The following is a 49,027-nucleotide window of genomic DNA, read 5'->3' on the forward strand; positions in this document are numbered from 1 at the left end:
TCGTATCCTCATCATATTCGTAGAAGGGGAAGTCGACGATCCAGCACAGTTCGAACCGATCCTTGTCGATCAGGTCGAGCGTCTCACCCACGCGGATGCGCGCAAGGCCGGCCAGCTTGGCGGCCTGCGATTCCTTGCCCGCTGCAAAGAACACGCCATCATTGGGACCGAGGCCGAGCGCCGCGATCAGCGCCGCCGTCTTTTCCTCGCCATGATTCTTGGCGATGGGACCGCCGGGCACGCCATCCTTGATGTTGATGTAGCCAAGGCCGGAATAGCCCTCGCCCCGCGCCCAGTTGTTCATCTCGTCGAAGAATTTGCGGCTGCCCGCGCCCGCGCCGGGGGCTGGGATGGCGCGGATGACCGAACCCGACTCTACGAGGCTGGCGAAGATGCCGAAGCCCGAACCGTGGAAATGCTCGGTCACGTCCTTGATTTCGATGGGGTTGCGCAGGTCGGGCTTGTCGCTGCCATACTTCAGCAGCGCCTCGGCATGGGGGATGCGCGGGAAGCTACCCGCGGGCGTCACCGGCTTGCCGTCGGCAAAGGCGGTGAACACATCCGCGATCACCGGCTCCATCGTGTTCCACACGTCTTCCTGCGTCACGAAGCTCATTTCGAGGTCGAGCTGGTAGAATTCGCCCGGCAGGCGGTCGGCGCGCGGATCTTCATCGCGGAAGCAGGGCGCAATCTGGAAATAGCGGTCGAAACCGGCGACCATCAGAAGCTGCTTATACTGCTGCGGCGCCTGCGGCAGGGCGTAGAATTTGCCGGGGTGGATACGGCTGGGCACCAGGAAGTCGCGTGCGCCCTCCGGCGACGAAGCCGTCAGGATCGGCGTCGAATATTCGGTGAAGCCGATACCCTCCATGCGACGGCGCATGTCGGAGATGACCTTCGTGCGCTTCACGATATTGGCGTGCAGCGTCTCGCGGCGCAGGTCGAGGAAGCGATAGCGAAGGCGGATGTCCTCCGGATATTCCTGCTCGCCCGCGACGGGCAGCGGCAGTTCTGCGGCGGTGGACAGGACGATCACGCTGTCGGCCACCACTTCGATGGTGCCGGTTTCCATCTTGGGGTTCGTCGCTTCCGGCCCGCGTGCGACCACGACACCCTCGATCGTCACCACGGATTCGGCGCGCAGCCCGTCAAGGATACGCAGCGGCTCGCTGTCCGCCTTGGCGACGACCTGCGTCAGGCCATAATGGTCGCGCAGGTCGATGAACAACACCCCGCCATGGTCGCGCTTGCGGTGAACCCAACCCGATACGCGCACCGTCTCACCGACATGGGAGGAGCGCAGTTCGCCGCAAGTGTGGCTGCGATAGGCGTGCATCGAGAGAAATCCCCAATTTGTGCGAGAAGAATGGCGTAGCAATGAAGCATGACAAGGCCGGGCAAGGTGGTTAAGGATCGCGCAATCAATCCGTCAGCCCGCCGACCGAGCATCGGCCCATAATAAGATCGCCTGCCTTATGCAAATCCATCCGCTGATTACCGATAGCGCGACCCTTGCCGCGCTGTGCGAACGCCTTGCCCAATCGCCCTATGTCATGGTCGATACGGAGTTCATGCGCGAGAATACCTTCTGGCCCGACCTGTGCCTGATTCAGATCGCGGACGACAAGGAAGCCGCCGCCATCGACCCGAAGGCGCCGGGGCTGGACATGAAACCGCTGCTCGACCTGATGGTTGACAATGAGGACGTGCTGAAGGTCTTCCACGCGGGCGGGCAGGATATCGAGATTATCTATAATCTCACCGGCAAGACGCCCCACCCCCTGTTCGACACGCAGATCGCCAGCATGGCGCTGAGCCAGGGTGAGCAGATCGGCTATGGCAATCTGGTCGAGGCGTGGCTGGGCATCACGCTGGACAAGGGCGCACGCTTCACCGATTGGGCGCGGCGGCCGCTGGACAAGCGCCAGATCGACTATGCCATTGGCGATGTGACCCATTTGTCCGCGCTGTTCCCGATGATGCTGGAGGAATTGCGCAAGACCGGGCGCGGTGGCTGGCTGGATCAGGAGATGGAACGGCTGGCCGACCCGGCCAACTATGCCGCCGACCCCGCCGAAGCGTGGAAGCGCGTCCGCCTGTCGAGCCGCAAGGCCGATGTGCTGGGCCGCCTGAAGGCGATTGCGGCTTGGCGCGAGACGGAGGCGCGGGACAAGAACCTACCCCGCGGCCGAATCGCCAAGGACGAGACGCTGGCCGACCTCGCCACCCACCCGCCGCGCGACCAGGCCGACCTTGCCAAGGTGCGCGGCCTGTCGGCGGCATGGAGAGGCAATGACATTGGCGCCCGGCTGATGCAGGCGATCGCCACGTCGGAACCGCTGGACCGTGACGACATGCCGGAGCGCGAACCCTATCGCCCCGGCCCCGGCAAGGACGGCGCGCTGGTCGCCGACCTGCTGAAGCTGCTGCTCAAGATCCGCTCGCGCGAGATCAATGTCGCGGCGCGCTTGCTGGCGCGGTCGGATGAGCTCGAACTGTTGGCGGCTGGCGTGCGGGAACGACTCGCCGTGCTGGAGGGCTGGCGCTACGAACAGTTCGGCCATGATGCCCTCGATCTGGTCGAGGGGCGCATGGCCTTTGCAGTGGTGAACGGCAAGTTGCAGATGACGCGGACGGCGCGAGAGTAGGATCGTCGGCCTGCGGCTATACCACCTGCGTCACACGCCGAGCAGGCGGGTCCGTAGGAAATGGCTGACCCCGCCGATCCGTTTGTGATTGGCCCGCAGGGCGCGCAGCATTTCACCGGGCAGGCCGATAATCTGCCGCAGGGCAAAGCCGGCGCTCAGCGGATGGATGCCGGGCTGATACCCCAATACCTGCATTTCATGGCGTGTCAGCCATTCGATATAGGCCGCCTCATCGGGTGACAGGCGATGGCGCCAGCGCGTGGAGACAGTTTCGTCGAAACGGCTGGTTGCACCTGCCACCTCATAGGAACTGTTCGTGACCGACGCCGCGAGCAGCATCGGTTCGAACCCCACGCCCAGCCAGTCACACATCGAGCGGAGGGTTGGCTCCGGTTGCGCCAGCAAACGTTCGAAACCCACAAGGAACAGGCGATCCGCAGGCAGCCGGTCGCACAATCGCAACGCCGAGCGTGCCGCCGAACGCCACATCAGGGTGGCGATGGTCAGGCTGTACGAGCGCCGGACACGCTGCTCCTCCGTCTCGATCTCCGCCAGTCTCGCCGCGCTGAGCAGGCTTCGGTCGAACCAGTTGTTCCGCCAGTCCCGATAGGATGCGACCGCACCGCGCGGATCGCGCAGGCAGATCACGATCTTCGCGTCCGGGAACGCCTTCAGTATCTCGGCTGTGCGGAACAGGTGGCGGGGCGTTTTCTCGCCCCAGAGGCTCTTTCCGTTGCGCTGCGCCTGTATGCGGCAATTGGCGGCAAAGGCGTCATCGGCCCTGACGCCGATGCTTTGCCAATGCTCCCGCAAGGCCGCCGCCTCCGCCGATGGGGCGCTATGGTCACGCAGGCCATAGCCATGGTGGCGCACGGAGAGAAGATAATCGATCAGCCCCTGCTCCTCTGCGGGTTGGGGAGGGGCGTCCGGCGCGATCAGGCGTGCGCGATGGTCGTCGAACCAATGGCTCTCCGAGGCGATGTGAATGAGGCTGTGGCGATTGAGGGCCGATCGAACGAGTTCCGTCCCGCATCGAGAGGCACCCACGACAAAAATGGGGCCGGTCATCTGGTCGCCATCACCTCAGACGATCCATGCGGCGCGGACGGTCCCTGCGGGCGACAGACAAGCGAAACTCCCATACCCGTTTGTATTCGACGAAGAGAAGGCAGCCCCGGTATCGGGCGGGTGATTGCTCTGCTTCACAAGCGGCCCCGCCCAGCAAGGCCGACAGCGCCATTCCTTGACGCCCCTATTCCTTGACGACAGCCCCCGATGGAACCGGCTTCAGGTCGGACGCCGCCACGATGCGCGGCGGGACGACGCCCCGTGTCGCGATCGCATTGGCGAGCTGGTCGGCGGCGACGCAGGGCGCCTTGCAGTTCTCCCTGATCTTGGCGAGATTCGCGCGGGCGCTTTCCAGCGCGCCCTTCTCGATCATCGCCAGCCCCTGCGCGCGCAGGGCGGTCACGTCCTTGGGATCGAGAGACAGCGCCTCGTCATAATAGCGGATCGCCTTGCCGGGCAGCTTTTGCGCGTCGGCCACTTGCGCCAAGCCGACGAAGGCCGTGCGGTTGCGGGGGTCGAGGACCAGCGACGTTTCATAGGAGTCGGTCGCGCTGTCGAGATCGCCGGAGGTAAAGGCGGCGGTGCCGCGATCCGACCAGCTAATGGACTGGGGGTTAAGGACGATTGGCTTTTGCCCAAGGCTTGCGCTGGATGTTACAGCCAGAAGAACAGCAAGCGACAGCGCCGCGGGCGTGAACCGCATCATCACCTCCAATAGGGTTTCTTGCGAGGAAGCCTTCCCCTTATCAGGCCCTAATATCACGCTTTCCGCAGCCTTGCGAAGAAAAACCCATCGCTACCATCCTGTTTTGCCGTGAGCAACCGCCCCTGCCCCCACGGACGTCCGGCCGGTCCCGCATCCTCCGCCACCCACCCCGGATGGAGGGCGAGGAAGGCGTCGACCTGATCGCGCCCTTCCGCGTCGAGCAGCGAGCAGACGGCATAGACGATGGCCTCGCCCGGCTTCACCAGTGGAGCGGCGAGACGCAGGACATGGGACTGGAGCACCGCCATGCGCGCGATCGCGTCGGGAGTGAGGCGCCAGCGCGCCTCCGGGTTGCGCCGCCATGTCCCCATGCCGGTGCAGGGCGCATCGACCAGCACGACATCGCAGGCCTCGGTGAGAGACGCCAGCGCCTCCGCCTCGCGCCCGCCGTTGAGGAGCAATGTCTCGATGCCCGTTGCGCTCGCCCGTTCGGCGCGGGGAGCGAGACGGGACAGGCGGTCGCGGTTGACGTCGGCGGCGATCAACCGCCCCTTCCCCGCCATATCGCCGGCCAGCGCGAGCGTCTTGCCTCCTGCCCCGGCGCACAGGTCGAGGATCGTGTGGCCGGGTCGGGCCTGACAGGCGGCGGCGATGATCTGGCTGCCCGCATCCTGCACCTCGATCAGGCCCTGCTGCCATTGGGGCGTGGATTCGAGCGGCGTGCCCTCTGGCAAAGCAAGGCCGTGGGTCGTGTTGGCGAGCGGCATCGCGTCCGGCAGGGCGGCGAGGAGGGCGGCGCGATCCGTCTTGAGACTATTGGCGCGCAGGTGGAGCGGCGCGCGTTCGAGGAGGGCAGCGCGTTCCGGGCCGTCGACCAGCGCCGCCAGAGCGGGCGAGAGCCATGCAGGGATGGGATCGGTGGCGACGGCGCGACCGGCGCCACGCTCCCCCGCGCCGATGGACGGCGGGGCGTGGGGCGAGCCGTCGAAGAGGGCAGCCAGAGCGGGATCGCGTTCCGCCAGCGCGACCATCGCGACGCGGCCGCTGGCGGGCGGCGAGGCGTGGGCGCGGATGGCGGCATAGACATGATCGCGCACCGCCCGGCGATCCTTCGACCCGGCGTAGCGTCGTTCCCGGAAGTAGCGGGCGATGAGCGTATCCGCCGCCGGACCGTTACCGGTCGCGGCGGCGATGATGGCGTCGAGCAGGTCGATGGCGGCCTGGAGACGGGCGGCCGGGGTCATGACTGCATTACAACTATACCAACCAAAACGGGTGTGTGGACGCGCCCGGTCCGGCCTGTTGGATTCCAGCCTGTAGGCCCGGGGCCTGTAGGATCGCTGCCTGTTGGAGCAGAGCCTGTTGGGTTGGAGCCTGTGGGACTGGGGCCTCCAGAACTGGGGCCTGTGGCACACGTCCCTGAAGGACCGCGCCCCTTTTGACCCCACCCCGTTTGACCGGCACCGCTGGACCGGTCCTGTCGGATAGCGGCATCCTGTCGGATCGGCGGCCCACCTCAGCGCGTCGGATAGTTGGGCGCCTCGCGCGTGATGGTCACGTCATGCACATGGCTTTCGGACAGGCCCGCGTTGGTGATCTGAATGAAGCGCGCCCGCTCCCGCAGATCCTTCAGCGTCGCGCTGCCGGTATAGCCCATCGCCGCCTTCACGCCGCCGACCAACTGGTGGATCACGTCGCGCGCAGGCCCCTTGAACGGCACCTGACCCTCGATCCCCTCCGGCACCAGCTTCATCTGATCCTTGATGTCGGCCTGGAAATAGCGGTCGGCGGAGCCGCGCGCCATCGCGCCCACCGAACCCATGCCGCGATAGCTCTTGTAGGCGCGGCCCTGATACAGGAACGTCTCGCCCGGAGCCTCCGCCGTGCCGGCCAGCAGCGAACCGATCATGACGGTGGAGGCGCCCGCCGCCAGCGCCTTGGCCAGATCGCCCGACGTGCGCAGGCCGCCGTCCGCGATCACGGGCACGCCGGACTTGGCCGCTTCCTCCGCCGCGTCCAGCACCGCCGTCAACTGCGGCACGCCAACGCCCGCGACGACGCGGGTGGTGCAGATGGAGCCGGGGCCGATGCCGACCTTCACCCCGTCCGCGCCCGCGTCGATCAGGGCGCGGGTCGCCTCCGCCGTCGCGACATTGCCCGCGATCACCTGAACCGTGTTGGACAGGCGCTTCACCCGCTCCACGGTGCGCGCGACGTCGCGGTTATGGCCATGGGCGGTGTCGATGACGATCAGGTCACATTCCGCGTCGATCAGCGCCTCGGTCCGCTCGATCCCCTTGTCGCCCACCGTGGTCGCGGCGGCGACGCGCAGGCGACCCGATGCATCCTTCGTCGCCTGCGGATAGGTGACGGCCTTCTCAATGTCCTTGACCGTGATGAGGCCGACGCAATGATAGCTGTCGTCCACCACCAACAGCTTTTCGATGCGGCGCGCGTGCAACAGGCGGCGCGCCTCCCCGGTCGAGACGCCCGTGTTGACCGTCGCCAGATTCTCGTGCGTCATTAGTTCGCGCACCGGCTGGAGCGGGTTTTCCGCAAAGCGCACGTCGCGGTTGGTCAGGATGCCGACGAGGCGGCCCGACGCCTCCACCACGGGGATGCCGCTGATCTTGTGATGCGCCATCAGCGCCTGCGCCTCCGCCAGCGGGGCCTCCGGCGCGATGGTGATGGGGTTGACGACCATGCCGCTCTCATACCGCTTGACCGCGCGGACGGCGGCGGCCTGCTCCTCCACCGACAGGTTGCGGTGGAGCACGCCGATGCCGCCCAACTGCGCCATGACGATGGCCATGTCCGCCTCCGTCACCGTGTCCATGGCGGAGGAAATGATGGGGATATTGAGCGCGATGTCGCGGCTGACACGGGTGGCCGTGTCCGCCTGGCTCGGCAGCACGTCGGATTCGCCCGGCTGAAGCAGCACGTCGTCGAATGTCAGGCCGAGCCGAATGTCCATGGAATATGCCACCTTGCCGATGCGTTAAGGGAATCGTGGCGGCCCATGTAACCATTTCGGGCGGATTGGGCTAGGGCCTGCGGAGATTCAAATTTGGGGGTGTGGGGAAAGGCATGTTGCCCTCCCCCCCTCAACCCGCCACGATCATCATCGCGTCCACGGTGAAGCTGCCGTCCGGCTCCAGCCCGAAATGGTCCGCCACATCTGCGGAGGCCACGCCTTGCAACGACCGGATCGCCGCCGTTCGCACATCCGGGGTCGCCATGCGCGCGATCCAGGTGGGAAAGTCCATGCGCAGCCGGTGGGTCGCGACCTCCCGCACCGCAAAGCCCGCGCGGGCCAGTGCGGCCAGCCATTCGTCCAGCCGATAGTCGCGGACATGGGAGGGATCGCGCAGCAGCTCGACCGCTTGCAGATGGGTGTCCGCCATGGCGTTGCCCGCAGGCGCGACGATGTCCGCGAACAGGGCGAGGCCGCCGGGGGCCAGCACGCGGCGCGCCTGCCGCAGGCCCGCCTCCCAGTCGCGCCAGTGATGGGCGGAGAAGCGGCTGGCGACGCAATCGAACTGGCCGGTGGCGAAGGGCAGATCCTCCGCCGCGGCCACCGCGCCGGTGATGGTGGCGATGCCCCGGTCGCGGGCGGTCGACTCTATGGCGGCGACCATGTCCGGCGACAGATCGCAGGCCGTCACCCGCCCGGCATGAGCGGCCATGCGATAGGCGACATGGCCCCCGCCCGCGCCCAGATCCAGCGCATGGGCGGGCCGCACTGCGGCGACGCGCGCCTCCACCCCGTCGAGGTCGATGCCGGCGGCGTGGACGCTGCTGCTGACATAGGCCTGTGCCTGCGGGCCGAACTGGTGCTGGACGACGGCATCATGGCCGGGGTTGGGTGGGGAATTGGTGCGGGTCATGGTCTTTCTCCTCACCCCCGATTTCGGCCGATCATTAGCCTGTTACAAGAGAGATAAATATCCTAGTATAATTGCCATCATGCAGAGCGACGACCAGAGACGATTATTGGGCGCCTTCGTGCGGGCGCGGCGGGAGGCGTTGCAGCCGGAGGAGCGCGGGCGACGGCGGCGCACGCCGGGGCTGCGCCGGGAGGAGCTGGCCGCGCGGGCGGGCATCGGCGTGACATGGTGCGCCTGGATCGAGCAGGGGCGCGAGGTGAGCGTGTCCGCGCACAGCCTGTCGCGGCTGGCGGAGGCGCTGCACCTGACGCGGGCGGAGCGGGCCTATCTGTTCGAACTGGCGGGGCGGCATGACCCGGACATGGCGGCGGGCCTGTTCGACCGGGCGGAGGGGGATGCGCCCGCGTCGATCACCGCGCTGGTCGCCGCCCTGCCCTGCCCGGCCTATGGGCTGGACCCGGCATGGACCATCTGCGGATGGAACGGGGCGGCGCGGCGGCTGTTCGTCGGGCTGGAGGGGGCGGGTCACGCCAATCTGCTGCGCTATGTCTTCACCCATCCGGCGGCGCGGTCGCTGATCCCCGACTGGGAGGAACGGGCGGCGCGGCTGCTGGCGGAGTTTCGCGCGGACTATGGCCGCAACCTGGCCGATCCGCGCGCACGGGCGGTGGTGGACTGGCTGGCGGCGGACAGCGCCTTCTTTCGCGATGCGTGGGAGCGGCAGGCGGTGGCGGGGCGCGAGGGGGGCGTCAGGCTATTCCACCACCCGCTCGACGGGGCGATGCGGTTCGAACAGCATACACTACACGCGGCCGAACGGCCGGATTTCAAGCTGGTGGCGTTGCAGCCGGTGTCGGAGTGATTGGGAACGCTATCGGCTGGAGGCCGCAGACCGGGCCAGTCTGCGACGAGGCGTGAAAAGACGGGCTGCGGCTTTGCCCGGACGACATCGTCATAGCTTTGCCGGTGTTCATCGGTAGCCGGGCTGTGTCATTCCATCCCCCCTTGACGCAGACCCGGCTTTCCCTCCTCCACGAAACCTTGCCCTGAACCCCGCCCGGCCCTAAGCGCAGGGGCCGCCGTCCTTCAGGGAGCCTTTCGTTGATCCGCGACATTACCGGCTTTTCCAATCCGCTGGTCAAGCGGCTGCGCTCACTGCGCGAGAAGAAGCATCGCAAGCGCGAGGGCCTGTTCCTGGCGGAGGGGCTGCGCATCCTGACCGAAGCGCGCGACAGCGGCGCCCTGCCCGAGATCCTCGTCCTGTCGGACGATGCCCGGCCGCACCCGCTGGCCGAGGAGCTGATCGAGCAGACGCTGGCCGCGGGCGGCGACGTGATCCGCACCAGCGCGGAGATCCTCTCCAAGATCACGGCCAAGGACAATGCACAGGCGCTGGTCGGCGTCTATCCCGACCGGCCGACCCCGCTGGCCGCGATCGACCGGAGCGCCGCCCCCCTCTGGTTCGTGGCGCAGGCGATGCGCGATCCCGGCAACCTCGGCACGCTGATGCGGATCGGCGATGCGGTCGGCGCGGGCGGCGTGATATTGGTGGACGATTGCGTGGACCCCTTTTCCGTCGAGACGGTGCGGGCCAGCATGGGCGCGATCTTTACGCAGGCCATCGTGCCCACCGAATGGAATGAGTTCCTCGGCTGGCTGCGGACAGGCGAAGGGCAGCTTGTCGGCACCAGCCTGAACACCACCCATGACTATCAGGGGCCGCGCTATGCCGCGCCGACCTTCCTGATGATCGGCAACGAGGCGCGCGGATTGCCGGAGGACTATGAGCAGGCGTGCGACCTGCTGGTGAAAATCCCGATGCTGGGCCGCGCGGACAGCCTGAACGCCTCCGTCGCGGCGGCGGTCATGGCCTATGAAGTGGTCAACCAGCGCAAGACGGCAACGACGTAAAGGGGCGCAGATGGTGGGGGTTGCAGAGGACAGGATCGAAGCCGACCGGGGCGGGACGGGCGTCATGTGGCGGCAGCGGCGGGTGCTGCTGGCCAGCCTGATCGGCACGGCGGTCGAGTTCTACGACTTCTATATCTATGCCACGGCGGCGTCGCTGGTGTTCGGCATGCTGTTCTTTCCCGCCGATTCGGATTCGGCGCGGACGATGCTGTCCTTTGCCAGCTTCGCCCTCGCCTTCATCGCACGACCGCTGGGGGCCAGCATATTCGGCCATTTCGGGGACCGGGTGGGACGCAAGTCCACGCTGGTCGCCTCCCTGATGCTGATGGGCGGATCGACGGTCGCCATCGGCTTCCTGCCCACCTATCAGATGGCGGGCCTGATCGCGCCGATCCTGCTGTGCCTGTTCCGGCTGGGGCAGGGTTTCGGCCTGGGCGGCGAATGGGGCGGTGCGGCGCTGCTGGCGGTGGAGAATGCGCCGCCGGGATGGCGGGCCCGCTTTGGCATGATGCCGCAACTGGGCGCACCGGTGGGCTTCATCGCCGCCAACGGCCTGTTCCTGATTCTGGGCGCAACATTGAGCGAGGCGGATTTCCTGAGCTGGGGCTGGCGCCTGCCCTTCATCGCCAGTTCGGTGCTGGTGCTGCTGGGTCTGTGGGTGCGGCTGAAGCTGACCGAGACGGCGGAGTTCGCCGCCGCGCTGGAGGAAGGACCACCGCCGGGCGTGCCCATCGTGGAACTGTTCCGCCATCATGGCGCGGCGACGCTGACCGCGACCATGGCGGTCGTGACCTGCTTCGCATTGTTCTACATCACCACCGCCTTCACCCTGACCCATGCGACGCAGGTGCTGCACCTGCCACGTGAGAGCCTGCTGGGCGTGCAGTTGATCGCGATCCTGTTCCTGGCGCTGGGCATCGTCCATGCCGGATGGTGGGCGGACCGGACCAGCCCGCGCACCGTCCTGATCGCCGGTTGCATCGGCACGGTGCCGCTGGGGATCGCATTCGGCCCCGCACTGGCGACGGGATCGCTGATCGCCATCCTGATCGCGCTGAGCGTCGCGCTCTACCTGATGGGGCTGGCCTATGGGCCGCTGGGCGCGTGGCTGACCGACCGCTTCCCGACGCGGGTGCGCTACACCGGCGCGTCCATGGCGTTCAACGTCGGCGGCATCATCGGCGGCGGCGCGGCCCCCATTGTGGCGCAGGGGCTGGCGACGACCTATGGCACCGCATCGGTCGGGCTGTTCCTGACGGTGACGGCGCTGTTCAGCCTGATCGGCTTGTGGTTGTCGCCCAAGGGGTAATCAGGGGTATCCCCCTCCTCCCGAACCCGGTCGGTATCGCTTTTTCCTGACGAGAACGCCTCAAAAAGCGGAGCCCCGTATCCAAGTCCGGGATGATGACCGGAGGGAGACGCCTCCCCCATCGCGCACAAAGAAAAAGCCCGGCGACATGGTCACCGGGCCTAGTTGGCTCCTGGGGGAGGAAATCTGTGCGGTCAGGCGGCGATCTGTTCCAGGTCGTCCGTGCCGTCGGTCAGACGCGAGAGCGACAGGACCATGACCATGCGGTCGTCCACCGACGCGAGACCTTCGAGGAAGATGGCCGCTTCATCGTCACCGACGTTCGGCGGCGGCTGGAGCGCGCCGTCGGTCAGGGTGACGATGTCGTTGACGGCGTCCACGATCAGGCCCTGCAACTGGTTACCGAGCTGGACGACGATGATGACGTGGCGGGCGGTCGGATCGGTGACGCCCCAGCCCAGACGGGCGGACAGATCGAACACCGGCAGCACCGAACCGCGCAGGTTGACGACGCCGTGCACATATTCGGGCACATGCGGCAGGCGCGTGGTCGGCGACCATGCGCGAATCTCGCGGATCGCCATGATGTCCACGCCGAGATATTGCTCGCCGATGCGGAAAGTGATGATCTGGCGGCTCATGCTGCGCTCCCCATTGAATTCCATGGGCAGACGGTAGCGAAAGAGAGTTAACGGGCGGTAAACGCGGCGGCGAAAGACGGGCGGGCCATGTGTGGCCGCTGCGCTGTTCGCCGGTCCGCTATCCCGCGCCCTTCAGGCGGGCGAGCGGTTTGCCCCCCTGCCCCATGCGTCATCCCGGACCCGATCCGGGATGACGGCAGAGTAGAAACGTCAGGGCGCGGCGATCAGGCCAGCGCGCCGTGGCAATGCTTGTACTTCTCGCCCGACCCGCAGGGGCACGGCGCGTTGCGGCTGATGTCGAGGCCGCGATAATCCTCGCCATCGTCGCCCGCCGCCGACAGCGGCACATAGCGGGGGATGGTGGTGGTGATGAAACCCTGCGACGCCGCATCCCGGTCCCCGCTGTCATCCTCACCCGTGAAGGGGTCGATGTGGGTGGTGATGAAGTCGGGCAGCACCGGCAGTTCGGGATAGGCCGGCTCGTCCGCGGTGCGGAACTGGGCATGGGCCACGGTGCGGGTCACATCCTCGCGGATATTGTTCAGCATCCGCTCGAACAGGGCAAAGGCTTCCTGCTTATATTCGTTGATCGGCGTCTTTTGCGCATAGGCGCGCAGATGGACGACCTGCCGCAGCGCGTCGAGCGTGGACAGATGCTCCTTCCAGTGGTGGTCGAGGTTCTGGAGGAGGATATTCTTCTCCACCTGATGCCAGGCCTCGTCACCGATGGGGGCGACCTTCGCCGCTACGGCCTCGTCCGCCAGACGGGTGAGGCGCTCCTCCAATATCTCCGGCTCGACCGCATCTTCCTGCAACCAGCCGTCGATGTCGGCGTCGAGGTTGAGCGTGCCCGCGACGGCGGCCTTCAGCCCCTCCACGTCCCACTGCTCCGGGTAGGTGCCCGGAGGGCAGGCGGTGCCGACGATGTTGTTCACCGTCTCGTGGCGCATGTCCACGACCACATCGTCCACCGTGTCGGCGTCCATGATGTCGCTGCGCTGCTCATAGATGACCTTGCGCTGGTCGTTCATGACGTCGTCATATTCGACGACCTGCTTTCGCACGTCATAGTTGCGCGCCTCGACCTTCTTCTGCGCGGTCTCGATCGCCTTGGACATCCATTTGGACGGGGGCAGCGCCTCGCCATCCTCCAGGCTGGACCGCATCATCTTGGCAAAGAGGGTGTCTGGGCCGAAGATACGCAGCAGATCGTCGTCGAGGCTGAGGTAGAAGCGGCTGAGACCCGGATCGCCCTGGCGGCCCGCACGGCCGCGAAGCTGATTGTCGATGCGGCGGCTCTCATGCCGTTCCGTGCCCAGCACGAACAGGCCGCCCGCGTCGAGCACGGCCTGACGCTCGACCTCGATCTCCGCCTTGATGCGGGCGATGGCGGCGTCGCGCTCCGGCCCCTCGGCCAGATCGACCAGTTCGCCCTCGACGCGAAATTCCAGATTGCCGCCGAGCTGAATGTCGGTGCCGCGACCCGCCATGTTGGTGGCGATGGTGACGGTGCGCGCCCTGCCCGCCTGCGCGACGATGGTCGCCTCCATCTCATGGAAGCGGGCGTTGAGGACGCTATGCTCCACGCCCTCCAGCTTGAGGAATTCGGAGAGGAGTTCGGACTTTTCGATGGAGACGGTGCCGACCAGCACCGGCTGGCCGAGCGCCTGATGCTCGCGGATCGTCTTGGCGATGCCGCGGAACTTGTCCTCCGTGCTCTTGTAGAACAGATCCTCGTCGTCGATGCGCTGCACGTCCCGGTTGGTCGGGATGGTGACGCAGTTCATCTTGTAGATTTCGTAGAATTCCGCCGCCTCGGTCGAGGCCGTGCCGGTCATGCCGCCCAGTTTCGGGTACATGCGGAAATAATTCTGGAAGGTGATCGAGGCGAGCGTCTGGTTCTCCGGCTCGATCTGGCAGCCTTCCTTGGCCTCCACCGCCTGATGCAGGCCATCCGACCAGCGCCGGCCGTCCATCATGCGGCCGGTGAACTCGTCGATGATGATGACCTTGTCGTCCTTGACGATATAGTCGATGTCGCGGCGGAACATACAGACAGCGCGCAGCGCCTGGTTCACATGATGGACGACCTGCGTATTCTCGAAATCATACAGGTTGGTGCCGTCGAGCAGGCCCGCCGTTTCCAGCAGCCGCTCCACCTTCTCCGTACCATCCTCGGTGAGGATGATGTTCTTCTGCTTCTCGTCCTTCTCATAATCCGCGTCGACGAGCTGCTTCACGATGGCGTCGACCTGAATATACAGGTCGGTCTTGTCGTCGGTCGGGCCGGAGATGATGAGCGGGGTCCGCGCCTCGTCGATCAGGATCGAGTCCACCTCGTCCACGATGGCGAAGTTGAAGGGGCGCTGCACCATCTGGGCGCGCTCATATTTCATATTGTCGCGCAGGTAATCGAAGCCCAGCTCATTGTTGGTGCAATAGCTGATGTCCGCCTCATAGGCGGCGCGCCGTTCCTGCTCGTTCAGGTTGGGCACGATGACGCCGGTGGTGAGGCCGAGGAAGCGATAGACCTGGCCCATCCAGTCGCAGTCGCGGCGGGCCAGATAGTCGTTCACGGTGACGACATGGACGCCCTTGCCCTCCAGCGCGTTGAGGTAGGTGGCGAGCGTGGCGACGAGCGTCTTGCCCTCGCCCGTCCGCATCTCCGCAATCTCGCCGCGATGGAGCACGATGCCGCCGATCAGCTGCACGTCATAATGGCGCTGGCCCAGCGTCCGCTTGGCGGCCTCCCGCACGGTGGCGAAGGCTTCGGGCAGCAGGTCGTCCAGCGTCTCGCCCGCGCCCAGCCGTTCGCGGAACAGCCGCGTCTGGTCGATCAGCGTGGCGTCGTCCATCGCGGAGATGGTCGGCTCAAAGGCGTTGATGCGCTCGACGATCTTGCGGAGCGACTTGACGTAGCGGTCGTTGGACGAGCCGAAGAGCGATTTGGCTACCGAGCCGAACATGCCTGAATCCTGACTTTCCCATGAGGGTGCGCGCGGCGACCAGCGCCCGATGCATTAGCGCCGCGATGTAGGGTCGTGCACCGGCTTAGTCAATCAGTGGGGACAGGGGCAGCGGGGACAGGTGGCAGCCCATCCTGCGCCTGTTCGGCGCGGAGCCGGATGGATGCGCTCTCCGCCGCCTTCTGCACCAGTTGCGACTGGCCGCGTGGGACGATCACCACGTCATTGCCGGTGGCGACCACGATGATGTCGTCAAGGCCGACGATAGAAATGCGCGGACCATCGCTGCGCACGAGGCAGCCATGGGCGTCGATCAGCGTCGCGGAGCCATCGCTGACATTGCCCGCCGCGTCCTGATCCGCGATGCTGTGCAGCATGTCCCAGCCGCCGACATCGGACCAGCCCATGTCCACCGGCACGCAGGCGATGCGGTCAGCCTGCTCCATGACGGCATAGTCGATGGAGTTGGACGGGCTGGCCGCAAAGGCCGCCGCGTCGGGCGACAGCCAGCGACCGGTGCGTACCGCCCCGTCCGACGCCGCCCGGACCGCCGCCAGCATCTCCGGCTGGAAGCGGTCCAGCGCGGCGAGATAGGCATCGACCCGGAAGAGAAAGATTCCCGCGTTCCAGACATGGTTCCCGGCGGCCAGCAGCGCCTCCGCCTTTGCCCGGTCGGGCTTCTCCACGAACCGCTCGACCCGCTGGACACCCTCGCCCAGCGCATCGCCCAGCGCGATATAGCCATAGCCGGTCGCCGGGCCTTCGGGCGTGATGCCCATGGTGACGAGCCAGCCGTCCGCGACGAGGGGCAACGCCTTGCGGATCGCGTCATGAAAGCGAGATACGTCCGCGATGACATGATCGCTGGGCATGACCAGCAGCACGGTCGCCGGATCGTCCACCGCCAGCGCCGCCAGCCCGATCGCGGGCGCGGTGTTGCGCGGCAGGGGTTCGAGGATGACCAACTCTTCGCCGCCCGTCTGCGCCTCCACCAGCGCGGCATGCGCCTTGCTGGCGACGATGATCGGCGTGCTGTAATTCTCCTGCGTCGCGGTGCGCGCCAGCGTGAGTTGCAGCATCGTCTCCTCGGCCGTCAGGGCCAGAAACTGCTTGGGCCGTTCGGGGCGGGACAGCGGCCACAGGCGCGTCCCGGAACCGCCGGAGAGGATCACCGGCGTTACAGTCTGGACAGGGGCCGTCATGATCGGGTGCTCCATGCAGATCATAGTCTTGGGCGGGGCCTGCGACAGGGTCGCCGCCTTACCGTGAAAGCGGCCTCCCCTATGATCTTTTGGCGGAGCGGGCAAGCCACGCCGATGCCGCCCACGGATGCGCCCGACCGGTATGGGCGCCTATGCGGGCAGCTTTGCCGCCAGCACCGGCGCCTCCGCCAGCGAGCGGATCATGTCGTTGAGGTGCGTGCAGCCCGCCGTGCGCTTCAACCGGTCGAGCACCGTCGCGCGCAGATCCTCCATGGGCGTGCCGAGCACCACGGCCATGTTGACCATCGCCGCCGGACATTCCGCATGGGGCAAGGTGCCGGGCGTCGCGTCCAGCGTCAGCAACCGACCGGTCGCACCGTCCGCCGTGGCGCGAAGGCGATATTCGTGGATCGCCTCGCGCATCGCCGTGCCGGGCAGGCTGGACGTGTCCTGAAACAGCGCATCGACATGGATCAGCCCGTCTTCGCGCCATATGTCGATCAGGCGCGCACGGCGGAAATTGCCGAAATCGCCGTCCAGCGCGAACGCATGCCAGCCCGCCGGGTCCGCCGGGTTGGGCAGCGGCACGACCTGCGTGCTGTTGGGCGTGCCCTGCCCCGGCTTATGCAGCAGGGCGGACGAGCCGGGACGGAAGCCGATGCACACCCCCTCCATGCTGGCGACGGTGAAGCCCGCCCCGGCGGCCTGCTCCAGCACCGCCGCCTGCTCCTGCAAATAACCGGGGTGCCAGCGCGCCCAGCCCCACATGCACACCAGACTGGCCCCCGCCAGATCGTCGAGCAGCAGGTAGAGCGGTGCGCCCTCCTGCTTCTCCCGGTGCAGCACGCGGTCGATGGCGGTGCGCAGGTTGGACCCGGCCCGCTCCCCCGCCAGCGACGCCACGTCGGCGCGCGGCGGAATGGCCGCCACATCCGCGATGGTGCGGCGATCCGCGAAATGGCCCGTAATCGCATCCTGCGCGATCAGCACCGGGTCGTCGCCATCGACCGGGGTATAGATGTCGCGCGCGCGCCCCTGAAACCGGCCATGGACGGCGTCCTCCCCCGGCCAGTCCACCTCCACCGTCATGGTCCGGCGGATCGACCCCGGTCGGCGCAAGGGAGAGTGGCCGAGCGGATCGCTGGGCGCAGCGGCATAAAGGGGCAAGGGATTGCCGGACAGGTCCAGCCCCACCGCCGCCGGTTCGGGCGGCCTTGGCGGTTGTGCAACATCGGTCATCGCGGTCATCTCCCATCGGGTTACCGCATGGCGGCGGACCGGCGGGTTTCCATCATGAGGATGACAGTCGTTTGCGCGGTCCGAACCAAGGCTGCATGGCCCGTTCCCTCCGGGCTATCATGCCACGAAGGCCCGGACCAAGGCAAAAGCGTGCGAGACGCTAAATAAGGTCAGCAATGCCGCAGGGGCGATGGAGACGGATGCGGAGACGGCAGATGAGGCTGCACCGGGTCGCGGCGTCATGCGGCTGTACGGGATTTGTGCGGGGACGGACGCGAAGTCTTCCGTTTGCTCGTGTATCGTTCGGCAATGGAGGCATCGCGGGTGGATGGTCTGACCATCGAAAGCCGGGAAATTCCGGGGTTCAGATGGTGGGCGCGGCAGGGATTGAACCTGCGACCCCACCCGTGTGAAGGGTGTGCTCTACCACTGAGCTACGCGCCCGCTGGCCTTGTCAAAAGGCGTCCTTAGCGGAGAGGAGCGCCTTTGACGCCCCGGCGGCTCGCTGTCAAGCCGTGCCTTCGATGCGGCCTGCGGAAAATGCGGCCTGCGACTGGAAATGGCGATGGACGGGGCGCAGGCGCAGACCGTCGCAATCGGCCTCTCCGCACCCGCAAGCCTCCACAGCGTAGCGCGTGCTGCCGATCTGAAGCTGGCCGTCGGAAAAAATATAATTGTCCACGCCCGACTGCACCATGCGGTCCCGCACGATGTCGCGAATCGCCTGAACTTTGGAAGGACGAAGGCTCATGAGTCGAAAGTGTATTTGTGCAGCGCATCATTGCAAGGGCAAACACCCTGTCCTTCGACGGGACGTTGCATCAATGTGACACGCTGCAATGCACAATGACCCGTTCACCCGATCCGGGACGGTGGCAGCCGCGCGACCGTCGCGTCGGCCATCTTGCCAGCGCCCCGCCCCGCCACCATATGCGGCCCTATGTCAGCATCCAGCGATCGCTCCGCGCCCTCCTGGCACGGAACCACCATCCTGTCTGTCCGCCGCAATGGCCGCGTCGTCGTGATCGGCGACGGCCAGGTGTCCATGGGACAGACCGTCATGAAACCCAATGCGCGCAAGGTGCGCCAGCTCCATGACGGCAGCGTCATCGGCGGCTTTGCCGGCGCCACCGCCGACGCCTTCACCCTGTTCGAGCGGCTGGAGGCCAAGCTGGAGCGTCACAACGGCCAGTTGATGCGCGCGGCCGTCGAACTGGCCAAGGACTGGCGCACAGACAAATATCTGCGCAACCTGGAGGCGTTGATGATCGTCGCCGACAAGGATGTGACGCTGATCCTGACCGGCAATGGCGACGTGATGGAGCCGGTGGACGGCATCGCGGCCATCGGGTCGGGCGGCAATTTCGCCCTGTCCGCCGCGCGGGCCTTGACCGATTATGAGCAAGACGCTGAAAAGCTGGCGCGGCGCGCGATGCAGATCGCGGCGGAACTGTGCGTCTACACCAACGATCAGGTGACGATAGAGGCCCTCGCCTCCGCGACCTGATCGCGTTCGCCGCCAGATAGTTGGTTGGTCCTGAGCCTGTCCAAGGACTGCATTTTCCTCCCCCGAAGCATAGAACGCCCCTTCGACATTCAGGCGAGTCACGCGCCTCGCTTGACCTAGGGCAAACGGATCATGGGATTTTCGAATGAACTCTGACCTGACCCCCAAGACCATCGTCGCCGCGCTGGACGCGCATATCGTTGGGCAAAAGGACGCCAAGCGCGCCGTTGCCGTGGCGATGCGCAACCGCTGGCGCCGGCAACAGCTCTCCGGCGACCTCCGCGACGAGGTGACGCCCAAGAATATCCTGATGATCGGCCCCACCGGCTGCGGCAAGACGGAGATCAGCCGCCGCCTCGCCAAACTGGCCGATGCGCCCTTCATCAAGGTGGAGGCGACCAAGTTCACCGAGGTCGGCTATGTCGGCCGCGACGTGGAACAGATCGCGCGTGACCTGGTCGAGGAATCGGTGCGGCTGGAACGGGACCGCCGCCGCGAGACGGTGCGCGCCGCCGCTGCGGACGCCGCGATGGAGCGGCTGCTCGACGCGCTGACCGGCAAGGAAGCGAGCGAGGCGACCCGCCTCTCCTTCCGGGCGAAGATCGAGAATGACCAGATGAACGAGATCGAGATCGAGATTGAGGTGGCCGACGCGCCCGCCATGCCGATGGAACTGCCCGGCATGGGCGGCAACATCGGCATGATCAACCTGTCCGACTTGATGGGCAAGCTGGGCGGCCAGCAAAAAAAGCGCCGCAAGATGCGCGTCGCCGACGCGTGGGACAAGCTGGTCGAGGAGGAGCAGGACAAGCGGCTGGACCAGGATGATGTCGCGCGCGTCGCTCTGCGCGAGGCGGAGCAGAATGGCATCGTCTTCCTGGACGAGATCGACAAGATCGCGGTCAGCGACGTACGCGGCGGCTCCGTCAGCCGCGAAGGTGTGCAGCGCGACCTGCTGCCCCTGATCGAGGGGACCACGGTGGCGACCAAATATGGGCCGCTCAAGACCGACCATATATTGTTCATCGCGTCAGGCGCCTTCCATGTCGCCAAGCCCAGCGACCTGCTGCCCGAATTGCAGGGTCGCCTGCCGATCCGCGTGGAGTTGAAGGGCCTGACTGAGGCGGACTTCATCGCCATCCTGTCCGACACCAAGGCATCGCTGCCGGAGCAGTATAAGGCGCTGCTGGCGACGGAGGGCGTGACCATCGACCTGCGCGAGGACGGCATCGCCGCCATCGCCCGCATCGCGGCGGAAGTGAATGAGCGGGTCGAGAATATCGGCGCGCGCAGGCTCCAAACGGTGATGGAAAAGCTGCTGGAGGATGTGAGCTTCGACGCGGAAGACCGACAGGGCGAGACGGTGGTGATCGACGGCGCCTATGTCGACCGGCAATTGTCCAGCATCGCGCGGGACAATGACCTGAGCAAATATGTGCTGTGAGGGCAAGGGGCGCGTACCTGCGCCCTCACCTACATAATAATATCTGCCCGACCCTTCGCCCCTGCGGCCCTCGTTCCAACTGGACGATCAGGTCCAGGGAGCGACGGATATAGGTGGTGACGTCGTCCCATCGCATCTGCATCCCGGTCTGAAGGACCAGCAACGCCATCTGGTCGATCGCCCGCAAGGGGGAATCGGCGTGGATACTGGTCAGCGATCCCGGATGGCCCGTGTTCACCGCGCGGAGGAAGGTGACCGCCTCACTCCCGCGTATCTCTCCCAGGATGATCCGGTCCGGCCTCATCCGCAGTGACGCGATGAGCAGGTCTTCCGCCGTTACCGCCGCCTCCCCCAATGCGGAGCGCGGCGTGACAAGGCCCACGCAATTCTCCTGCACCACGGTCAGTTCGGGCGTATCCTCGATAAGGATCAGGCGCTCATCGACGGGAATTTCACGCAGCAGGGCGCTGAGAAAGGTGGTCTTACCGGACGAGGTGCCGCCGGACACCAAGATGTTCCGCCGCTCCCGTACAGCCTTGCGGAGTAGCTGCATCGGCTCGTGCACTTCGTCCGCGTCGGCCCAGGGTGATGATGCGTGATCGGCAGTGATGACCTGCACCTGACCGAAAGCACCGCTGTCCTGATAATCTTCCAGAGCCAGGCCCGCCACACAATGCTTTCGGATGGCTATCGCGACTTCCCCCCGCGTGGCGGGCGGGATGATGATCTGGACCCGTTCGCCGGTCGGCAGGGAGGCGGACAGGATCGGATGCTCGCGGTTGATCCCTTGCGCCGTGACGGCCGCGACCTGATGCGCAAGACGCATCAGGATCGACCGGGTCAGTTCGGGCGCTTCCAGCCGCTCCACCTTTCCGCCCAATATCTCACGCCATAGTTCGCCCGGGCGGTTCACATAGATATCGGTGACATCATCGCGTTCCAGATGCGGACGGAACGGCTCGAGGCAGCTTTCGAGATAGATGTTGGCCGGCCGCACATTCATGGGGATACGGCGGTAAAGTCGAGATCACGGGCCACGAAGACCGAGACGCTGGTGCCCTGCCGCACCTTGATCGTCGGCTGGACCTTTTCCGACGATATGACCGGAACCGACTGGGACGGCAACGGAATGGCGTAGATCACATTCCCGCTCGTCGCCTGATTGATGGCCACCTGCGACCCCACATTCACAGCCGATTGCAGGAGGGAGCCACCGAACCGCTGAAAGAAATGGGAGTTCACCTTACCCTCCACTCCAGCGCGACCCAGTGGATCGGCGGAGGGCGAATCAAGGTTAATCATGGCCCCATCCGGGCGCATGAGCCGCTGCCACTGGATCAGTGCGCGCTTCTGGCCTGGTTGCAGGTCCGCCTTATACTCGCCGATCAACCTGCTGCCCCGTGGCACCAGAACCTGCGTGCCGTCGAACCCGAAAATGTCGCGGGACACGATAGCGCGGGCGAGACCCGGACGGGTCGAATCCAGCGCGGTTTCGAGCACGGCCTGGATGACCGTTCCCTTGGGCACGGTCGTCGCAGGGTTCGCGAAGGGCGTGGCCTGCACCCTCTCCTCCTTGCGGCTACCGCCCCGTTCCCCCACACCGAAGGGATCTCCTGACGGTGCAGCCTCTCCCGGTGCCCGCGCAGGCGGCGACACGGCGTTCTGCCGCATCCGTTGGGCCGCAAGCATCTCCGGGTCCAGCACTGCCGGTGCGGGCCGCGGCCTTTCCGGCTGATAGAGCGAGAGAGGATAGGCAGGCTGTGGCGCACGAACCGGCACCGGGGCCGCCGGGTAGGGCGTCAAGCCCGGATCATAGGCCAGCCCTCCCTGATCCAGAGGAAGGGCAAGAGGCGGTGGCGACGCAATCTGACCATCCGAGGGGTTTTCCGCCTCGCCAAGGGCCGGGGTCGTGAGACTGGTCCTGCGGCTTTCCAGCGTAACGAACAAGAGCAGCGCCAACAGAACCATGACCGCCCCGAAAAACCATATGCCCCGATTGCTGGATGCCGAACCGACAAGCGGGCGGATGTCGTTTGCGCGGGGTGACGGCTTCTCTTCCGGCCCTGTCATTTTCCGCTCCTTTGCGGCAGCCTGCGCGCGGTCAGCTGAGCCTTGTCGATGCGGAACTTCAACCGGTCGTAGACGCGGTCGATCGTAAAGACATCACCGCGCATATAGCCGTTGACCATCTCTTCCCGTCCCAGCGCGTCGATCGAAAAAACCGCAGGCAGAGGCTGTTCCGGCGACCATTGCATATAGGTCTTGAAGCCGTCATCGCCGATCGCTGAAGGCATCAGTTCGCGGTTACCGGACAGCTTGTAACGGCCTTCCACAGCGGGAGCGATTCCGGCCTCTGGCAACGGCTGCGCCAATGCAGTCCCGGTCAGGAAAATCGGCACCATCAACCGGACGAGCCATCTCACAGCTCCTCTCCTGACGGAGGCGACACTGGCATGGGGTGCCGGGGCATCGGGACCGGGGGCGCCTGAACCGGAACAGGACCGCGTTGGACGGGCACGGTGGACTGCGGAGGGGATGCCTCGGCTCGAGGCGGAATCTCCGCATCACGCCGGTAACGGACGACCTGAAACCCCAGTGGATTGACCAGCCTATCGTCCGCGCTCATCCCGACGCCGGAAAAGCGATAGGTTATGACCGCCTGCCACGGCCTGCTGTCCTGACGGCGACCACCCGGATCGGTACGGGTCGTGACGAAACGGATGAGGGAGGTTTGCGGACCCAACGAGGATATGCCCCGAACTTCCACCTCCACGACCGCCCGGCGCGGAAGGATCGCCAGTGGACTGGAGGGGTTGGACGACTGCATGCCCGCAATATAGCGATCCCGTGCCCCCCCTGAGGACCACAATGCGACCTTGCGATAGTCCTCCTTGAGGCTGTCGATATCGAACCCCTCCCGCGCGATCACATATTGCGCCAGAAAGGATCGGGTCAGGGCGCGGTCGGGTGCGACCATTTCCTGTTCCAGAGGCTTGAGAGCCTGCACATAGCCGGTCTGGCGATCCACCAGCAGCGTATAGGGCACGACGGTCTTGAGCGGGGTCAGGGCAACGATGGCGACCGCTTCGGCAACGGCCACCACCGTCGCGACACCCGCGATGATCCACGCGATCCGCAAAGCGGAGCGATGACCAGCCTCCCGGTCACTAGCCCAGCTTTCCGCCGCACGCAGATAGGCCGGAAGATCCTGTTCGGGTTGTTCGCTCATTCCTTCCGATCTCTCCGTTCCCCGGTCGCCGATATGCGTTTCCCGGTCCGCCGGAAACTGCTCCCCAAAATAGTATCGGATTGCGGCCCCGTCCCGTTCGGGCTTTGCGTCGTCGTTACCGGACCCCGATCCATTTGTATCGCTCGCGTGGGAGCTTGCGAATATGCACCCGAATCCTCCCGGCGGACCGTGGCAGCCATGGCTTCCCCGATGACATAGGCGCGGGACGGGGGAGGCATGGCCGCGTCACGAACGACATCGCCCCTGAACGATGGCGCCCTGTCCTGTCGTACGGCGCCGACCGCACGTGGTGCAAACGGCCTCAAGAACAAATGTGGATGGAAAGCAATCCGCGCCACGAGGAATAATATTCCAATCACCAGAACGCCAAAGGCAAGCGCCAGCACGATCAATTCGGTTGGCGCGGACGGCGTCGACACGCCCGCGTCACGCTGCGCCACCACATCGCGAATCCAGGGTGTAAAGATCGCCAGTTCGACGCTCTCGACGAGAAACAACGCCAGTGCGCCGAGCGCGCAAAAGGCCAGCCCCCGCGCCCAGCCGATAAAGACCCCCACCGTGCCGCCAAGGAGGAGAAGCCCGGCCATCAGCGGCGCCAGCGCCAACAGCACCCCAGCCCCCAGACTGACAATCGCATAAGGCCCGATGACGCCCGCCAGAAAAAGGACACGGCCCCATCCAAAGCCGCTATCGTCCGACAGGGCAATGCCACGAAAGGCCTGGCCAGGGTCGATCATGCCAGCGACAGGCTCCGTCATCCGGCCCGTTCCCCAGACCGTCATGGCGACGACACCGTCATCCACATATTGAAGGCGCGAACGCAGGCTGTCATCATCATTGGCGGACCCGGGATTGGCCAATCCAGCGGAACTGCCGATGGCGCGCGCGATCTCGGCTGGCGCCTCCAGCACCATGTCATGGCCGATCACCCGCCACGCCGGCCAACTGGTTGCTAGTGTCAGGACGATACCGACCCTGATCGCACCGCCCACAATATCCTGTCCTTCGGGGGCATGGCCCAGCATCATACGCAGTCCGAGCAGCGCGACGAAGAGCGTAAGGATACCGGTCAATGCCATGGACACCGCAGAGGCAGGATCGGACAGCGCCCCATATCCGTAACTGCCGATGGCCTGCGCCTGGCAATCAATATGGTCGAGCGTGCTCCACAGGAAATGGGTGCCGGTCAATATGGCGGTGCATGCCATGATCAGACCCGCTCCAACAGGGCATCCATCCAGCGACCGGCCTCGCCCTCCGCGACCAGTTCGTCGAACAACCTGACCGTTTCCTCGCGGCCCGACAGGATGGTCAGCAGTTGCTTTTCATTGGTGAGGTTCAGGCGCGCCACGACACTGTCATTGCCATGCTTGATGAGGAAGCAATGGGCATTGTCCGGCAATGTCCTGACCAGATCATATTCATGCTGGGTAAGGCCGAAACCGTCCATATAATCCTCAGCCCGCGCTTTGGGATTGATCATGAATATCTGCGTCGCCGCCTGTTCGATGATGGCGCTGGCGATCTGGCTCTCCAGCGCATCCTGCGCGCTCTGCGTCGCGAAACCGACGATGCCGTTGCGCTTGCGGATTGTCTTTTCCCAATCCTTGATGCGGCGCACGAATATCTCATCGTCCAGCGCCTTCCAGCCCTCATCCACCACGATGATCGCAGGCGTGCCGTCCAGACGCTGTTCGACCCGATGGAAGAAATACAGCAGCGCAGGCGTGCGGGCCGCAGGATCGTCCAGGATCGCGGTCATGTCGAAGCCCACCGTTGCGGCCGACAGGTCCGTCAGATCCTGCTCATTATCGAAAAGCCATGCGCGCTCGCCCTCCCCCCACCAGGGGCGCATGCGCGAGTAAAGGTCGGCAGCATGGGGCCGGGCATGGCCGCGGAACAATTCGACCAGATAGCACAGCCGCCGCCGTGCGAGAGGCTGCGCGAAATTGGCGTCGACGGCGTCCTTGATCGCCTCCGTTTCCGCGACGTCCACGCCGCCCGCCAACAGGCCCAGCCATTCGATCAGGAAATGCCGGTTGGCCGCAGTATCCTCGATCTGGAGCGGGTTGAGGCCCGATGCAGCACCGGGTCGCAGCCGATCATATTGCCCGCCGATGGCACGGACGAACAATTCCGCCCCGCGATCCTTGTCGAAGAGAACGATACGCGGCGAAAACCGGCGCGCCTGGGCGAGCAGGAAGTTGAGAACGACGGTCTTTCCCGACCCCGATGGCCCGATGATCGTGAAATTGCCGAGGTCATTCTGGTGAAAGCTGAAGAAATAGGGACCGGCCGCAGTCGTCTCGAACAGGGTCACGGCATCGCCCCAATGATTGCCATGCGGCCGTCCGACAGGGAAGTTATGAAGGCTGGCCAGACCCGCGAAATTGGCGGTCGAAACCAACCCCTTGCGCGCGATATATTTGAAATTCGCGGGGAATTGCGCCCAGAATGCGGGTTCGAGAGCAATCTCCTCCCGAACTGCCACGATGCCAAGGTCAGCCAGTGCGGCGGTTACCTCCGCCACCGCGCCATCGACATCCTCCAGCCCATCCCCCCAGACCGTGATCGTCGTATGATGTTCCCCAAAGTTCGCGCGCCCCGCCGCGACCCTGTCCTTTGCAGACGACAGCTCCTCACGCAGGGAAACCGCCTCGTCCTCCGCCGAGCGCATGCGCCGCAACGTCAGGTTCATCCGGTTGATCGCAGCCACCTGTTCCACGAAAGCAAAGGAATGGCTGACGGTCATTTCAAGTGGCATGCGATATAGTTCGTCGAACATACCCGGCAGCGTCTGTGACGGATAATCCTTGATGGAGATGATCGCGCCATATTTGCGACCATGACCGCCCGCCGGTCCCAGTTCGAAAGCATCCTGCCCGAAACTGACCCGGCGGAAGGGGATATGATGGCCAAGGTCAGCATGGGGCAGGACCATGGGCCGCATCTCCGCATTGAAGAGGCAGGACAGAAATTCCAGCGGCTCCGATCGCAGGCCCTTGTCGGTCGAATGGATGGATAGCAGCCGGGGCCGATAGGCGCCCAGGGTAGCGATGATTGCCTGCGTCGCACCGTCCAGTGCGCGCCTGTCCGCTGCCAGGGCAGCACTACGCTCCGTCGTGCCGCCACCCATCATCCCGCGCAACCTGTCCAGCAGGCCGGCACCGCCGCGCGCCGGCCTGCGGATGATCGTCAGAAACAGGTCGTTCACATACATCTGGCGCGCGGCCAGGCGCTGTCGCCAGCGTTCGTCGAGATGGCGGGAAAAATCGTCAGGAAACGCCCCATCCAGCGTCACATCCGCCCGGCGCCGGACAACATGATGGTAAAGTGCAAAACGGGAAGAGCCGACGGCTTGCAGCATCGCGTCGCGCAAATGCGCACGATAATTCAGCTCGTCAGTATCCGTGGTCTCGAAATGCAGGCCCTCGACACGAATCGTCTGCATCAACATGCCGTCGCGCGTTTCCAGCGTCGTGGCGTCGATATGCCGTGCATAGGGCAGATGCGTGCCCGCGGGTTTTTCGCGCCGGATAACGCGGGGATCGTCCGTCACGGGCGGTAGGAGTTGCATCCCCACACCGCATGATTGGCGACCCGCGGGCAGCGGCCGACACGAGCAATCCACAGGTCGAAAAAGCGCGGCTCACGCAGGCATAGCACCATGCCTGCGCCATGCAACGCCAACGCCCCGCCAATGGCCCAGAAGGATTTGAAGATGAGGAACAATTCCACCGCGACGATGCAATTGGCGATGAAAAAACTATAGGTCACGCCCGCGAACATCTGGGGCCGGGTCAGCGCAACGAAAACCGTCTGGCGCTCCAGGACTGCCGTCATCGCCCCGCCCTCACCCGCCGACCGCGGCGGAGCGAATACCCGCGACGATAGTGCCTGCGCCGAACAGGATGAAGCAGCCGAGAATTACGACAGCGCCATGACGCCAGTTGACCCGACCTGTCAGCATGAGAAAGCCAACAGAGGCAACAGCAATGACAGCCACCACGGTCGCCACCGTGCCGAGCAACGTCCCCTGGAGCCAATTCACGGCGTTGACGAGAACCGACGATCCAGCCGGATCGGCCAGAATCTGGGCATGGGCTGGCGTTGCCGTCGTCAGGATGGAAGCAAAGATTGCGCCGATCTTGTCCATTATACGACGGGGCACAAATTTCTCCATATTTGCCGCGATTGTCATGACTGGCACAGGCCAAGCGGCAACGCCAGCCCCTTCACCCTACTTCCTGACGAAACAGAGATCCGAAGCCTTTACTGTCGAAGCGCGATGCCTTGAGGAACTAGCGTCCGGCAATCTGCACCGATTCGTTTGAACACTCGATACGGACGCAACTGGCCCCTGAACTATAATAGGACAATATTTCCGGTATATTATCTCGGATTAATACTGCTTATCTTGTCCCCTCACCTACTCCGTGGCAATATCCGCCAGCGCCGTAAAAGACGAGGCATGGGAGAAAGCATATGAAGGCACTTTACCGGCTCGGATTTGCGAGCACCGCAATATTGGGTGGACTTTGGCTCGCGACCCCAGCCTCCGCCCAGGCCACGCGGACATGGATTTCCGGTGTCGGTGACGACGCCAATCCGTGCAGTCGGACCGCACCCTGCAAGACATTCGCAGGCGCCATCTCGAAAACAGCTGCGGGAGGTGAAATAGATTGCCTTGATCCGGGCGGTTTCGGAACCGTCACGATTGTCAAGGCCATCACTCTCAACTGTCTTGGCCCCAGCAACGGCGGCATATTGAGTTCCTCCACCAATGGCATAGTCGTCAATGCCGGAGCCGATGACGACATCTATCTCATCGGCATCGACATCCATGGTGGTTCCACAGGCCTCAATGGCATCCGCTTCCTCGCCGGTGGATCGCTGACTCTCAAACATGTTGCCATCAAGGGCACCCGATACAACGGGATTGAGTTCGCTCCGACGGGCACGTCCACATTGATCGTGGAGGACACCCTGATCGCCAACACCGGACAGGACGGCGCAACCTATGCCGGCATTCAGCTTCGTCCGACCGGAGCCGGCGTTGCAAAGCTGTTGGTAGAGCGCAGCCAGATCCTGACCGGCAGATATGGCATTATCGCCGATGGCACAGGCACCACCGGCAAGATCAACGGCGTCGTCAATGACAGCAGCATCAGCGGCAACGTCCAGAATGGCATCACGACCAGCATCGGCACCGCGAGCAACGCCACCCTCACCGTGAACAACGCCATCATTGCCGGCAACGGCAACAATGGGCTTGCCGCGTCCGGCATAAACGCCGGGCTGCTGGTCGGCAACACCAGTGTCTATGGCAATGGCGGCGGAATATTTGCCACCGCCGGCTCGGCCATCGTTTCCTATGGCACCAACAGGGTAAACGGCAACAACGGCAACGACGGTGCTTTCACAACGACAATCCCACAGAAATGATATGAGGCCTGTCGCCTTGCCGGTGGCATATTCACTCCACCGGCAAGGCGATGTGATATTGAAGGGTCTACAGACACGGGCCTAAAGACGCCGCAACCATCCATTCGGATTATAGGTCGCGTTGCGACCGTAGAAATCGCTCAGCCGCGTATCGAGTTGATAGCTATTGGTTTCCCGCACGAGAAAGTCTGAAACGGCCCGGTTGGGGCCATTCTCATACTGGCGATAATGATCGCCACCCATATGATTAACCACCCCGTCCTCGACAACGATATAGTCACCCGGCTCCAATTTCGGGTGAAAGAATTCGAGAACAGCCAGGGCGTGGTGATAATGGTGGCTGCTGTCTTCCACGACCAGCCAGGGCCGCGGGCAAGAGGCCAACAGCACATCGGTAAGGCAGCCACCAAGTTCCGCAGCATCGCCCGTCAATATAGAAATACGCGGATCGCTAAACCCGACCTGCGGATCGATATCCACTGAAATCACGCGCGGAGCCTCCGTCCCGTGCGCCGACATCATATCCGCAAACCAGAGTGCCGACCCTCCAAATCGACAACCAATCTCTATCACCGTCCGGGGACGTAATTGCGAGAGAAGTTGAAGATACAGGCCGATGTCGAGGGGACTTTTCAAAAAGCGGACGTCACGATACACGGTTTGCATAACGCCATCCTGCATCCGATCCAGAACCGCACCCGGTATGGCCGTCTCGAACGTGCGAGGTCCGTCCGGACCATATACGGGCAATGCCACTGGGTCCAATGAAGGACCGGACGCTTCCCCCATCAATTTTGCGAAAGACTCCCTGATCGAGGGACGAGCCGCCGGATGAAGCCTGCCAATCACCAGCGGCTCGACCTGCGGCGCCTCGTAATTCTTACCGCGAATGGCGACATATTCCGTATGGAACATATCCCAGGGCGATTCCCTGCTGTTGGTGGCCACGCCGCCATGCACCTGATGGAAGGTCGCTTCGCCCATCAACAGGACCAACCTGCCCTCCGGGTCTGCGCATAATCTTTCCCAAATATCGAGATTAGCCAATCCGCCACCCGGCGCTACGAACCGAGGGTCATAGCCGCCCAACTCGCTCCAGTGCGACCGTGACAGGAACAGCGCATTGGTTTCGGCGGGCGTGGTGAACCAGCCCTGCGACGAGGAACCGGCAAAAACGGAAATATCGTAGAGACGATAGGGATCCTCTTCCCAATTGATCGCCTCCAGCAACCGGTCCTCCACCTGCTGGTCATAGCCCGCCTGTACGCTGCGCATCTGGACGTCCGGGCCAAGGTGAAAGGCGAGAGACCCCACGATGGCGCGAGGGTGAATGCGCGACGCTTCGAGAGCAGCCGCCAGCAATCCCGGCGATGCCATGCGGGCGCCGTCGATCAACACACCGACGACCTCCCCCCGCGCTTCGTCCAAGGCGAGATTGATGGCGGGCACCGGCGACACCGTTGGATCTGGCACCACGATCAGCCGGGCATTTGGCGACCATTGCCGGACGTCTTCAGCCGAAGGCGGCCGTGACGAGCCATTGTCCACCACCAAAATCTCGTAGTCCGCTTCTGATATGCCGCGCTGGAGAGCCGGTGATAGACTGCGGATCGTGCGCGGCAGTTCCCGGCTCATATTATACCCGACAACCACCACGGAAAGTTTCAACGGCCCAGTCATTCGGACGACCCCGGCCGTCCGGCGACAGACAAGTCACGCAAAGCTCCGGGCCGGTCCTGCCCCGCAACCAAAGCCTCGATGAAATGCACATAGGGCGAACCGATGGGAGAGGTCGTTTCCTGCCGACTCAGTATTTCATCTGGCGGACCGCCCCATGACAAAGCTTCGCGGACGATCGGATTATAGAAATCCCATAGCACACGGTTGGCGGGGTCTAGCCCGCCGATCAGGAGACACCCCGACGGTGTTGTGTCTAGCGTAACCAGAGTAAGATCGGGCCGATATTTCCGCAATACCGGCACAAGCTTCCACACGTCCCCTGTCCACACCCGGCTTTCCCGGTCGCGTTTGGCCTGGATCGGATGATTGGGCAGTATATCGTCAACCGCCACGAGCACGCCCGGTGCCGCGTACTGCTCGACATGCATGAAGTCACGCAGCGCAGCCTCGAACAGATGCAGACCGTCGATGAAGGCGAAGTCGATTGGCGCCTGAATGGCAGTCGTGGCAGCCTCGTCAAAAAATGCGTCGCTAGTCTGTGCGAAGATACGGGTCGTCTCCGGCAGTTCAACGGTCAGGGCAGGCTGCGGATCGACACCGACGGCAGGCCCGGTGGCAAGCGCCAGGCTGCGGCCATGCCGTATTCCGATTTCGAGATAGGATTGCGGACGCAGCGCCTCCTGCAAATCCCGCAACACGCACAGATAATCCAGTTGCCCCTGCACCTTCTCCTCTCCCTCGGTTCCGGGCAGGATATCCTCCGGCGCCGTTACGATTTTTTCAGGCAATGGCTCGGCAAACGGCGGTGCGCCATGTCGCTGGAACACGCCAACCAGATCTTTCCACGGCCCGCGCGGATCCTGCCAAAGGTCGATCAGGGCGCAGTTGGCATAGCGCGCCAGAGCACGATAGGCATCCGGGTAGAAGCGATAACAATCGACCGGGTAGCGATGTTCTGGTCCGCTGGAAGGCGCGATGAGGAAGACATAGCCGCCTGGCCGGACCACCCGCATCATCTCCGCGAAGGTGAGCCAGAAAAACTCGCAATGTTCGAGCATCTGACCGGAGATCACAATGTCCATGGACTGGTCGTCGAGCGGGAAACGATAGGAATCCTGAAAGACCAGTTGGGCATTTGATGTCGCATCGATGTCCGATGCCGTATATTTGAACCGCGGGTGGCAGAAAATATCACGATAGCTGCCATTCACGTCGGAGCCACCCACATCGAGCAAGCGGACCACGTCCTGCTGCTCAATGGCGCTACCCTCGATATAGCGAGCGTAGCATTTTTGCATATTTTCATAAGACGATGCGTGCATGGCCTGAATTTCAGCTCCCGTGAAAGAGCTGTGATAGAATCTTTCCGTTACAAGACAACCGCCGATTTCGCTGAGTCCTTGAGCAGCTGGCAACTGCCAGCGTCATTCGCGGGTCGAGACATTTCACCATGGCAGGCATCACATGAAAAGACCGCTTGGCATGGCAAATGCACCTTGCAATTAATGACTGATTGTTTAGCGCTATGCCCCCAAATACAGCGGCTCCAAAGGCGGATTGACGTGTCTAACCCAGTAAAACTCATACAGCCGCGCCGCTTCGCGGACTCGCGCGGCTGGTTCTCGGAAACCTATGTGGACACGCGCTGGGCCGGGTTCGGCGTCGATGTGCCCTTCGTTCAGGACAACCACAGCTTTTCCGCACCCACAGGTACGATCCGGGGCATCCATTTCCAGTCCCCGCCCCATGCACAGGCCAAGCTGGTCCGCTGCGTGCGCGGCAGCATCGTCGACTATGCGGTCGACCTGCGGAAGGGATCGCCGACCTATGGCCAGCATGTGTCTGCCGAACTGAGCGCCGAGAATGGCAGCCAGTTGTTCGTCCCCGTCGGCTTTGGTCATGCCTTTGTCACGCTGGAGCCGGATACGGAGGTCGTGTACAAGGTGTCGGACTATTATGCGCCCGATTGCGACGGCGGCATACGGTGGAACTGCCCCGACGTGGGCATCGACTGGCCCCTGCCCAGCACTGGCCCGGTCCTGTCGCCCAAGGACGATGAACTGCCCGTCCTCGCCGATTTCGATAGCCCTTTTACATATGATGGTAATCCTCTCGGCCCCATTACGGCCTGATCGACGCAGACCTCAAAGAGAACAGGAAGAATAGCATGCGGATATTGGTCACTGGTGGCGCTGGCTTCATCGGTTCCGCACTGGTTCGCCACCTGATCGGCGACAGTGAGCATGAGGTCTTGAACCTCGACAAGCTGACCTATGCGGGTGTGCTGTCGTCCCTCGCCCCCATCGACCAGGATCCTCGCTATCGCTTCGTGCAGGGCGATATTTGCGACGCCGAGCTGGTCGCCAAGCTGCTGGCGGAGTTCAGGCCGCAGGTGATCGCGCATCTCGCCGCGGAAAGCCATGTCGACCGTTCCATCGACGGGCCGGGCGAGTTCATCCAGACCAATGTCGTCGGCACCTTCACCCTGCTGCAACAGGCGCTGGGCTATTGGCAGACGCTGGAGGGCGAGGCGAAGGCCAGCTTCCGCTTCCACCATATCTCCACCGACGAGGTGTTCGGGTCGCTGGGCGAAACCGGCTATTTCACCGAGACGACCGCCTATGACCCGCGCTCGCCCTATAGCTCGTCCAAGGCGGCGTCGGACCATCTCGTGCGCGCCTGGCACCATACCTATGGCCTGCCGGTGCTCGTCACCAACTGCTCCAACAATTATGGCCCCTATCATTTCCCGGAAAAGCTGATCCCGCTCATCATCATCCGCGCGCTCGCGGGGGAACCGCTGCCCGTCTATGGCGACGGCAGCAATGTGCGCGACTGGCTGTTCGTGGAGGATCATGCCCGCGCGCTGCGCACCGTGTTCGAGACAGGCGCACCCGGCGAAACCTATAATGTCGGCGGCAATTCGGAGCGCAAGAACATCGACGTCGTCAACCGCATCTGCGAGACACTGGACAGCCTGCGCCCGCGCGCCGACGGCAAGGGCTATGCCAGCCAGATCAGCTATGTGACCGATCGCCCCGGCCATGACCAACGCTACGCCATCGACGCGAGCAAGATCAGGACCGACCTCGGCTGGGAACCGCAGGTCACGTTCGAGGAAGGCATCGCCCGCACGGTCCGCTGGTATCTGGACAATGAAAGCTGGTGGCAGACCATCCTCGACAATAAATATGACACCAACCGGCTGGGCCTGAAGACACCCGCATGACGCGCCATATCCTGATAACCGGCGGCGCCGGGCAGGTGGGGCTGGAGCTTGCCCGGCTGAACTGGCCGGAGGGCGTCGAGCCGCATTTCCCGGACCGCACCGAACTGGACCTCGCCAGCAAGGACAGCATCACCGCCTTTTTCGCCACGCGCGAATGGTCCGCCGTCATCAACTGCGCGGCCTATACGGCGGTGGACAAGGCGGAGAGCGAGGTGGGTGTGGCCTTCCTCGCCAATGCGCAGGGTCCGGCGTGGCTGGCCGAGGCAAGCCGGAACGCGGGCATACCCATCCTGCACGTATCCACAGACTATGTGTTCGACGGCCTGGGCGAAGGCGATTATCCCGAAGACGCCCCGGTCGCCCCGACCAGCGTCTATGGCGCGAGCAAGCTGGCGGGCGAGATCGCGGTGCGCGCGGCCAATCCCCGGTCGGCCATCGTCCGCACCGCCTGGGTGCTGAGCGCCCATCGCGGCAATTTCCTCAAGACCATGCTGCGCGTCGGCGCGACCAACCCGGAAATGCGGGTGGTCGACGACCAGCAGGGTTGCCCGACCGCCGCCGCCGACCTGGCCGCCGCGTTGCAGGTCATGGTGCTGCGGCACCTGGACGACGCCGATGCGCCGGTGGGCACCTATCATTTCGTGAATGGGGGCAAGACGACATGGTGCGGCCTGGCGCGCACCATCTTCGACCTGTCCGGCGCGGCGGGCGGCCCGTCCGCCAACGTCACCGGCATCACCACCGCCGACTATCCCACCCCTGCCCGCCGCCCCGCCAATTCGGCGCTGGCGACCGGCGGACTGACCCGCGACTATGGCATCACGCCGCGTCCATGGCAGGAGGCCGTCCGCGACATCGTCGCCGAACTCGTCGGCCCCGCCCCCAAGGAGTAAGCATCATGAAGGGCATTATTCTGGCGGGCGGCTCCGGCACACGCCTGCATCCCATGACTCTGGTCACGTCCAAGCAGCTCATGCCGATCTATGACAAGCCGATGATATATTATCCGCTGTCGACGCTGATGCTGGCCGGCATCCGGGAGGTGCTCATCATCTCCACCCCGCGCGACATTCCGTCGTTCGAGGCGCTGCTGGGCGATGGCTCGCAATGGGGGATGGAAATCCAATATGCGGTGCAGCCAAGCCCGGACGGGCTGGCGCAGGCCTATATCATCGGCGCCGATTTCGTGAAGGGCGGCCCGTCGGCGCTGATCCTGGGCGACAATATCTTCTATGGCCATGGCATCAGCGACCTGTTCAGCAGCGCCATCTCCCGCCCGTCCGGGGCCAGCGTGTTCGCCTATCATGTGACCGACCCGGAACGCTATGGCGTGGTCGAGTTCGATGCCGGGATGCGCGCCATCTCCATCGAGGAAAAGCCGGCCCAGCCCCGTTCCAACTGGGCGGTCACGGGCTTGTATTTCTATGACGAGCAGGTGGTGGAGATCGCCGCCTCGCTGAAGCCCTCGGCGCGCGGCGAGCTGGAAATCACCGACGTCAACCGCATCTATCTCGAACGCGGGCAATTGTCGGTGGAGATGATGGGACGCGGCTATGCCTGGCTGGACACGGGCACGCCCGACAGCCTGATCGAGGCCGCCGAGTTCGTCCGCACGCTGGAGAAGCGACAGGGTTTCAAGATCGCCAGCCCGGAGGAAGCCGCGTTCCGGCAGGGCTTCATCGATGCGGCGCAACTGGAGGCGCTGGCGACGAAACTGGGCAAGTCGACCTATGGCGGTTATTTGCGGCAACTTCTTTCCTGATCTGAATTGGGAAGGCTGGGAACAGCCCCTGTGCGATAACCCACGGCAGCGGGGCACCCCACATCAACCAAGGCCTCATGCGCTTGAGATGGCTCTAGATTGCGGTATAGGTCGACACCTGTGAAGCCGTCCACGCCAACCAAAAGTCGAAAAATGTAGGAAGACCGGTGCAGCGCCTGCGGCCATTAAGAGATCCGGAAAGATGGTCGAGCAAGCAGAAGGTCGTAAATTTGCAAAAGTCGATGATGTTTTACTGAGGACCGATATTTTGGTAGCCGAGGCGTTGAAAGACCAAACCTCTATGAACTGGGCGACATTGAACCGAGGTCGCGAAGTAATCCAGGCGGAAGCGGACGCACTGAAACTGGCAGCAAATGCACTGGATGGCAGGTTCGTTGCTGCATGTGACATGATCCTGCACACCAAGAACCGGGTGGTCGTGACTGGCATGGGCAAATCGGGCCATATCGCCCGCAAGATCAGTGCGACGCTTGCCGCGACAGGTACCCCGTCCCTGTACCTGCATCCCGCCGAAGCCTCTCACGGCGACCTTGGCATGATGATTCAAGGCGACACGTTGATCGTTATCTCAAATAGCGGGAACACCGCAGAACTTCGACCCGTCCTCCATTACGCACGAGCTCTGTCTATTCCGATTATCGGTATAGCATCGCAAGCGTCCTCGATAGTGATGGATTATTCCGATATCGGCTTGATCCTTCCCTCCACGCCGGAAGCATGCGCCGCCAACATCGCCCCGACCACGTCAACAACGATGCAACTTGCCGTTGGCGATGCGCTGGCGCTTGCCGTCATGGACATGCGCGGAGTAACAAGCGACAGCTTGCGCTCCCTGCACCCAGGAGGGACGATTGGACTGCGACTGACGTCATTGCGCGATGTTATGCATGGTCGCGACCGCATGCCGATGGTCGGTGCCAACGCAAGCATGACAGACGCCATATTGGTCATAACATCGGGTAGTTTCGGTATCGCAGGCGTTACAGATGACGAAGGACGACTGATCGGCGTCATTACGGATGGTGATTTGCGGCGCCATTTCAGCCATCTGAACAGTGCCCGCGCTGCCGATATCATGACTAGCAATCCCAAAACATTGGGCGCCGATCTTTTGGCGCAGGATGCCCTCCTCTATCTCAACGCCAACAAGATCTCGGCTGCGTTTGTCCTCGACATAGAGGGTGGAAATTTCGAAAAGCCGATCGGCATCGTACACCTGCATGACTTTCTCCGTTTCGGGCTCGAATGAACAACATGTACTCCCAATGACAGATAAGTCGTTTGCTATCATCATTCCGGCACGATTTGCATCGACACGCCATCCCGGAAAACCGCTCGCTCTACTCCAGGGCGCCAGCGGTGAACGTAAAACATTGATTCGCCGGACATGGGAATGCGCATCGTCGATCAAGGGCCATAGCGGTATCTGGATCGCCACAGACGACGAGCGCATTGCGACAGAGGTTCGCAGTTTCGGAGGCCAAGTGGTCATAACCTCGGCACACTGCCGCAATGGCACCGAGCGTTGTGCGGAAGCAGTAGCCAAGCTGGGCGATGTGGCAGATATCGTCGTCAATCTTCAGGGTGATGCTCCGCTCACCCCGACCTTCGTCGTCCGCAAACTGGTGGATGAACTGGCACAATCACCCGGCGCGATCATGACAACGCCTGCGGTCCGCTGCTCTCCTGCCCTGTATGACCATCTGATTTCCGATCAGGCTCATCACCGGGTGGGCGGCACAACAGTCGTATTTGATAATGATCGTAATGCGCTTTATTTCTCGAAGCGAGTCATCCCCCACCGCCCCCCTGGAGACCCTGAAGCCTATCTTTCCACCCATCTCCACCTTGGTGTCTATGCCTACACGCTGCCAGCACTGGCAGCCTATGCGGAGGGATCTCCCACCACTTTGGAGAATCTCGAAGGCTTAGAGCAACTCCGCTTCCTCGAAGGCGGCCTTTCCATCCGGATGGTGCCATTCGACCCTATCGCATGGGATTGCATAGAATTGAACAATCCTGAGGACGCGCCTGCCATTGAAGCCGTCTTCCGTATCCGAGGCATTGCATGAGACTGCGCGCGTGACCGACCATCAAATCAGGCTCAATGGCGGCATCCGCTTCGCAAATGACCACCCATTTGTGCTTATTGGCGGCGTGAACGTTCTGGAAAGCCGCGACATGGCGCTAGAGGCGGCAAACCACTTCGTCGAGGTGACACAATCGCTCGGCATTCCTTATGTTTTTAAGGCCAGTTTCGACAAAGCCAATCGTTCGTCGATCCACAGCTTTCGTGGTCCTGGCCTAGAACAGGGACTCGCCCTGCTTGCCGAGATCAAGTCGCGTTTCTCCGTGCCTATTCTGACTGACATCCATGAAACAGCACAGGCCCTGCCTGCTGCCGAAGTAGCAGACATCATCCAATTACCTGCCTTTCTGGCACGACAGACAGACTTGGTGGAAGCCATGGCCAAGACCGGAGCCATTATCAACGTCAAGAAACCCCAGTTTCTCGCTCCAGAGGAAATGCGTCATATTCTGCAGAAATTTGCAGAATGTGGAAATGAGCGCGTCCTGCTCTGCGAACGCGGTACGAGCTTTGGCTATAATAACCTGGTCGTCGACATGCTCGGCATGGATGTGATGAAAGCGATGGCACCGGTAATCTTCGACGTGACCCACGCTCTACAACGACCAGGCGGCCGTTCAGACAGTGCAGATGGACGGGGAGCCCAGGCTACCGCTCTTGCCCGCTGTGGCATTGCACTGGGCATTGCTGGCCTTTTCGTAGAGGCACATCAAGACCCGGCCCAAGCCCTTTGCGATGGGCCTAGCGCATTGCGGCTCGACAAACTGGCCGACTTCCTGAAACAGGTCAAAGCAATCGACGACATAGTCAAAGCCTAAGCTACACCGACATTCCGGTGCTCCAGAAATGCAGCACTGCGAGTTGTAGAGTCTCAAGGCAGCTCTGAAGAATTCTTTCGTATCGAACAGCGATGCGGTGGAGTTTCTCGAGCCTCACTAAAATCAAAATAATTAATACAAATTACATTGCTCAAATCTGGAGAAATTCCTGAATCCGGCATCACATTTCTTGGGAACCCCTAGATGTCGATACAACCTAATGGCGCCCCAATATTCTGCTTATCAATTTTGCTGCTTTATACCGCAAGAAGACACCTAATATGTTCCAGGCATGAGGATTGAAAGGCTGATTTAGAGCGACCCTAGCTAACAACTCATGGTCACGACGATTGACAAAGATCGGATCGATTCCCCGATAGAAACGTGCGAACTGTTTCAAGCCAAGCACGTCAGGCATGTTGAATACCCCATGGAAACCAAACTCTCCGCCGCTCTTCTTTTCCCGCTCAAAGGAAAATGCCTCGGCAATAGCTCTATGGGCGAATCTAATGCCATGGTCGACTTCGAGCCCGCGCCTATGCAGACGGCAAATCTGCACATCTTCAAGATCGTCGGTTTGAATATCAAGGCGGGTGCAAGCATCCAGAAGCCGCGCTGACCGAAGCGAAAAGCCTCCATTACCTACATCATGGCCGTCACGGAACTGCGGCCAGCATGCCCCAATATAATCATAGTCGAGAAACTCATCTCGCCACGCAGCGGGATCAAGAATGAAGCCATCCCACTGCACGATCAGCACATGGCTGGAGGTGACATGAACCGCGAGTTGGCGCAGCAGAAAGTCGGAATAGGCCTTACGCGATCCAAGAAATGGCACCGATATCAGGCTGACACCGGATGGAGTATCTATCTCTGCATTGGAGAATAGCTTTACAGCATGAAACTCCGCGACATCCATGCAACGGCGAAGGGCTTGAAGTGTTTCCGGCAAAAGAACGCTGGTCACCGCGCACAGCGTGATATCCGGCAAGTTCAATTTTTGCACCCCGGCCACACTGATGCCGGTCACGGATTCAGTTCCAGATACAACCCCTCGCTTCGCCGTGAAAAGCGGCCGTTAAGATAAGGATCCTTATAGATCTCGGTCCCCCAAAGCCTCCTCAGATTCGCCAGTTCCTTGCTGAAACGTTCATAATTTTCCGGTGCCATGTCGCTGCCCCGCGACTTGGATTCGTGATGGATAAGGATCGCCTCAGGACAATAGACATTGTGCCAGCCGTGGCGAACAAATTTGAGACAAAGGTCGATATCATTGAATGCTACCGGGAAATTCTCTGCATCAAGCCCATTAACCGCCAGAAACTTCGCCTTTTCAACGAGCAGGCAGGCCGCAGTTACAGCAGTCACATGCCGGCTGATATGCGGCTGGCCGAAATATCCCCAGTCATCGTTCGCAACATGCCGGTGCAAATGCCCCGCCGCTCCTCCCAGGCCAATCGCAACACCTGCATGTTGTATGGTGCGATCAGGATAAAGCAATTTGGCACCGACTGCCGCTATGTCCGACCGCACCGCATGGCGCATCATCAAGCCCAACCAGTCACCGTCCAGCATTTCCACATCATTATTGAGAAGACAGATAAAATCTCCTCTAGCCTGTTCTACGGCTCGATTGTTGATGCGTGCATAATTAAATTCGCCAGACTGGGGAAGAATAGTGACACCCGCAGATGCCAGCATTTTTAAATAGATTTTCGTACTCTCCTCTTCACTATCATTGTCGATGACGATGATCTCGATATCTCCTGGATAGTCGATCATCTGCAATCCAGCCATGCAGGTTTTGAGCAGATCGACATGGTCGCGTATAGGCACCAATATGGATACAGATGGCGGCTGCTTCGGGAATGGCCAGCGAACTATCGTCACTCCATGACCAATAACAGCGCCAATCTCCGCAGGCTCCCCAAGGATTTTCAGAATGTTGATCGCACGATCGCCATCTTGTCTGGCATCAGGCCCCCGGCGGTGGATCAGGACATGCTCAACATGCCAGGGGCGGCCACTGCCTTTTGCAAGGACCGCAACCGCGAACAGAATGTCTAATTGCACTTCACCATGACATAGAGGATGCGCCATTAATGCCTTGGCGCAATCAGTTCGGATCATGGCGGCACCGCTGACATAATCCTGCGTGGCAAACTGCAAGGCGTCCCAGTCCGGCTTCATCCAGGGTTCAGCGCGCTCCCCCTTTGAGTCGAGACGATCTTCGTCCCAGTAGATGACGTCCGCAGCATCACTGAGAACTATCGCCTGTTGTAGGATACGTTCCGCATTTCGAGCCAGTTCATCACCCGCGAACAACGGCACAATATATCCAGCCTCACTGCCAGTCTGGTGCAGAGCCTGACGGAGCGTCCTACACCCTGCCATAGTTCCATGCATTTTCGGTGAGCAGATCACTTCAAAACGTGCATTCGCGCCAAAGGCACCCTGCACGCTGGCGATGGAAAATTTGATCTTGCCTTGGTCAACCTCTTGATCGATCAGGATAAGGACGGTGATGGGCCAAAGAATGCCACCATTCCGCGCCTCTCCGAGAGGAATGCATGAGACAGCCTCCACACATTTGATCCAGAAAGGATAATAGCGAGGATGCCGAGCAGCCATTTTCTGCACCATATTGCGACTGCGAACGACCTTGCCGCGCAATCGCCACATCAAACCTTCCAACGCTGTTCTAGGATCCACCTTCAGCGCCAACCCGAAGATATAAATGCGTTCCATCAAGCGCTGCGCAGATTTCAAAGTCTCAACCCAAATGATAAAAAGCATATATCATGCACATATCAAAGTCGAGAGTAAATATCCTCCGCTTCACGAAGATCACTATAGCGCTCCGCTCGACCATCGTTGATAATGATCGCATCGCTACAATAACTTTCCACCTGTGGTAGACTGTGAGATGCGAGCAACAACGCTCGGTCCGAACGCTTTTCAAACAACTCATGGTAGCATTTTCGTTGAAAATTCTGATCACCAACCAGAATAACTTCGTCGATCAAATAACAGTCAAACTCAATTGCCAATGACAATGCGAAAGCCAAACGCGCCCTCATACCTGAAGAATAAGTTTTCACTGGCATCCGAAGTTGCCGACCTAATTCACTGAAATCCTCGACGAAACTACGCAGTTCGCCATACTCATGACCATAGATGCGCGCGATAAACCGAGCATTGTCATACCCAGTCAGACTTCCCTGAAAGCCACCGCCAAACCCCAAAGGCCATGAAACGCTCATTTTGCGAACGACTTTGCCGGACGTCGGCATTTCCACTCCGCCAATGAGCTTTATCAAAGTTGTCTTGCCCGCCCCATTCCGGCCGAGCAATGCAACCTTCTCCCCTTTCTTGATAGAGAAGTTGATCCCCTTGAGAACATGCTTGACCTCATGGCCGTGCTTATACGTCTTTTTTAGGTCAATACATTCGATCATGGCTTCTACTCGACCACCAGATTCTTTCGCACTTTCCGACACAGAGCAAGCCCGATGACGGTAATGATTGCGCTGAATGCTACGGGATAAAAGAAGTCATAGGTAGTTTGGACCGCTTCCCCGAAAAGTCCGGCACGCATCATCTCCATGGCGTGCACGGGGGGAGAATACCACAGAACCTCCTGCACCCCAGGTGACAGCCAGGACATCATGTTGAATGCCCCGGAAAAAGGGATCATCAAATAGGTCGCAACAGGGACGATCTTCTCCATGATCTCTGACATCTCACTCAATGGCGCGAGAAGAAAACAGAAAGCCAAAGTAAAGAAGGAATAATAAATCCAACCGAGCAGTAGCATACCTAAATCAGCTGGGACAGGGAACAGATCGAACGGCAGCAACGCAACAGCGATGAATAGATACGCCATCATATGGCCCAGAAACTCTAGGAGGAACCGCACGAGCACGAAATCCAGAATCTTGATCTGGCGATGATGCATCAGGCTGCCGTTCGCCGTGAACAACACTATGGAACGTCCAACGGCATGTCGAAACAAGACCAGTGGGATATAACCGCTAATCGTGAAAGCAACGACCCCGACGCCGTGCTCCTCCGTACCCTTCATAAAGTGCCACATTAATGCAACACCGCTGGCGAACATGAGTGGCTCGGCCATGATCCACAGGAAACCGATATTCTCCCGCCCAAACCGGGTAGCCAGTTCGCGTATCATTAGCGCATTGATCACGCGGACCTGAATGCGCCACCCCTTGGACAACGACGCCATAATCAGTCCTCAGGAGCATGTTCGAGAATGCCAACGATTAGCATCCAGCCGATAAAATACAGACAGAGCGCTGCACCCAACACGGTCAGGACTATCTTCAATCTGCTGGGATATTCGGCAAGATCTGGCACATTCGGCGCCACGATGCGCTGGAGGTAGAACTGCTGCTTAACCGCTTCCGAGCGGGCCTGCTCCATAGCCGAACTCGCGATCGTCAACAATTGAGTCGCGAACTGCTGTTCAACCACCAATGCCTCATAACCACCAAGCTTCGATGCAATAGCCGAACGTCCGCCGACAACCTGCCCGGTCTGTCCGCCAATCAAACCGCTGATCGCGGTAATCCGCGATCTTATGCTTGGCAAGGCCGGATGGTTCGGCGTCTCTTTCTGCATGACATTGGCCTGCGCCTGCAAAGTGGCTCGCTCCACCTTCAGCTTTGACGCGATTTCCAAGATTGCTCCAGCCTGCTTCTCCGGATCGATCAAATCCTCCGAGTTGCGGAACTGCGCCAAGCGCACCCGTACATCCTTGAGCCTCGCCTGCGCCTCCGCAACGCGCTTTTCGGTCTCGGCTATCGCTTGGCGTTGAGCGCGATCATTCAGCCGGTTGACGAGAATCTCACTCAAGTCCAACAGACTGCGATTCAGAACATAGGCTTCCTGGGGGGTAAACGCTTTGACCGTGAGCCGCACCAGGCCAGAGTCATGCGCGGCGTTCACATCCACCATCTTGCCATAATATTTGAAAAGACTGTCGAACTTGTCTTCCTTCAACGGAAATGGAAAACGCGACAAACGATCAGCAACAGGCGACATATAAATCGCTCGGACATTCTCCCGACGCATAACGTCATGTAAAGCGCTACGGCTGCGAATATAGCCGATGACCTCACTAGTCTCATCCTGCGAGCCCGACACACCTGTTGTCTGGATCAAATTCGCCAAGCTGCTGATCTGAGTGCCACGCTGCCCCGGCGCCTTGATGACGAAACTGGACTCCGATACATATTGGTCCGACGCGATGAAACCATAATAAATGGCAACCAGCGACACAGGAAAAACAACAAAAAGAATGAACCACTTATGCTTAGCAGCCCATCGGCCAAGCCCCCCTCCCTTCTTCGGCAACAAATGACTTGAAGCGGGGGCAGTCTCTTCTTGAGAAAATTCGGGCATCACATTCATAAGGATTTCCAGATTCTTCGCCCCGTATCCATGCCCATATTATATATTTCAGCACGGCAAAATGTTTCGTCCCAGCAGCGAATAAAGGCGCTTGCGTGCCAAACCTCTAATTGAAATCTCAGGGTGTCGCAAGGGGCGTAGACACCCCCTTCCCTCCATTTGCCTTTTGCCTTTGCGGCCGAAGGGATGCTAGGCACCCCGCTTCATGCGCCAATCCTCTCGACAATCGTCCAAGGTCAGCAAAAAACCATGAGTTCCAACTTTCGTTCGGCCCGGCCTCCTTTGGCCACTCTGCTCGCCTCCACGTTGCTGGTTTCGGGATGCGCAACATTGCCATCGAGCGGTCCAACCGGACGCGAAATTTTGAAGTCCCAGGCAACTCCAGACAATGTCCTAGGCTTCCATGTCGTGCAGCTGACGGACGCGCAATCACTCCCCTTGCAACCCAAAGAAGAGACAGAACCCCTGATGCCCACAGCAACACGGGATTCGATCAATCTCTTGGGAGTTGGGGACACACTCCAAGTGGTCATATATGAAGCTGGCGTTTCGTTGTTCGCTAGTAGCGGAATATCGCAGGGTTCAGTCAGTGATACCGGGTCAGCCAAGGGCCAGACCTTGCCGCCCATCACGATCGACGAAACCGGCCAAATAAGCATTCCATTCGCCGGCCGGATCAGGGCGGATGGTATGACAACCTATGAATTACAAGAAGTCATATCCTCGCGACTTCGCGGAAAGTCCCAGTCGCCGCAAGTGCTTGTGTCCATCGCAAACCCAGTCTCGCAAGCAGTTCTCATTGGCGGTGAAGTCACTCGACCCGGTAGGATAGTGATAGCGACCGGACGTGAAACCCTTTGGGACTCCATTACGCTGGCAGGAGGCTACCGCGGCGACCCTTCGGATTTGATTGTGCGCCTGACCCGAGGCTCGCAGATTCTGGAAGAACGAGTCTCGCATCTCGCACGGTCGTCGGTTAAAGATACACGCATCCTGCCCGGCGATCGAATTCAAGTCTACCGCCAACCATTAACGTTTACCGCCTTCGGCGCCCCCGGCAAAGTCGACCAGTTTGCGTTCGGCAAAGAAGATCTGAACCTGATCGAAGCGGTAGCACGGGTCGGCGGCTCGAACCCCTCCGCTGGCGACCCTTCTGCTATTTTTGTTTTCCGTTACGTTGCAGAAGATGGAGTGGAAAAGCCGGTGATCTACTATCTGAACATGAAAAAGACCGGATCCTACTTTCTGGCCCAGAAATTCGCCATGAAAGCGCAGGACGTTCTGTACATCGGCAACGCCAGATCCAATCAACCATCGAAGCTTATCCAGATCATCGGCCAGTTCTTTAGCCCATTCCTGATGATTCGCACTGCCACGACGGCAAACTGAACGCCCAGCGCAGTGATCGAAAGCAATCTGTAAGATAGTATACTTAGGAATAAGAGCGACAGTGAGCGCATAACTTCACCCGTTCGTACAGTCATCATGTCCGAACGGGCGATCACGCCTCAACCTAATAGCGGAGAATGCGGCGCCAAAAACCTGCTATCCGTTAGATAGCAGGGCCAACTCCTACAAGCTATATCAAGTCCAGAACGCCAATGGTCATAGAATCTCATGCGGTCACAAAATCGAGTCGGTCGATTTTCTAGGATATTGCCGACTAGAGATTCCCGGCGATATCGACAACAAGTCCGATCCTATGTGATCGCAATCGACGAAAAGACCATCATGTGTTCCTGCGATAAGCACTTGAGGAGGTGGAAACGTCAGAGCGCAACTTGATCGTCTCCAAAACTTCTGCATCATCACGCTGCTCTTCACGAGGCGCAAACAAAGCCCGCCCACGCTGAACGGCAGCAGGCGCAGGATCACGAAGATAATAGATAGCCAGACTCTTGCGATAAACGCCTTCAGGCACGCTCATCTGGCGGCTCATACCATGCCAGCTATTCTGCGTCGTATTGAACAGAATGGCACGATTAAAAACAGGGGGCACTTCAGCAATCAACTCGCCGGGCGCTTGCCTCTCGGCGTCATGCCCCCAAAGCCCAAGATGGCCGCCGTGCTCTTCTTTCAACCCGGATGAAAGGTAGACGATGATATTAAGAACCCTTTCCAAGCCCAACTTTGGGTGAATTGAGTAATCGACATGTGGATTGAGGTTTCCTCCCTCGCCATGCATGTGCCAGCCGCCGCCGTTCAGGCCATGGTCAACATATATATTATCACCCAAGGCGTCCGCTAACAAATCAGTGACCGCCTCCGACTGCAATGTTGAGAACGCCTTGTAAGTCATCTGGGGGAAACGTTCCCAGCTGTTCAATGCCTTTTTATGCTCAATGCTGTTATTATAGAAAAACCAGTCTTGAGATTCATAATCAGGGAACTCACTCTCAAGCGCCTTGGCAACATCATCTTCAAAAAAGCCATCGACGATGCAATGATCAAAAGGCTTTGCTCCAGAAAATGTCTTGAGACTTTCCTTCAAATTATCATATCTAATCATAGTATAATCTAGGCCTTTTTGTTCAGACCGGTGATGTCCGAAAAACCAAACACAATAATGCAATACCAACCCATGTCGCCTGACTATTCAGGCTGGAAAAGCATCCCTGGCATCCCAATTACTCTATCAAGTCAAAACAGCCTCAATCTCTTGCAACAGTTCCTGCACCTTGCCCTCTATATCCGCCTCCTCAAAGAAGGCAGCGGTGGGTTGCGCATCTAAGGGTGTCTGCGCGAGCAGCTTTCTAAGAAAACTTTCCATGCGATCCGTACTCACCGCACCCGCGAGCGAAAAACCATAGCGCTCCGTCCAAAAACGTGATCCGCCCGTATTGACAAATGAACAAACCGGCACGCCCAAGGACAGTGCTTCAGGCACAACCAGCGGATTGGGATCCTCCCGCGCAGTCAGCATAAAAAGATCTGCCCGCACAATCGAAGAATAGGGGTTAGCCAATAGTCCCGTCCAATAAAGATTGTCGAGCGGACGCTCGCTATTCATGGCCAAAGCAGGATTGACCACTTTTGAAGTGTCGTCATCCCACGGCCCGACCCACAGGAAATCACATTCCGGAACGCGCAATGCCAACTCCCAAAACATATCGCTGCCCTTACGAAGACAGGATTGACCACACATGGCAATAAGGGGGCGAGTGCGACCATCCTTGGGCGTATCAGCCAAGATCGTTTTACGAGCATTGACTGCTTTGGCAGGCTCTTCCAAAGACTTGCGCGCGACGGCAGCACAATCGATGCTCACCCCAAAATTGACGATGGACCGACTGCCGAGCAACAATTCATCCCGTGCGTCCCGACCGCATTCCTCAGACGCAGACAGAACAAGGTTGGCATGTCGAATGTCTCCGATGGAATAGATGCCTTCCACAGCCAACGCCCGAATACCCGACCGCATCTCATGGACATGAACCAAGAACGGGATCTCTAGCATATAGCAGGCAGATGCCCAGTCTGCGGCAGCCAGGGAGTTTATGTATACCAAGTCCGGCTTGAAGCGTTTCAAATAATCCTCATAAAGCTCGACCCGAGAGCTGAGCGACAGGCGGGATGTTTCATGGCTAGTGTTAATCATCGCGACATCGGACAGGCCCGCCTTTTCCGCAAAGGCGCGAAGCGGGCCATCCTTCTTGGACACAAGCGAAACCGTATGCCGCCTAGACAGTATACTGGCGATGTCCAGGCCGATCTTGGGCGCGCCTGTCAGGCTGAAGTCATGAAGAATAAAAGCTATCTTCATTAATATATCCCGTGCATTATTCGGATATCATTATGATGGCTGTCGACCATAGCCGCGCTATCAACAGTGAATTTCACCAGAAACCGTTCCCGTGTACCATGGCTGCACCGTCTTCCCTGATCATCGCCACAGAAACCTGCAACCACATTCCTTCATGACATTACCGAATATACGTTCGATCGAATGCTCAAGCTGGCCGTCAACATGATGGTCAAGCCCCTTACCGTCGCCGGTAAGAAATTTGTATGATTTCATGGGTTCGTACACAGCACGCATCACTTCCGACCGCACCATCATCATTGTACCGGATACATATTCACAATCGCGGTTCTCCTCAGATATCTGATAGATATCGAACAGCCGGCCCATACGATCGAGATTTTGCTCCATACTTGTATGGCGTGTACGCACAGCACCAATAATACCTATTCCAGTATCCTGGATAAAGGCTGCGATATTCTGCCTGATACGCGTCCTGTCGCCTAGAATGGCACCCAACAAATTCTTCTTCCAGATCGCGGCATACTGCGCCGAGACATGCGGACTCTTCTTCGAATGCATCATCGTGAAGGCAACATAGCGCTTGAAATCAACATGATCGAGCAAACGGAAGAAACCGCCGATATCACGCCCCTCATTCGGGGATATCTGGATATGCCCCTCAGGATAGGAAGTCCTAATGTTGGCGATCGCCTCGGTTGTCCAAGTCGACTCAACCAAGTTAACGTAAAGGTCGAACGCCACATCGATGCGTTCGATATATTCCTTCAATTCATCCCACATCTCTGGGTAATAGAGATGAACGAGCACACAGAGCGGCACCTTGTCGCCTAGATCGTCAATAACATTCTCATCGTAAATCTCATCTGGAGGTGAGAATGCGCCATAGAGTTGCGCCTCGCAATAGGTGCGCGCTTCGCTCATGCCGCCTGAGAGATAATGGTTGAGCGACCCCCAAGGACGGTCTTGGAACGCGAGTTCCAGATCGGCGTGCAGTGCAATATATTCC

Annotated in this window: 44 protein-coding genes and 1 tRNA gene (1 of these 45 running past the window's edge); 15 read left to right on the forward strand and 30 right to left on the reverse strand. The window is 61.2% G+C overall.

The genetic code is table 11. From position 1 onward, the window contains the following. Positions 1-1,336, reverse strand: the 5' portion of a protein-coding gene (gene aspS, locus LWE61_RS17600) for an aspartate--tRNA ligase (RefSeq protein ID WP_234151960.1). Its footprint begins 449 nt before the window's first position; the window shows 1,336 of its 1,785 coding nt (coding positions 1-1,336); the start codon lies at positions 1,334-1,336; the stop codon falls past the left edge of the window. Between the two features lie 139 nt (positions 1,337-1,475). On the opposite strand from aspS, the gene rnd reads away from it, so the two are divergent. Further along, entirely contained in the window at positions 1,476-2,648 is a 1,173-nt protein-coding gene (gene rnd / locus LWE61_RS17605) for a ribonuclease D (RefSeq protein ID WP_234151961.1), read from the forward strand. Positions 2,649-2,678: 30 nt separating this feature from the next. Here the strand turns inward: rnd and LWE61_RS17610 are convergent, their stop codons facing one another. The 5 genes from LWE61_RS17610 to LWE61_RS17630 all read right to left on the reverse strand — a co-directional run bounded on the left by LWE61_RS17610 (position 2,679) and on the right by LWE61_RS17630 (position 8,309). Beyond that, positions 2,679-3,716 carry a sulfotransferase family protein gene (locus LWE61_RS17610; RefSeq protein ID WP_234151962.1) on the reverse strand — a complete coding sequence of 346 codons (1,038 nt, stop codon included), beginning with the start codon at positions 3,714-3,716 and terminating at the stop codon, positions 2,679-2,681. Between the two features lie 184 nt (positions 3,717-3,900). Continuing rightward, a complete protein-coding gene (locus LWE61_RS17615; protein ID WP_234151963.1) occupies positions 3,901-4,419 on the reverse strand; it encodes a tetratricopeptide repeat protein in 519 nt (172 codons plus the stop codon). Between the two features lie 56 nt (positions 4,420-4,475). Further along, positions 4,476-5,666: an RsmB/NOP family class I SAM-dependent RNA methyltransferase gene (locus LWE61_RS17620; RefSeq protein WP_234151964.1), complete on the reverse strand. Its 1,191-nt coding sequence runs from the start codon at positions 5,664-5,666 to the stop codon at positions 4,476-4,478. Positions 5,667-5,938: 272 nt separating this feature from the next. Further along, positions 5,939-7,396, reverse strand: a complete 1,458-nt coding sequence (gene guaB / locus LWE61_RS17625) for an IMP dehydrogenase (RefSeq protein ID WP_234151965.1) — start codon at positions 7,394-7,396, stop codon at positions 5,939-5,941. 130 nt (positions 7,397-7,526) lie between these two features. Beyond that, on the reverse strand, positions 7,527-8,309 hold the full coding sequence (locus LWE61_RS17630) for a class I SAM-dependent methyltransferase (protein ID WP_234151966.1): 783 nt from the start codon (positions 8,307-8,309) through the stop codon (positions 7,527-7,529). 79 nt (positions 8,310-8,388) lie between these two features. On the opposite strand from LWE61_RS17630, the gene LWE61_RS17635 reads away from it, so the two are divergent. The 3 genes from LWE61_RS17635 (at position 8,389) to LWE61_RS17645 (ending at position 11,529) form a co-directional block, all read left to right on the forward strand. After that, the gene (locus LWE61_RS17635; protein WP_234151967.1) at positions 8,389-9,171 is read left to right on the forward strand and encodes a helix-turn-helix transcriptional regulator; all 783 of its coding nucleotides are present in this window, start codon (positions 8,389-8,391) and stop codon (positions 9,169-9,171) included. A gap of 239 nt (positions 9,172-9,410) precedes the next feature. Further along, positions 9,411-10,220, forward strand: a complete 810-nt coding sequence (locus LWE61_RS17640) for a TrmH family RNA methyltransferase (RefSeq protein ID WP_234151968.1) — start codon at positions 9,411-9,413, stop codon at positions 10,218-10,220. A 10-nt stretch (positions 10,221-10,230) separates the two neighbouring features. Further along, entirely contained in the window at positions 10,231-11,529 is a 1,299-nt protein-coding gene (locus tag LWE61_RS17645; RefSeq protein ID WP_234151969.1) for an MFS transporter, read from the forward strand. Between the two features lie 194 nt (positions 11,530-11,723). Here the strand turns inward: LWE61_RS17645 and LWE61_RS17650 are convergent, their stop codons facing one another. From LWE61_RS17650 to LWE61_RS17675, 6 genes are all read right to left on the reverse strand, one after another. After that, a complete protein-coding gene (locus LWE61_RS17650) occupies positions 11,724-12,170 on the reverse strand; it encodes a chemotaxis protein CheW (protein ID WP_234151970.1) in 447 nt (148 codons plus the stop codon). A 224-nt stretch (positions 12,171-12,394) separates the two neighbouring features. Then, a complete protein-coding gene (gene secA, locus LWE61_RS17655; RefSeq protein ID WP_234151971.1) occupies positions 12,395-15,136 on the reverse strand; it encodes a preprotein translocase subunit SecA in 2,742 nt (913 codons plus the stop codon). Between the two features lie 89 nt (positions 15,137-15,225). Continuing rightward, complete coding sequence (locus LWE61_RS17660) at positions 15,226-16,338, reverse strand: mannose-1-phosphate guanylyltransferase (RefSeq protein WP_234151972.1); 1,113 nt, start codon at positions 16,336-16,338, stop codon at positions 15,226-15,228. 150 nt (positions 16,339-16,488) lie between these two features. Then, entirely contained in the window at positions 16,489-17,577 is a 1,089-nt protein-coding gene (locus LWE61_RS17665; protein WP_234151973.1) for a DUF2889 domain-containing protein, read from the reverse strand. A gap of 369 nt (positions 17,578-17,946) precedes the next feature. After that, positions 17,947-18,021: transfer RNA gene (locus LWE61_RS17670), tRNA-Val, on the reverse strand. A gap of 64 nt (positions 18,022-18,085) precedes the next feature. Next, complete coding sequence (locus LWE61_RS17675) at positions 18,086-18,328, reverse strand: hypothetical protein (RefSeq protein WP_234151974.1); 243 nt, start codon at positions 18,326-18,328, stop codon at positions 18,086-18,088. Between the two features lie 189 nt (positions 18,329-18,517). Between LWE61_RS17675 and hslV the strand changes: the two genes are divergently transcribed. Then, positions 18,518-19,084, forward strand: a complete 567-nt coding sequence (gene hslV / locus LWE61_RS17680) for an ATP-dependent protease subunit HslV (protein ID WP_234151975.1) — start codon at positions 18,518-18,520, stop codon at positions 19,082-19,084. A gap of 145 nt (positions 19,085-19,229) precedes the next feature. Beyond that, positions 19,230-20,528, forward strand: a complete 1,299-nt coding sequence (gene hslU, locus LWE61_RS17685; protein ID WP_234151976.1) for an ATP-dependent protease ATPase subunit HslU — start codon at positions 19,230-19,232, stop codon at positions 20,526-20,528. A 25-nt stretch (positions 20,529-20,553) separates the two neighbouring features. Here the strand turns inward: hslU and virB11 are convergent, their stop codons facing one another. The 8 genes from virB11 to LWE61_RS17725 are packed head-to-tail and all read right to left on the reverse strand — an operon-like array spanning position 20,554 to position 27,934. Beyond that, positions 20,554-21,531 (reverse strand): P-type DNA transfer ATPase VirB11, encoded by a 978-nt coding sequence (gene virB11 / locus LWE61_RS17690; protein ID WP_234151977.1) that lies wholly within the window; start codon positions 21,529-21,531, stop codon positions 20,554-20,556. After that, on the reverse strand, positions 21,528-22,598 hold the full coding sequence (locus tag LWE61_RS17695; protein ID WP_234151978.1) for a TrbI/VirB10 family protein: 1,071 nt from the start codon (positions 22,596-22,598) through the stop codon (positions 21,528-21,530). The genes virB11 and LWE61_RS17695 overlap by 4 nt, the downstream gene beginning before the upstream one ends. Beyond that, on the reverse strand, positions 22,595-22,930 hold the full coding sequence (locus tag LWE61_RS17700; RefSeq protein ID WP_234151979.1) for a TrbG/VirB9 family P-type conjugative transfer protein: 336 nt from the start codon (positions 22,928-22,930) through the stop codon (positions 22,595-22,597). The genes LWE61_RS17695 and LWE61_RS17700 overlap by 4 nt, the downstream gene beginning before the upstream one ends. 17 nt (positions 22,931-22,947) lie before the next feature. Then, positions 22,948-23,757, reverse strand: coding sequence for a virB8 family protein (locus LWE61_RS17705; protein WP_234151980.1), 810 nt, complete (start codon positions 23,755-23,757; stop codon positions 22,948-22,950). After that, positions 23,754-24,986: a type IV secretion system protein gene (locus LWE61_RS17710; protein WP_234151981.1), complete on the reverse strand. Its 1,233-nt coding sequence runs from the start codon at positions 24,984-24,986 to the stop codon at positions 23,754-23,756. The genes LWE61_RS17705 and LWE61_RS17710 overlap by 4 nt, the downstream gene beginning before the upstream one ends. A 2-nt stretch (positions 24,987-24,988) precedes the next feature. Then, entirely contained in the window at positions 24,989-27,355 is a 2,367-nt protein-coding gene (locus tag LWE61_RS17715) for a VirB4 family type IV secretion/conjugal transfer ATPase (RefSeq protein ID WP_234151982.1), read from the reverse strand. Next, a complete protein-coding gene (locus tag LWE61_RS17720) occupies positions 27,334-27,621 on the reverse strand; it encodes a type IV secretion system protein VirB3 (RefSeq protein ID WP_234151983.1) in 288 nt (95 codons plus the stop codon). The genes LWE61_RS17715 and LWE61_RS17720 overlap by 22 nt, the downstream gene beginning before the upstream one ends. Positions 27,622-27,631: 10 nt before the next feature. Continuing rightward, positions 27,632-27,934, reverse strand: a complete 303-nt coding sequence (locus LWE61_RS17725; protein WP_234152005.1) for a TrbC/VirB2 family protein — start codon at positions 27,932-27,934, stop codon at positions 27,632-27,634. Positions 27,935-28,263: 329 nt separating this feature from the next. Between LWE61_RS17725 and LWE61_RS17730 the strand changes: the two genes are divergently transcribed. Then, positions 28,264-29,223 (forward strand): right-handed parallel beta-helix repeat-containing protein, encoded by a 960-nt coding sequence (locus LWE61_RS17730; RefSeq protein WP_234151984.1) that lies wholly within the window; start codon positions 28,264-28,266, stop codon positions 29,221-29,223. Positions 29,224-29,304: 81 nt separating this feature from the next. Here LWE61_RS17730 and LWE61_RS17735 read toward each other — a convergent pair whose 3' ends face one another. Beyond that, complete coding sequence (locus LWE61_RS17735; protein WP_267961883.1) at positions 29,305-30,903, reverse strand: CmcI family methyltransferase; 1,599 nt, start codon at positions 30,901-30,903, stop codon at positions 29,305-29,307. Next, positions 30,900-32,225 carry a class I SAM-dependent methyltransferase gene (locus LWE61_RS17740; RefSeq protein ID WP_234151986.1) on the reverse strand — a complete coding sequence of 442 codons (1,326 nt, stop codon included), beginning with the start codon at positions 32,223-32,225 and terminating at the stop codon, positions 30,900-30,902. The genes LWE61_RS17735 and LWE61_RS17740 overlap by 4 nt, the downstream gene beginning before the upstream one ends. A gap of 240 nt (positions 32,226-32,465) precedes the next feature. Between LWE61_RS17740 and rfbC the strand changes: the two genes are divergently transcribed. The 7 genes from rfbC (at position 32,466) to kdsA (ending at position 38,822) form a co-directional block, all read left to right on the forward strand. After that, complete coding sequence (gene rfbC, locus LWE61_RS17745) at positions 32,466-33,035, forward strand: dTDP-4-dehydrorhamnose 3,5-epimerase (protein ID WP_234151987.1); 570 nt, start codon at positions 32,466-32,468, stop codon at positions 33,033-33,035. A 35-nt stretch (positions 33,036-33,070) separates the two neighbouring features. After that, entirely contained in the window at positions 33,071-34,132 is a 1,062-nt protein-coding gene (gene rfbB / locus LWE61_RS17750) for a dTDP-glucose 4,6-dehydratase (protein ID WP_234151988.1), read from the forward strand. Next, positions 34,129-35,025, forward strand: coding sequence for a dTDP-4-dehydrorhamnose reductase (rfbD, locus tag LWE61_RS17755; protein WP_234151989.1), 897 nt, complete (start codon positions 34,129-34,131; stop codon positions 35,023-35,025). Before rfbB ends, rfbD begins: the two co-directional genes overlap by 4 nt. Before the next feature lie 5 nt (positions 35,026-35,030). Beyond that, entirely contained in the window at positions 35,031-35,894 is an 864-nt protein-coding gene (gene rfbA, locus LWE61_RS17760) for a glucose-1-phosphate thymidylyltransferase RfbA (RefSeq protein WP_234151990.1), read from the forward strand. Positions 35,895-36,096: 202 nt separating this feature from the next. After that, entirely contained in the window at positions 36,097-37,164 is a 1,068-nt protein-coding gene (locus tag LWE61_RS17765; protein WP_234151991.1) for a KpsF/GutQ family sugar-phosphate isomerase, read from the forward strand. Positions 37,165-37,180: 16 nt separating this feature from the next. Beyond that, on the forward strand, positions 37,181-37,987 hold the full coding sequence (locus tag LWE61_RS17770) for a 3-deoxy-manno-octulosonate cytidylyltransferase (protein ID WP_234151992.1): 807 nt from the start codon (positions 37,181-37,183) through the stop codon (positions 37,985-37,987). Between the two features lie 10 nt (positions 37,988-37,997). Further along, positions 37,998-38,822 (forward strand): 3-deoxy-8-phosphooctulonate synthase, encoded by an 825-nt coding sequence (gene kdsA, locus LWE61_RS17775; protein WP_234151993.1) that lies wholly within the window; start codon positions 37,998-38,000, stop codon positions 38,820-38,822. 217 nt (positions 38,823-39,039) lie between these two features. Here the strand turns inward: kdsA and LWE61_RS17780 are convergent, their stop codons facing one another. The 5 genes from LWE61_RS17780 to LWE61_RS17800 are packed head-to-tail and all read right to left on the reverse strand — an operon-like array spanning position 39,040 to position 44,255. After that, positions 39,040-39,852 (reverse strand): DUF5672 family protein, encoded by an 813-nt coding sequence (locus LWE61_RS17780; RefSeq protein ID WP_234151994.1) that lies wholly within the window; start codon positions 39,850-39,852, stop codon positions 39,040-39,042. Next, positions 39,849-41,618 carry a glycosyltransferase family 2 protein gene (locus LWE61_RS17785; RefSeq protein ID WP_234151995.1) on the reverse strand — a complete coding sequence of 590 codons (1,770 nt, stop codon included), beginning with the start codon at positions 41,616-41,618 and terminating at the stop codon, positions 39,849-39,851. The genes LWE61_RS17780 and LWE61_RS17785 overlap by 4 nt, the downstream gene beginning before the upstream one ends. A gap of 14 nt (positions 41,619-41,632) precedes the next feature. Then, complete coding sequence (locus LWE61_RS17790) at positions 41,633-42,280, reverse strand: ABC transporter ATP-binding protein (RefSeq protein WP_234151996.1); 648 nt, start codon at positions 42,278-42,280, stop codon at positions 41,633-41,635. Between the two features lie 5 nt (positions 42,281-42,285). Continuing rightward, positions 42,286-43,068, reverse strand: a complete 783-nt coding sequence (locus LWE61_RS17795) for an ABC transporter permease (protein WP_234151997.1) — start codon at positions 43,066-43,068, stop codon at positions 42,286-42,288. A 2-nt stretch (positions 43,069-43,070) separates the two neighbouring features. Then, positions 43,071-44,255: a capsule biosynthesis protein gene (locus tag LWE61_RS17800; protein ID WP_234151998.1), complete on the reverse strand. Its 1,185-nt coding sequence runs from the start codon at positions 44,253-44,255 to the stop codon at positions 43,071-43,073. A 249-nt stretch (positions 44,256-44,504) separates the two neighbouring features. Between LWE61_RS17800 and LWE61_RS17805 the strand changes: the two genes are divergently transcribed. After that, positions 44,505-45,644 (forward strand): polysaccharide biosynthesis/export family protein, encoded by a 1,140-nt coding sequence (locus LWE61_RS17805; protein ID WP_234151999.1) that lies wholly within the window; start codon positions 44,505-44,507, stop codon positions 45,642-45,644. A 340-nt stretch (positions 45,645-45,984) separates the two neighbouring features. Here the strand turns inward: LWE61_RS17805 and LWE61_RS17810 are convergent, their stop codons facing one another. The 3 genes from LWE61_RS17810 to LWE61_RS17820 form a co-directional block, all read right to left on the reverse strand. Then, on the reverse strand, positions 45,985-46,746 hold the full coding sequence (locus LWE61_RS17810) for a 2OG-Fe(II) oxygenase (RefSeq protein WP_234152000.1): 762 nt from the start codon (positions 46,744-46,746) through the stop codon (positions 45,985-45,987). Positions 46,747-46,890: 144 nt separating this feature from the next. Further along, complete coding sequence (locus LWE61_RS17815) at positions 46,891-48,018, reverse strand: glycosyltransferase family protein (protein WP_234152001.1); 1,128 nt, start codon at positions 48,016-48,018, stop codon at positions 46,891-46,893. 120 nt (positions 48,019-48,138) lie between these two features. Next, the coding region (locus LWE61_RS17820) for a rhamnan synthesis F family protein (protein WP_234152002.1) at positions 48,139-49,027 on the reverse strand (889 nt) is incomplete at its 5' end.

It is taken from the genome of Sphingobium sufflavum (genome assembly GCF_021403115.1).
GTDB classification, from domain to species: domain Bacteria; phylum Pseudomonadota; class Alphaproteobacteria; order Sphingomonadales; family Sphingomonadaceae; genus Sphingobium; species Sphingobium sufflavum.

Coding starts and splice junctions, on each gene's coding strand:
- rfbB (WP_234151988.1), top strand. CDS start 33,071: ATGCGGATATTGGTCACTGGTGGCGCTGGCTTCATCGGTTCCGCACTG.
- LWE61_RS17805 (WP_234151999.1), top strand. CDS start 44,505: ATGAGTTCCAACTTTCGTTCGGCCCGGCCTCCTTTGGCCACTCTGCTC.
- LWE61_RS17710 (WP_234151981.1), bottom strand. CDS start 24,986: ATGGCATGCACCGCCATATTGACCGGCACCCATTTCCTGTGGAGCACG.
- LWE61_RS17615 (WP_234151963.1), bottom strand. CDS start 4,419: ATGCGGTTCACGCCCGCGGCGCTGTCGCTTGCTGTTCTTCTGGCTGTA.
- LWE61_RS17725 (WP_234152005.1), bottom strand. CDS start 27,934: ATGGACAAGATCGGCGCAATCTTTGCTTCCATCCTGACGACGGCAACG.
- LWE61_RS17800 (WP_234151998.1), bottom strand. CDS start 44,255: ATGAATGTGATGCCCGAATTTTCTCAAGAAGAGACTGCCCCCGCTTCA.
- LWE61_RS17790 (WP_234151996.1), bottom strand. CDS start 42,280: ATGATCGAATGTATTGACCTAAAAAAGACGTATAAGCACGGCCATGAG.
- LWE61_RS17700 (WP_234151979.1), bottom strand. CDS start 22,930: ATGGTGCCGATTTTCCTGACCGGGACTGCATTGGCGCAGCCGTTGCCA.
- LWE61_RS17630 (WP_234151966.1), bottom strand. CDS start 8,309: ATGACCCGCACCAATTCCCCACCCAACCCCGGCCATGATGCCGTCGTC.
- LWE61_RS17610 (WP_234151962.1), bottom strand. CDS start 3,716: ATGACCGGCCCCATTTTTGTCGTGGGTGCCTCTCGATGCGGGACGGAA.
- hslV (WP_234151975.1), top strand. CDS start 18,518: ATGTCAGCATCCAGCGATCGCTCCGCGCCCTCCTGGCACGGAACCACC.
- LWE61_RS17730 (WP_234151984.1), top strand. CDS start 28,264: ATGAAGGCACTTTACCGGCTCGGATTTGCGAGCACCGCAATATTGGGT.
- LWE61_RS17705 (WP_234151980.1), bottom strand. CDS start 23,757: ATGAGCGAACAACCCGAACAGGATCTTCCGGCCTATCTGCGTGCGGCG.
- guaB (WP_234151965.1), bottom strand. CDS start 7,396: ATGGACATTCGGCTCGGCCTGACATTCGACGACGTGCTGCTTCAGCCG.
- LWE61_RS17645 (WP_234151969.1), top strand. CDS start 10,231: ATGGTGGGGGTTGCAGAGGACAGGATCGAAGCCGACCGGGGCGGGACG.
- LWE61_RS17650 (WP_234151970.1), bottom strand. CDS start 12,170: ATGAGCCGCCAGATCATCACTTTCCGCATCGGCGAGCAATATCTCGGC.
- rfbA (WP_234151990.1), top strand. CDS start 35,031: ATGAAGGGCATTATTCTGGCGGGCGGCTCCGGCACACGCCTGCATCCC.
- LWE61_RS17620 (WP_234151964.1), bottom strand. CDS start 5,666: ATGACCCCGGCCGCCCGTCTCCAGGCCGCCATCGACCTGCTCGACGCC.
- hslU (WP_234151976.1), top strand. CDS start 19,230: ATGAACTCTGACCTGACCCCCAAGACCATCGTCGCCGCGCTGGACGCG.
- LWE61_RS17795 (WP_234151997.1), bottom strand. CDS start 43,068: ATGGCGTCGTTGTCCAAGGGGTGGCGCATTCAGGTCCGCGTGATCAAT.
- LWE61_RS17675 (WP_234151974.1), bottom strand. CDS start 18,328: ATGAGCCTTCGTCCTTCCAAAGTTCAGGCGATTCGCGACATCGTGCGG.
- virB11 (WP_234151977.1), bottom strand. CDS start 21,531: ATGAATGTGCGGCCGGCCAACATCTATCTCGAAAGCTGCCTCGAGCCG.
- rfbD (WP_234151989.1), top strand. CDS start 34,129: ATGACGCGCCATATCCTGATAACCGGCGGCGCCGGGCAGGTGGGGCTG.
- LWE61_RS17815 (WP_234152001.1), bottom strand. CDS start 48,018: ATGAAGATAGCTTTTATTCTTCATGACTTCAGCCTGACAGGCGCGCCC.
- secA (WP_234151971.1), bottom strand. CDS start 15,136: ATGTTCGGCTCGGTAGCCAAATCGCTCTTCGGCTCGTCCAACGACCGC.
- LWE61_RS17665 (WP_234151973.1), bottom strand. CDS start 17,577: ATGACCGATGTTGCACAACCGCCAAGGCCGCCCGAACCGGCGGCGGTG.
- LWE61_RS17695 (WP_234151978.1), bottom strand. CDS start 22,598: ATGACAGGGCCGGAAGAGAAGCCGTCACCCCGCGCAAACGACATCCGC.
- LWE61_RS17660 (WP_234151972.1), bottom strand. CDS start 16,338: ATGACGGCCCCTGTCCAGACTGTAACGCCGGTGATCCTCTCCGGCGGT.
- LWE61_RS17765 (WP_234151991.1), top strand. CDS start 36,097: ATGGTCGAGCAAGCAGAAGGTCGTAAATTTGCAAAAGTCGATGATGTT.
- LWE61_RS17635 (WP_234151967.1), top strand. CDS start 8,389: ATGCAGAGCGACGACCAGAGACGATTATTGGGCGCCTTCGTGCGGGCG.
- LWE61_RS17740 (WP_234151986.1), bottom strand. CDS start 32,225: ATGCACGCATCGTCTTATGAAAATATGCAAAAATGCTACGCTCGCTAT.
- LWE61_RS17720 (WP_234151983.1), bottom strand. CDS start 27,621: ATGACGGCAGTCCTGGAGCGCCAGACGGTTTTCGTTGCGCTGACCCGG.
- LWE61_RS17715 (WP_234151982.1), bottom strand. CDS start 27,355: ATGCAACTCCTACCGCCCGTGACGGACGATCCCCGCGTTATCCGGCGC.
- LWE61_RS17735 (WP_267961883.1), bottom strand. CDS start 30,903: ATGACTGGGCCGTTGAAACTTTCCGTGGTGGTTGTCGGGTATAATATG.
- rnd (WP_234151961.1), top strand. CDS start 1,476: ATGCAAATCCATCCGCTGATTACCGATAGCGCGACCCTTGCCGCGCTG.
- LWE61_RS17770 (WP_234151992.1), top strand. CDS start 37,181: ATGACAGATAAGTCGTTTGCTATCATCATTCCGGCACGATTTGCATCG.
- LWE61_RS17785 (WP_234151995.1), bottom strand. CDS start 41,618: ATGCTTTTTATCATTTGGGTTGAGACTTTGAAATCTGCGCAGCGCTTG.